The sequence below is a fragment of the Chromobacterium rhizoryzae genome, from assembly GCF_020544465.1.
Lineage (GTDB): Bacteria > Pseudomonadota > Gammaproteobacteria > Burkholderiales > Chromobacteriaceae > Chromobacterium.
In genome coordinates this window covers 968,815-1,026,485 of the sequence record NZ_CP066126.1, presented here as the reverse complement: position 1 = coordinate 1,026,485, position 57,671 = coordinate 968,815, and the positions used below count along the sequence as shown (strand labels likewise).

The 57,671-nt window shown below is 58.9% G+C and carries 51 protein-coding genes (2 of these 51 only partly in view); 33 read left to right on the top strand and 18 right to left on the bottom strand.

The features are described from left to right. The 3 genes from sdhD to JC616_RS04605 form a co-directional block, all read right to left on the bottom strand. Positions 1-225: the 5' portion of a succinate dehydrogenase, hydrophobic membrane anchor protein gene (gene sdhD, locus JC616_RS04615; protein WP_043592734.1), read on the bottom strand. 120 nt of this gene lie to the left of the window's left edge; only the first 225 of its 345 coding nucleotides appear in the window; its start codon is at positions 223-225; its stop codon lies off the left edge, out of view. Beyond that, positions 219-593 carry a succinate dehydrogenase, cytochrome b556 subunit gene (sdhC, locus tag JC616_RS04610; RefSeq protein WP_227106978.1) on the bottom strand — a complete coding sequence of 125 codons (375 nt, stop codon included), beginning with the start codon at positions 591-593 and terminating at the stop codon, positions 219-221. Before sdhC ends, sdhD begins: the two co-directional genes overlap by 7 nt. A gap of 235 nt (positions 594-828) precedes the next feature. Beyond that, a complete protein-coding gene (locus JC616_RS04605; protein WP_048415654.1) occupies positions 829-1,563 on the bottom strand; it encodes a GntR family transcriptional regulator in 735 nt (244 codons plus the stop codon). A gap of 210 nt (positions 1,564-1,773) precedes the next feature. On the opposite strand from JC616_RS04605, the gene JC616_RS04600 reads away from it, so the two are divergent. The 20 genes from JC616_RS04600 to JC616_RS04505 all read left to right on the top strand — a co-directional run bounded on the left by JC616_RS04600 (position 1,774) and on the right by JC616_RS04505 (position 28,480). After that, positions 1,774-2,754: a malate dehydrogenase gene (locus JC616_RS04600; RefSeq protein ID WP_227106976.1), complete on the top strand. Its 981-nt coding sequence runs from the start codon at positions 1,774-1,776 to the stop codon at positions 2,752-2,754. A 116-nt stretch (positions 2,755-2,870) separates the two neighbouring features. Beyond that, positions 2,871-3,975 (top strand): peptide chain release factor 2 gene (prfB, locus tag JC616_RS04595; protein WP_227108545.1). Its coding sequence is split into 2 segments (ribosomal slippage): positions 2,871-2,951 and positions 2,953-3,975, totalling 1,104 coding nucleotides; the frame shifts between segments, so codons are not numbered across the junction. 72 nt (positions 3,976-4,047) lie between these two features. Beyond that, a complete protein-coding gene (lysS, locus tag JC616_RS04590; protein WP_227106974.1) occupies positions 4,048-5,553 on the top strand; it encodes a lysine--tRNA ligase in 1,506 nt (501 codons plus the stop codon). Positions 5,554-6,216: 663 nt separating this feature from the next. Beyond that, positions 6,217-6,927, top strand: coding sequence for a TnsA endonuclease N-terminal domain-containing protein (locus JC616_RS04585; protein ID WP_227106972.1), 711 nt, complete (start codon positions 6,217-6,219; stop codon positions 6,925-6,927). Continuing rightward, positions 6,905-8,875 (top strand): DDE-type integrase/transposase/recombinase, encoded by a 1,971-nt coding sequence (locus JC616_RS04580; RefSeq protein WP_227106970.1) that lies wholly within the window; start codon positions 6,905-6,907, stop codon positions 8,873-8,875. Before JC616_RS04585 ends, JC616_RS04580 begins: the two co-directional genes overlap by 23 nt. Beyond that, positions 8,872-9,840: a TniB family NTP-binding protein gene (locus tag JC616_RS04575; protein ID WP_227106968.1), complete on the top strand. Its 969-nt coding sequence runs from the start codon at positions 8,872-8,874 to the stop codon at positions 9,838-9,840. Before JC616_RS04580 ends, JC616_RS04575 begins: the two co-directional genes overlap by 4 nt. A 46-nt stretch (positions 9,841-9,886) precedes the next feature. Beyond that, positions 9,887-11,824, top strand: a complete 1,938-nt coding sequence (locus JC616_RS04570; protein ID WP_227106966.1) for a TniQ family protein — start codon at positions 9,887-9,889, stop codon at positions 11,822-11,824. Further along, a complete protein-coding gene (locus JC616_RS04565) occupies positions 11,818-12,321 on the top strand; it encodes a 3'-5' exoribonuclease (protein WP_227106964.1) in 504 nt (167 codons plus the stop codon). The genes JC616_RS04570 and JC616_RS04565 overlap by 7 nt, the downstream gene beginning before the upstream one ends. Before the next feature lie 299 nt (positions 12,322-12,620). Further along, on the top strand, positions 12,621-13,712 hold the full coding sequence (locus JC616_RS04560; protein WP_227106962.1) for an ABC-three component system protein: 1,092 nt from the start codon (positions 12,621-12,623) through the stop codon (positions 13,710-13,712). Beyond that, positions 13,700-14,203 carry an ABC-three component system middle component 2 gene (locus JC616_RS04555; protein ID WP_227106960.1) on the top strand — a complete coding sequence of 168 codons (504 nt, stop codon included), beginning with the start codon at positions 13,700-13,702 and terminating at the stop codon, positions 14,201-14,203. Before JC616_RS04560 ends, JC616_RS04555 begins: the two co-directional genes overlap by 13 nt. Then, a complete protein-coding gene (locus JC616_RS04550) occupies positions 14,194-16,035 on the top strand; it encodes an ATP-binding protein (RefSeq protein ID WP_227106958.1) in 1,842 nt (613 codons plus the stop codon). Before JC616_RS04555 ends, JC616_RS04550 begins: the two co-directional genes overlap by 10 nt. A 174-nt stretch (positions 16,036-16,209) precedes the next feature. Beyond that, positions 16,210-18,168 carry an ATP-dependent nuclease gene (locus JC616_RS04545; protein ID WP_227106956.1) on the top strand — a complete coding sequence of 653 codons (1,959 nt, stop codon included), beginning with the start codon at positions 16,210-16,212 and terminating at the stop codon, positions 18,166-18,168. A 44-nt stretch (positions 18,169-18,212) separates the two neighbouring features. After that, positions 18,213-20,060: a UvrD-helicase domain-containing protein gene (locus tag JC616_RS04540; RefSeq protein WP_227106954.1), complete on the top strand. Its 1,848-nt coding sequence runs from the start codon at positions 18,213-18,215 to the stop codon at positions 20,058-20,060. Positions 20,061-20,226: 166 nt separating this feature from the next. Further along, positions 20,227-21,183 carry a DUF5677 domain-containing protein gene (locus JC616_RS04535; protein ID WP_227106952.1) on the top strand — a complete coding sequence of 319 codons (957 nt, stop codon included), beginning with the start codon at positions 20,227-20,229 and terminating at the stop codon, positions 21,181-21,183. Between the two features lie 403 nt (positions 21,184-21,586). Beyond that, a complete protein-coding gene (locus JC616_RS04530) occupies positions 21,587-23,626 on the top strand; it encodes an AAA family ATPase (RefSeq protein ID WP_227106950.1) in 2,040 nt (679 codons plus the stop codon). Between the two features lie 4 nt (positions 23,627-23,630). Continuing rightward, a complete protein-coding gene (locus tag JC616_RS04525; RefSeq protein ID WP_227106948.1) occupies positions 23,631-24,545 on the top strand; it encodes an HNH endonuclease family protein in 915 nt (304 codons plus the stop codon). 142 nt (positions 24,546-24,687) lie between these two features. Continuing rightward, positions 24,688-25,455, top strand: coding sequence for a hypothetical protein (locus tag JC616_RS04520; RefSeq protein ID WP_227106946.1), 768 nt, complete (start codon positions 24,688-24,690; stop codon positions 25,453-25,455). Then, the gene (locus tag JC616_RS04515; protein ID WP_227106944.1) at positions 25,448-26,092 is read left to right on the top strand and encodes a hypothetical protein; all 645 of its coding nucleotides are present in this window, start codon (positions 25,448-25,450) and stop codon (positions 26,090-26,092) included. The genes JC616_RS04520 and JC616_RS04515 overlap by 8 nt, the downstream gene beginning before the upstream one ends. Positions 26,093-26,692: 600 nt before the next feature. Next, a complete protein-coding gene (locus tag JC616_RS04510) occupies positions 26,693-27,910 on the top strand; it encodes a hypothetical protein (protein WP_227106942.1) in 1,218 nt (405 codons plus the stop codon). A 183-nt stretch (positions 27,911-28,093) separates the two neighbouring features. Beyond that, positions 28,094-28,480: a hypothetical protein gene (locus JC616_RS04505; RefSeq protein WP_227106940.1), complete on the top strand. Its 387-nt coding sequence runs from the start codon at positions 28,094-28,096 to the stop codon at positions 28,478-28,480. 346 nt (positions 28,481-28,826) lie between these two features. Here JC616_RS04505 and JC616_RS04500 read toward each other — a convergent pair whose 3' ends face one another. Next, on the bottom strand, positions 28,827-29,159 hold the full coding sequence (locus JC616_RS04500; protein ID WP_227106938.1) for a monooxygenase: 333 nt from the start codon (positions 29,157-29,159) through the stop codon (positions 28,827-28,829). Positions 29,160-29,370: 211 nt separating this feature from the next. Here JC616_RS04500 and JC616_RS04495 point away from each other — a divergent pair, with 211 nt between their 5' ends. Beyond that, complete coding sequence (locus JC616_RS04495; RefSeq protein ID WP_227106936.1) at positions 29,371-29,820, top strand: hypothetical protein; 450 nt, start codon at positions 29,371-29,373, stop codon at positions 29,818-29,820. Between the two features lie 8 nt (positions 29,821-29,828). Here the strand turns inward: JC616_RS04495 and JC616_RS04490 are convergent, their stop codons facing one another. Next, on the bottom strand, positions 29,829-30,818 hold the full coding sequence (locus JC616_RS04490; RefSeq protein ID WP_227106934.1) for an aldo/keto reductase: 990 nt from the start codon (positions 30,816-30,818) through the stop codon (positions 29,829-29,831). A gap of 103 nt (positions 30,819-30,921) precedes the next feature. On the opposite strand from JC616_RS04490, the gene JC616_RS04485 reads away from it, so the two are divergent. Then, on the top strand, positions 30,922-31,824 hold the full coding sequence (locus JC616_RS04485; RefSeq protein WP_227106932.1) for a LysR family transcriptional regulator: 903 nt from the start codon (positions 30,922-30,924) through the stop codon (positions 31,822-31,824). Positions 31,825-31,837: 13 nt separating this feature from the next. On the opposite strand, the gene JC616_RS04480 is transcribed toward JC616_RS04485, so the two are convergent. Both JC616_RS04480 and JC616_RS04475 read right to left on the bottom strand, forming a co-directional pair. Then, complete coding sequence (locus tag JC616_RS04480; protein WP_227106930.1) at positions 31,838-32,779, bottom strand: GGDEF domain-containing protein; 942 nt, start codon at positions 32,777-32,779, stop codon at positions 31,838-31,840. Positions 32,780-32,811: 32 nt separating this feature from the next. Beyond that, complete coding sequence (locus tag JC616_RS04475) at positions 32,812-35,622, bottom strand: bifunctional diguanylate cyclase/phosphodiesterase (protein ID WP_107798158.1); 2,811 nt, start codon at positions 35,620-35,622, stop codon at positions 32,812-32,814. 254 nt (positions 35,623-35,876) lie between these two features. Here JC616_RS04475 and JC616_RS04470 point away from each other — a divergent pair, with 254 nt between their 5' ends. The 3 genes from JC616_RS04470 (at position 35,877) to JC616_RS04460 (ending at position 39,063) form a co-directional block, all read left to right on the top strand. Then, the gene (locus JC616_RS04470) at positions 35,877-37,196 is read left to right on the top strand and encodes a TRZ/ATZ family hydrolase (protein WP_107798157.1); all 1,320 of its coding nucleotides are present in this window, start codon (positions 35,877-35,879) and stop codon (positions 37,194-37,196) included. 2 nt (positions 37,197-37,198) lie between these two features. Next, positions 37,199-37,897, top strand: a complete 699-nt coding sequence (gene ubiG / locus JC616_RS04465; RefSeq protein ID WP_107798156.1) for a bifunctional 2-polyprenyl-6-hydroxyphenol methylase/3-demethylubiquinol 3-O-methyltransferase UbiG — start codon at positions 37,199-37,201, stop codon at positions 37,895-37,897. Between the two features lie 497 nt (positions 37,898-38,394). Beyond that, on the top strand, positions 38,395-39,063 hold the full coding sequence (locus JC616_RS04460; RefSeq protein ID WP_107798155.1) for a GntR family transcriptional regulator: 669 nt from the start codon (positions 38,395-38,397) through the stop codon (positions 39,061-39,063). On the opposite strand, the gene JC616_RS04455 is transcribed toward JC616_RS04460, so the two are convergent. Next, positions 39,046-39,951 (bottom strand): LysR family transcriptional regulator, encoded by a 906-nt coding sequence (locus tag JC616_RS04455; RefSeq protein ID WP_227106928.1) that lies wholly within the window; start codon positions 39,949-39,951, stop codon positions 39,046-39,048. The genes JC616_RS04460 and JC616_RS04455 overlap by 18 nt on opposite strands. A gap of 87 nt (positions 39,952-40,038) precedes the next feature. Between JC616_RS04455 and mdtH the strand changes: the two genes are divergently transcribed. Then, positions 40,039-41,241: a multidrug efflux MFS transporter MdtH gene (gene mdtH, locus JC616_RS04450; RefSeq protein WP_227106926.1), complete on the top strand. Its 1,203-nt coding sequence runs from the start codon at positions 40,039-40,041 to the stop codon at positions 41,239-41,241. An 85-nt stretch (positions 41,242-41,326) separates the two neighbouring features. On the opposite strand, the gene JC616_RS04445 is transcribed toward mdtH, so the two are convergent. Next, a complete protein-coding gene (locus tag JC616_RS04445; RefSeq protein ID WP_019101271.1) occupies positions 41,327-41,530 on the bottom strand; it encodes a cold-shock protein in 204 nt (67 codons plus the stop codon). A gap of 231 nt (positions 41,531-41,761) precedes the next feature. Between JC616_RS04445 and clpS the strand changes: the two genes are divergently transcribed. Continuing rightward, a complete protein-coding gene (gene clpS, locus JC616_RS04440; protein ID WP_019101854.1) occupies positions 41,762-42,070 on the top strand; it encodes an ATP-dependent Clp protease adapter ClpS in 309 nt (102 codons plus the stop codon). Next, positions 42,070-44,346: an ATP-dependent Clp protease ATP-binding subunit ClpA gene (gene clpA, locus JC616_RS04435; RefSeq protein ID WP_227106924.1), complete on the top strand. Its 2,277-nt coding sequence runs from the start codon at positions 42,070-42,072 to the stop codon at positions 44,344-44,346. The genes clpS and clpA overlap by 1 nt, the downstream gene beginning before the upstream one ends. Before the next feature lie 53 nt (positions 44,347-44,399). Here clpA and xerD read toward each other — a convergent pair whose 3' ends face one another. From xerD to JC616_RS04395, 8 genes are all read right to left on the bottom strand, one after another. After that, on the bottom strand, positions 44,400-45,308 hold the full coding sequence (gene xerD / locus JC616_RS04430; protein ID WP_404990261.1) for a site-specific tyrosine recombinase XerD: 909 nt from the start codon (positions 45,306-45,308) through the stop codon (positions 44,400-44,402). 196 nt (positions 45,309-45,504) lie between these two features. Further along, entirely contained in the window at positions 45,505-45,972 is a 468-nt protein-coding gene (locus tag JC616_RS04425; RefSeq protein ID WP_107798150.1) for a methylated-DNA--[protein]-cysteine S-methyltransferase, read from the bottom strand. Positions 45,973-46,057: 85 nt separating this feature from the next. Then, entirely contained in the window at positions 46,058-46,426 is a 369-nt protein-coding gene (gene rplS / locus JC616_RS04420) for a 50S ribosomal protein L19 (RefSeq protein ID WP_019102875.1), read from the bottom strand. Positions 46,427-46,429: 3 nt separating this feature from the next. Further along, positions 46,430-47,197, bottom strand: a complete 768-nt coding sequence (gene trmD / locus JC616_RS04415) for a tRNA (guanosine(37)-N1)-methyltransferase TrmD (protein ID WP_048415670.1) — start codon at positions 47,195-47,197, stop codon at positions 46,430-46,432. Beyond that, complete coding sequence (rimM, locus tag JC616_RS04410) at positions 47,197-47,703, bottom strand: ribosome maturation factor RimM (protein ID WP_227106922.1); 507 nt, start codon at positions 47,701-47,703, stop codon at positions 47,197-47,199. Before rimM ends, trmD begins: the two co-directional genes overlap by 1 nt. Before the next feature lie 35 nt (positions 47,704-47,738). After that, a complete protein-coding gene (gene rpsP, locus JC616_RS04405; RefSeq protein ID WP_019102878.1) occupies positions 47,739-47,987 on the bottom strand; it encodes a 30S ribosomal protein S16 in 249 nt (82 codons plus the stop codon). A gap of 106 nt (positions 47,988-48,093) precedes the next feature. Then, positions 48,094-50,769, bottom strand: a complete 2,676-nt coding sequence (locus tag JC616_RS04400; protein ID WP_107798148.1) for a bifunctional acetate--CoA ligase family protein/GNAT family N-acetyltransferase — start codon at positions 50,767-50,769, stop codon at positions 48,094-48,096. Continuing rightward, positions 50,766-51,776, bottom strand: a complete 1,011-nt coding sequence (locus tag JC616_RS04395; protein WP_227106919.1) for a cation diffusion facilitator family transporter — start codon at positions 51,774-51,776, stop codon at positions 50,766-50,768. Before JC616_RS04395 ends, JC616_RS04400 begins: the two co-directional genes overlap by 4 nt. Positions 51,777-51,964: 188 nt before the next feature. Here JC616_RS04395 and nadA point away from each other — a divergent pair, with 188 nt between their 5' ends. From nadA to rpoS, 5 genes are all read left to right on the top strand, one after another. Then, positions 51,965-52,882 carry a quinolinate synthase NadA gene (nadA, locus tag JC616_RS04390; protein ID WP_107798147.1) on the top strand — a complete coding sequence of 306 codons (918 nt, stop codon included), beginning with the start codon at positions 51,965-51,967 and terminating at the stop codon, positions 52,880-52,882. 130 nt (positions 52,883-53,012) lie between these two features. Beyond that, positions 53,013-53,759, top strand: coding sequence for a 5'/3'-nucleotidase SurE (gene surE, locus JC616_RS04385; RefSeq protein ID WP_048415674.1), 747 nt, complete (start codon positions 53,013-53,015; stop codon positions 53,757-53,759). Then, positions 53,741-54,412, top strand: coding sequence for a protein-L-isoaspartate(D-aspartate) O-methyltransferase (locus JC616_RS04380; protein ID WP_019102883.1), 672 nt, complete (start codon positions 53,741-53,743; stop codon positions 54,410-54,412). Before surE ends, JC616_RS04380 begins: the two co-directional genes overlap by 19 nt. Then, the gene (locus JC616_RS04375; protein ID WP_227106917.1) at positions 54,325-55,584 is read left to right on the top strand and encodes a peptidoglycan DD-metalloendopeptidase family protein; all 1,260 of its coding nucleotides are present in this window, start codon (positions 54,325-54,327) and stop codon (positions 55,582-55,584) included. The genes JC616_RS04380 and JC616_RS04375 overlap by 88 nt, the downstream gene beginning before the upstream one ends. Before the next feature lie 49 nt (positions 55,585-55,633). Continuing rightward, positions 55,634-56,581, top strand: a complete 948-nt coding sequence (rpoS, locus tag JC616_RS04370) for an RNA polymerase sigma factor RpoS (RefSeq protein ID WP_019102885.1) — start codon at positions 55,634-55,636, stop codon at positions 56,579-56,581. Positions 56,582-56,633: 52 nt separating this feature from the next. On the opposite strand, the gene JC616_RS04365 is transcribed toward rpoS, so the two are convergent. After that, positions 56,634-57,671 carry the 3' portion of a transglutaminase family protein gene (locus JC616_RS04365; protein ID WP_227106915.1) on the bottom strand. The gene runs 900 nt beyond the window's last position, so 1,038 of the gene's 1,938 nt are visible here — the last part of the coding sequence; the start codon falls outside the window, past its right edge — the gene reads right to left on this strand; its stop codon occupies positions 56,634-56,636.

The following is a 57,671-nucleotide window of genomic DNA, read 5'->3' as shown; positions in this document are numbered from 1 at the left end:
GATGCCCACCCATACGTGCAGGAACAGAGCGATCAGGCTCACCTGGGTCAGCAACTGCACCCAGAACTGGCCGAAGAACGCCTTCCAGCCTTCGTAGCCGGACGGCATGGTCAACAGGAACAAAGCCAAAGCCACGGTGTAGATCAACATGATCACCGCGGTGACGCGCTGCATGATCCAATCGCGCAGGCCATAGCCGGCGCCGACGACATTGCGATTTACCATAGAGCAACTCCCAGAACCATGGTCAGCGCCAGGCTGACGGCCACAACGGTCTTGGCGGTGGCGCGGGCGGTCTGCAGTTCGAGACCTTTATGAATATCGAGGAAGAGGAAACGGATACCGGCACAGAAGTGGTGCATATACGCCCACAACAGGCCGAGCAACACCAGCTTCATCAGCGGGTTGCCCACCACGGCGCGGTAGGTTTCGAACGATTCGGCCGAACTCAGCGAACCGTGCAACAGGTAAATCAACAGTGGGAGAGAAAAGAACAGCGCAACACCGCTGATCCGGTGCAAGATCGAGACGATGCCGGGAATCGGCAATCTGATCTTGGCCAGATCCAGGTGCTTTGGTCGTTGCTTCTGCATATGGCTTCCTTGGATGTTTTTAGAACCAAGAGGTTACACAACAGACGGTCCGCTACGAGACCGCCCGCCTGAAGGGCTCCGTTGTTGTTATGGCTGGATGCCCGTCATTACCGCTCATGCCGCACCAGGAATATCGCGGTGCAATATGACCCGGGGATTCTAGCAAAACTGGCTGGCCGCGGCCTGTTTTTCGCCGCTGGCCCAGCCGTCCACGTCACGTCAAAAGCCCGCCGCGTCAAGCCCGGCGGGCGGTGTAAGCCCAGTTGTGCGTCAGACAGTAACGCTGCCGCCACTCCAGCGGCACGCCCTCCATCGAGCCGGAAATCCGGATCAGACTCAAGGCCGGCGCCTCGGCCACCATGCCGGTGACGCCGAGCAGCGCGCTTTCCTCGCGCGGCAACATCAACGCGCGAAACTGCTCGCACAATACTTTCAAACGGATGCCGAAACGCTGCTGCAGCGCCTGGTACACCCCGGACGAGCCGCGCAGCCATCGCGCGTCCAGCCCCTCGAACTCGTCGGCCGGCAAGAAGGCCTCGTCCACCGCGACCGGGATGCCGTGCCAACGCCACAGCTGCCGAACTCTCAATAAAGGCGCAGCGCGCCGCAATTGCAATGCCGCGGCCATGTCGTCGCTGGCGTTACCCCGCGAAATGCCGAGGAACTCCCGCGCCAGATCGTCCGGCTGCTCGTTGAACAGGCCCGGCGTCAGCAGCAGGCCTTCGCCCCACTCGCTGGGCGCCGGCGCCACGAAAGTGCCCCTGCCCTGCGCGCGATACAGCAGGCCGTCGGCCACCAGTTCGCCCAAGGCCTTGCGCACCGTGCCCTGGCTTGCGCCCAGCTCGTCCGCCAAGTCCCATTCGCTGGGCAAGGCATCGTTCTCCTGCCATTCGCCATCGCCGATCCGGCGCAGCAATTGCTGCTTGATCTGGCTGTACAGCGGCTGTCTACGCAGCGGTCGATCTGTCATGTTCTCTGTTGTATCACCAAACAAATCAAGCGTAAATACAAGTCTTATATAAGATACAAGACTTTACTGGACCCATCAGCTTTTCTGATGAGGATTACACCCCCACTTTGGCTATACTCCGTGTTACACTCAGCCGCACAAAAGCATTCAATGCTGCAGAGCAACATCTGCATATCGTCATTATCGGATACATCAAAGGAGAGTCCGCCAATGAAAGCTCCCGTTCGCGTCGCCGTCACCGGCGCAGCCGGCCAAATCGGCTATAGTCTGCTGTTCCGCATTGCCAGCGGCGAAATGCTCGGCAAGGATCAACCGGTCATCTTACAACTGCTGGACCTGCCGCAAGCCCAAACCGCCCTCAAGGGCGTGATGATGGAACTGGAAGACTGCGCCTTCCCGCTGTTGGCCGGCATGGTTGCCACCGACGACCCGAACGTGGCCTTCAAGGACGTCAAGGTCGCGCTGCTGGTGGGCGCCCGCCCGCGCAGCAAGGGCATGGAGCGCAAGGATCTGCTGGAAGCCAACGGCGCCATCTTCACCGTTCAAGGCAAGGCGCTGAACGACCACGCCGCCCGCGACGTGAAAGTGCTGGTAGTGGGCAACCCGGCCAACACCAACGCCTGGATCGCGATGAAGTCCGCTCCGGACCTGAATCCGAAAAACTTCACCGCCATGTTGCGTCTTGACCACAACCGCGCGCTGTCCCAGATCGCCGCCAAGACCGGCAAGCCGGTGGCAGCCATCGAGAAGCTGGCGGTATGGGGCAACCACTCGCCGACCATGTACGCCGACTACCGCTTCGCCAGCATCGCCGGCCAGCCGGTCAAGGCCATGATCAACGACGAAGCCTGGAACCGCGACGTATTCCTGCCCACCGTGGGCAAGCGCGGCGCCGCCATCATCGAAGCGCGCGGCCTGTCTTCCGCCGCCTCCGCCGCCAACGCCGCCATCGACCACGTCCACGACTGGGTGCTGGGCAGCCAGGGCAAATGGGTGACCATGGGCATTCCGTCCGACGGCTCCTACGGCATCCCGGAAGGCGTGATGTACGGCTTCCCGGTTGTATGCGAAAATGGCGAATACAAGATTGTGCAAGGTCTGGAAATCGACGAGTTCAGCCGCGAGCGGATGAACTTCACCCTGGCCGAACTGGAAGAAGAGCGCGCCGCCATCGCTCACCTGTTTGGCTGATCAATCCCAAGTCTTTTCAGCAAAAGCGCACCTTACGGTGCGCTTTTTTGTCTTTGATCAAGACCCGATTTCCCGACTGCCTATATTTAACAGACTGCCATTTGGAGTTGAGCATGATTGAAGTCGAAGTACTGAACCAAATCGCGGCCAAGATAGACGACCTGGCCACCCGTGGCACCGACATCCGGGGGTATCTTTGACTACGACGGTAAAAAAGACCGTCTGGAAGAAGTTTCCCGCCTGACCGAAGACCCGGACATCTGGAATGATCCCAAGCGCGCCCAGGAACTGGGCCGCGAGCGCAAACAGCTGGAAGACGTGGTGCTGGTGATCGACGAGATCAGCGCCATGGTCGGCGACAGCGCCGAATTGTTCGAGATGGGCCGCGCCGAAAACGACGACGACACCATCCTGGCCGTGCAGGCCGATCTGGACACCGCCGAAGCCAAGCTCGCGCAGCTGGAATTCCGCCGGATGTTCCACGATCCGATGGACCCGAACAACTGCTTCCTGGACATCCAGGCCGGCGCCGGCGGCACCGAGGCCCAGGACTGGGCCGGCATGCTGCTGCGCATGTATATCCGCTACGCCGAACGCAAGGGCTTCAGCGTGGAAGTGCTGGAAGAATCCGAAGGCGAAGTGGCCGGCATCACCAGCGCCACGCTGAAGATCAGTGGCGAATACGCCTACGGCCTGCTGCGCTCTGAAGTGGGCGTGCACCGCCTGGTGCGCGTGTCGCCGTTCGACTCCAACGCGCGCCGCCACACCTCCTTCTCCTCGGTCTTCGTCTATCCGGAAGTGGACGACAGCTTCGTGATCGACATCAATCCGGCCGATCTGCGCGTCGACACCTACCGCGCCTCCGGCGCCGGCGGTCAGCACATCAACAAGACCGACTCCGCCGTGCGCATCACCCACAATCCCACCGGGATCGTGGTGCAGTGCCAGAACGACCGCTCCCAGCACCGCAACCGCGACGAAGCGATGCAGATGCTGCGCGCCAAGCTGTACGAACTGGAACTGAAAAAGCGCAACGAGGCCAAGCAGGCGCTGGAAGACACCAAGACCGATGTGGGCTGGGGCCACCAGATCCGCTCCTATGTCTTCGACCAGTCCCGCATCAAGGATCTGCGCACCAGCTACGAAGTGGGCAATATCAAGGGCGTGATGGACGGCGACCTGGACGGCTTCATCGAGGCCAGCCTGAAACAGGGCGTCTGAACCTAAACCCGCTTAACCCGGCCGCCGCCCCTGCGGCGGCCAACAGCCATTGCATTGAATTACGGAGTGAACATGTCTGAACACGAGCAAGCATCGCCCAGCCAGGACGAAAACCAGATCATGGCGGAGCGCCGCCAAAAGCTGAAGAGCATCCGCGAACAGCGCATCGCCTTCCCCAACGACTTCAAGCGCAGCCACTTCGCGCAAGTCCTGCAGGACGCTCACGCCGGCAAGGAAAAGGAAGCGCTGGAAGCCGAAAAGATCGAGGTTGCCGTCGCCGGCCGCATGATGTTGAAACGTGTGATGGGCAAGGCCAGCTTCGCCACGCTGCAAGACGGCAGCGGCCGCATCCAGGCCTATATCTCCAATGACGGCGTGGGCGAAGAGCTGCACGCCGAGTTCAAGCACTGGGATCTGGGCGACATCGTCGCCGTCAAGGGCGTGCTGTTCAAGACCAAGACCGGCGAACTGACGGTGCAGGCCAGCGAAGTGCGCCTGCTGTCCAAGAACATCCGTCCGCTGCCGGAGAAATTCCACGGCATCACCGATCAGGAAACCAAGTACCGTCAGCGCTACGCCGATCTGATCATGAACGAGGACAGCCGCCAGACCTTCATCAAGCGCTCCAAGATCATCCAGAAGGTGCGCGACGTGATGGTAGGCGAAGGCTATCTGGAAGTGGAAACCCCGATGATGCACCCGATCCCGGGCGGCGCCGCGGCCAAGCCTTTCGTCACCCACCACAATGCGCTGGACATGCCCTTGTACCTGCGCATCGCGCCTGAGCTGTATCTGAAGCGCTTGGTGGTGGGCGGTCTGGAGCGCGTGTTCGAGATCAACCGCAACTTCCGCAACGAGGGGATGAGCACGCGCCACAACCCCGAGTTCACCATGATCGAGTTCTACGAGGCTTACAGCGACTACCAGCGCATGATGGAGATGACCGAAGCCATCATCCGCGAATGCGCGCTGGTATCCTGCGGCTCCACCACCGTCAGCTACCAGGGCAAGGAAGTGGATCTGGGCAAACCGTTCGACCGCTTCACCATCGTCGGCGCGATCAAGCACTACAACCCGCAATACACAGATGCCCAACTGGACGACGCGGCCTGGGTGGCCAGCGAGATCAAGCGCCTGGGCGGCAAGCTGCCGCCGGCGCCGGGCCTGGGCAGCCTGCAGCTGGCGCTGTTTGAAGAGTGCGCCGAAAGCCTGCTGTGGAACCCGACCTTCATCATCGACTACCCGGTGGAAGTGTCCCCGCTGGCGCGCGGTTCCGACAGCAAGCCGGGCCTGACCGAACGCTTCGAGCTGTTCATCGTCGGCCGCGAGCACGCCAACGGCTACTCCGAGTTGAACGATCCGGAAGACCAGGCTGCGCGCTTCCTGTCCCAGGTGGCGCAGAAGGACGCCGGCGACGACGAGGCGATGCACTACGACGCCGACTACATCCGCGCGATGGAATACGGCCTGCCGCCGACCGGCGGCTGCGGCATCGGCATCGACCGCCTGGTGATGCTGCTGACCGACGCGCCGTCCATCCGCGACGTCATTCTGTTCCCGCAGATGCGTCCGGAATAAGCGCTTCAAGCCTACGGCGCGACCCAGCTGTAGGTTTGCGGAGTTGGTGAATACTTTGAGCATCTAAGCGAAGATTCAAACAGTCGATTTAACCCAGAAGCCCCGACAGAGCGTCGGGGCTTTTTCTTTTTAGCCAGTCAAACAAAAAACTTTGCATACTATTATGCAGTATTTAAATTTTCGCCGCGAAAATATGCATGAAATCATGCAAATTCAACGAATAATTTCTACATGCACATTCAGGGTTAAGTACGAGAAACCAAGCAATAAAAAGGATCTTGCAGGACCCAATTTAGCTTCACTTAGATTTTCACTGGTAAAAACGCGGAATTAATATACTAGTCCAATTTTTAAAAATTGAACTATAATAGAAGGTATCTCATCGCATGGATGTCGCGATGATTGTTAACCTAGATCAGCAAGGAGAAAGCTATCGAAGAGAATGCAGAGAGGAAGTACTGGAAACAAGAAAGGGCAAGCGGCTAGCGCTTGCCCTTCACTTGAACCTTAGTGACCGAAGAGTATTCGATACGAAGGCGTCGACACCCAAAGTATCGTCTCTTCCCCTACCTAAGGTCAAGTCTCCGTTCGTCATTATTTTTGGATCTCGTCAGCAAGAGAGGCATAAGTGCGCCTGGATGCTGGCGAGATCATGGAGACCTCATGACTCGCCATTCATATGTCACTGGCCCTTGGTCAGGCGGGCAGGGAAAAGTTCATGTTCCCGCTCGCAACATTACCAGCCCGACTGGAACCATCATCCGAGGCCGCTTTCCATCTGTCGCCGCGAGACGGATGGTCGGATTCGAACAACTGCTCGAACGAGACACGCTGTACCTGTGTGACTTTGCCCCGCAGGTGGCCGATATCAGGGAACAACCGTTCAAACTTCAGTACGCCATGGGCAACAAAGTCCGGCACTACACTCCAGACTATGCCCTCATTCTGAAAGACGGTTCGATACTGATCGTCGAGGTGAAGCCGGCCCGCTCTCTTGCCAAGCCGGACATCTACGAGAAGCTCCTGTACATCCGGGACGCAATGCAGCGCCAAGGCCATCAGTTCATCGTGCTTTCAGGTGACACCATTCGAGCTCCGCATCGCCTGAACAACCTCAAGCAACTTCATCGTTACCTGCGCCCCCCCTTCTCGGCAGAGGACATGCTGGTAAAGCAGCAGCTGTCCGATCGCTTTGGCACCAGTACCCAGGTTGCCATGAGGCTTCTCTCTCAGAGGCTAAGGAGCACCGCTCCCATTCTGCGCCTATTGGCTCATGGACAAGTGAGCTGCGATCTCGACCAGCCCATCACCGCTGACACGCGGATCACACTGACAAAACAGGAGGCAGACTATGTCTTCGTCGATTCGCTTTAACAAAGGAAGCGCCTTCCTATTGGACGGGCGCGAGGTCAGTGTGACCCGAGTGATCAATGGCAACCTCGTTACACTGGAGGATGTCGTCTCATTGGTGGTTTACCAGTACACGAAGGAGCAGCTGCTGGAACTATGGGCGACCGGACGCATCACGCCCAAACCGGGCATCAACTTTCCTTCCGAGGGCTTGCGGAATTCCTCATCTCTTGCCGCACTGTGCAGTTACCCGCAAAAGCTGGTCGATGCGGCCATACGCCGACAGAAATACCTGGATGCACTGTCGACCATGATGGGGAAGATCGTCTTCACCCCTGCCAAGTTGCAACCCCTTCTCGAGAAAATCGCCAAGCAGTTCAACGACTCCAAGGTACCGGGTGTGGCATCGGTCTATCGTTGGTCCAAGAGGAAGATGCAGCACGATAACCATCCTCTTGCTTTGCTGGAGAAGGCACATTCACACGGATGGTTTGGCTGTCGATTCCCAACCGAGGTCCAAGAGGCGCTGATCGAATTGATCGAAACTCGCTATCTGGAACCTCCTGGATGCAGCATCTCGGACCTCCATGATGCCTTGCGGGTCCGAATTCATGAGTTGAATCAGCTCCGCACCAGCAGCGGGGAGCTAAAGTTGCCAAGCTACCACACGGTACGGCGCGCTGTTCTAGCCTATCCGGCCTATGAACGGGCGGTCGCCAGGTATGGCAAACAAGAGGCATCTATCCGCTTCCGCACCAGCTTGGCAGGCCCAAAGGCAAAATTCATTCTGGAAGTAGCTGAGGTTGATCACACGCCGGTTGACCTGTTCGTCGTCGATGAGCGGACAGGCATGCCACTCGGCCGCCCCTGGCTCACGGTCATCATCGACCGCAAGAGCAGAATGATTCTCGGCATCTACGTCAGTTTTGGGGGGCCAAGCACTGAAGCAGTGTTTGGTTGCCTGCGTAACGCGATTCTGCCCAAAACCTACGTTAGAGACCACTACCCGCGTGTTGAGGGTGTCTGGCCTTGCCATGGGCTCATGCAGACCTTGGTCTGCGACAACGGCCTCGAATTTCATAGCCGCGCACTAGAGCAGGCATGCTTCGATCTCGGAATCATTCTTCAGTTCTGTCCAAAGCGGAAACCTTATTTCAAAGGCGTGGTGGAGCGCGCTTTTGGCTCGATTTCCCGCAATTTTCTGCATGCCCAAAAGGGAACCAGCCTGGCCAATTGGATGGAACGCCATGGCTACGACCCGCTGAAGACCGCGGTGGCAACCTTTGACGAACTGATGCACGCCTTGCACATCTGGATCATCGATGTGTACTCGACTCGGTTTCACCGCAGCCTGAAGCGCCCCCCGCTTGCCGTTTGGCAGGATGGCACCCATGACAATCCTCCGGCCCTGCCTGACCTTCAAGTGCTTGATGTAGCGTTGACGGAGGATGAAGACCGGATGCTCTGGCACTATGGCGTCGAGCTGTTCAACCTGCGCTACAACAACCGAGACGTCTATCCGATCCGCCACCAGTACGGTGAGAAGGTGACAGTGCGGGTTCGGTACAACCGCGCCGACCTTGGCCACATTTACGTCGTTCACCCGGGGACTGGAGAGACCATCAAGGTACCGGCCATCGAATTCGACTACGCTTCGGGCCTACGGCTGGAAGTCCACCAGCTCATTTGCCGGGAGTTGCGCGAGGCCGGCTTATCCGAAACCGACCCGCTCAACCTTGCCCAAGCCAAAGAACGGATACGCCAGGTGATCGGCGAGCAACTGGCCAGCAAAAAGCTCAAAAAACGCAAACAAGCTGCTCGTTTGTCTGGCGCCAATTCCCTGACAGTCCCGTCACCGCGTCCAGTTGCTTCGCCTGCCGTGTCCGGAGAAATCAAGGCTGCCCTGCCTACCGTTACTCCACGGCAGTTCAAAACCAGCTCCCATCCTCTAGGTAAAGGAGATCGGCCATGATCACTTCCAGCACAGACTTGTATGACGAAATTGGCAAAGTCGAACAACGGCGGCTGCTGTTCCCCGATTTTGATAAGGCCTATCGCCGCATCAGCCGTATCCATAAGATGTCACTCGCCGGCAACCAGCCGCGCCACCTGATGATTCTTGGCCCATCAGGAGCGGGCAAAAGCTCCGTCCTGGAAGAGTACATTCGCTACTTCCCAGTGGTCGAGGAGCCCGAGCAGCGTCGGATTCCGGTACTTCGGGTCGAAATAAAATCTTCGCCAACCGTGCGTAGCTTGGCCGAAGACATCCTGAAGGCGATGGGCGTCCCCATGGCTTACCGGGGCACCGTCAATGAAAAGACCGACAGGGTGATCTCATCTCTTCAGAAACTGAAGGTAGAACTCCTCATGCTGGACGAGGTTCAGCACCTGCTCGGAGCCACAAAGCGAAGTTTCGGCTCAAACAACGAGACCGAGTGGCTCAAGACCCTGCTCAATCAGATTGATATCCCTGTCGTACTCGCCGGGCTACCCTATGGGCGGGCTCTTTTGAGCACCAACGAGCAGTTGCGCCGACGCCTGGATGGAGTCCGTAACCTCAACTCCTTTTCAGTCGAAGACGAGGACTCGGCTGCAGATTTCGCTGGGGTCATCAGCTGGTTCGACAGCGAAATCCATTCGGGACAGCCGATCGGCCTGCACGAAGCCGACATGCTCTACCGGCTCTACTACGCTACGGACGGCCTGATCGGCTATCTCAGCAAGCTGCTGATCGGAGCGATGGAGATCCGCTTGGAGCATGGCCATAAGCAGGTAGAAAACTGGATGCTCGAACAGTCGTTCACACAAAACCTGTGGGACGAGGGCATTGGCGCCTTGAACCCGTTCCATAAGAAATTCGTGCGCCGGCGACTGAACAAAACGAACGAACTCTTTGCCCCGACCGTCTTCTCGGCCATGGCAGTTTCTGCAACCTAACCTCTGGAGCCCTCGTCAGGTAAGTCGCCTGCCGAGGGCATTTTCTATGCTTCCGCTTTTTCCCATCCACCCTTTGCCTTTCCCACTTGAGAGCGCGATCGGCTATCTGCTGCGCCTGGGGGCAGTCAACGATTTGCCAACGTTGCCCTGGCTACAGGCTTTCCAAAAGCGTATGGAACGGCCCGCTCAGAGTTTCGACACCTTCTTCGAACAAGTGACGGGACATGGCTCCACTGAAATGAATTGTCTATGGGGACCATCCATTCCCACTTTGCCGATCAGTCCCGAGCGCAAACTCGGCATCAAGACCACGTACTGGAATCTCCACCACCGGCGTTGGTGCCCCGATTGCCTGCGGGAAAATGGTTACTGGAAGGCCGAATGGCTGCTGACGCTACAAGTCGCCTGCCCCATCCATCGGTGCTTGCTTCACGAACTGTGTCCGGCCTGCCAACAACCGGTTAGCTGGTATAGCGGTGGGTTACAACGATGCCGCTGCGATCACTCGCTTACCTCAGAAGCTGTCTCAACTCCAGCGTCCGAAGCGTTGTGCCAAGTTGCTCAACTGGTCAGCGGGAAACTTGCCACTGCGACCGATACCCCATTCTCAGCAGGGACCAGTGATCTTGCTCACTTGGTAGAGCACGTGCAGTTGCCCCGGTTGCTCGACCTTCTATGGGTGCTGGGGTGCTATGGACATTACCGCGCCCTCAAAAAATCATTGAAGGTACAGGATCACCACCGACTTGCTGTTGCATTGCCAGTGCTCGAGAGCGCCAGCCACATGCTGACGCAGTGGCCCCATACCTTTCATGCCTTACTATTCGACTCCTGCGACCAGACGCAGACACATGCTTTGCACTTGCATAAGTTTTCTGGACCCCGCTTGCTTGCCCTCAATCGAGCACTCAGCCACCCTGAGTTGCATTTCGTCCGCTACGAGTTCGAGCGATTCGTTTCGGCGCATTGGAAAGGTGTCATCGCTGACCGTCATAAATTCTCCGAAGCCATCACCTTTGAGCATACGACCATCCTTGCCAAGGAGGCCGCCGAAATGCTTCAGATTTCGCGCAAGAAGCTGAATATGCTGGTGAACCAGGGATGCATCCAAGGCTGGTATCAGCAATCTAATGGGACTCTGCGCTACCTAGTCATCGATCGAAAGTCGGTACTTCGCTTCCAACTTGGCAGTGCCGGCGCGCTGTACACGCTGGCGGACGCCGCTGACTATCTTGGTCTCTCCCATCCTCGACTCAAGTTGCTCGTCGAGGCTCGCCTACTGGTACCCGCACGCCAACCGGAGGGAAATAATACCCTGCACCTACACTGGGCATTTGAAAAGTCTGAGCTAGATAGGGTACTCGGAGACCTGCGCATCCAAGTCCATGCGACCCCAGCATGCAGTAGCATGATCTCCCTGGAGGCTGTCTGTCGTTCCCGGAGCCGAACTGGTGCCGATTTCATCACACTCATTCGTGCCATACAGCGTGGCGAGCTCGACTGCATCGCCCGTGACCCCAATCAACCTGGTCTGAAAGGGCTGCTACTCAACCGAACCCAATTTGAAACTTGGTTTGGAGAGCACCTACAGTCACAGCAGTTGTACTCCATCTCGCCTGCCGCTCACTACCTGGGGCTCAAGGAGCATGTGCTGTACTGGCTGCGTGATAAAGAGCTACTGTATGGATTCGAATATCCCGAAGGTGCCAAAAGTCCCAAGTTATCGAGGTCGGCGCTGGATAGCCTCAAGGCCCGCTATGCCTGGGGATTGGAGCTAGAGAGGCTAACGGGATACGGAAGGAAGTCTGCAGCACGTGCGCTGATCAACCGTGGGGTCTGGCCCGTTACAGGCCCGGCGGTCGACGGTGGAACAACGTACCTGTTCTTACGTTCGGACGTAATCGCTTTTCAGAGACAGCAAGCTCAGCTCACGCGGCACGGCCTGCCATGCAAGGCTGTAGGTGGAGGAGACCGCACATGTTGATTTTTCTCGATACGGAGTTCGCAGACTTCGCCGACCGGGAGCCGATCAGCATCGGTATGGTGTCCGAGGATGGTCAGCACGTTTTCTACGCGGAGTTACAAGACTTCGACCGTGATCGCTGCAACGCTTTCGTACGGTCGACAGTGTGGCCACTGTTGGGCCAGATTGATGGAGCGACGGTCAAGAGGATCGACCTGCCGGACCGGTTACGCACCTGGTTCGCCGCCCTGCCGAGAAGGGTGACGATTGCTTGCGATAGCCAGTTTGACCGTGAGGTACTGGGAGCAATGATCGGTGGGCCTTGGCCAGCTAACCTGGTGGGCTGGTTTGACTTGCGCCCGTTGATCGATACGACGGTTTTCGATCAGGCGGTAAACGCTTATCACGCTCAGTCTGATCGGCCCTGGCATCACGCTCTACACGATGCTCATGCCCATCGAGCAGGCTGGCTGGCATGGATGGACAAACGTCGGCGCGACAATCTCCTGCAGAGGTAAAAGGCGGACTGTTTGCCTCCCAAGGGGGACTTAGTGCCCGCTCTCGAACTATCTATGGATTGCCGGGGTGATTCAGTGTCATGACAAACAGCTCTTGTTAGAGCTAGTCGCCTGACATTATGATTATTGAATTTAGCATGTCTTTGTCAATTCATTAGGTTTGGTAGCTCTCCTGCTGAAAGCCTTAATGCCACTACCTAAAGTATGGCCAGGGAGTTAAAAACTGGCGGTGTTTGACCGGCTCACTGGCATGCAGATCAATCACAAAGAAATAACAGGGAGCGGAGCAGCTGTCGTCCATGAGCGCAGCGTCCGAGGATATGGGAGCAAATCCGACTAAGAGACCTGCGCGAAAAAACCGTTTTGCGGTCAAGCGTGGCGTCATTCCGCCATCGTCCCAGGTCTTGCTATTTAACTCCGACCAGTGGGAAAAGCTCGTCGAGGTTGCCTGCCTGAACCGCCCGCTAGGTGGTGGCGGGAGATACGCCTTCGTCAAACAGTTGGGCGGTGCAGGGGATGGTGGAAGGGACGTCGAGGCTCGCTTGGTCCCCACTCTGCTCAAGGGACAGTGGGATTTGTACCAAGGCAAGCACTATGACCACGCCTTGGCACCAACTGACGTGTTCAAGGAGCTAGTCAAGTTTTTCAAGCATCTGGCGGCAAAGACATACCCAGAACCTCGCTACTACCACCTGTGCGCGCCGCGGGGGGCCGGCAATGATCTGCACAACCTCCTGACCAAACCCGACGAATTCAAACAGCGTTTGCTGGACGACTGGAAATCGGGGAAGACTGGGCTCAAGGGCCGCGCTGCGGAGCTGACCCCGGACTTAGAGAAGCTGATCGAGGCGTTCGACTTCAGAAACATCATCGAGTGCCAGACGCGAGATATATTGAAGTGGCACGCACTGGACAGAGCAGCACACTTCGCGTTGTTCGGTTTTGAGGGTGAACGCGGCGACGACCCGCTAACACCGGCCACGCCTACAGCCCACGAACAGATTTATATCGATGAACTGCTGAAGGTTTACGCAGAGGTCTCCAGCAAGAGCTTGACGCTGAGCGAGCTAATGGCATCGGACTCCTGTGGTGAGCATTTCCAAAGTCAGCGCACGCTCTTCTACTGCGCCGAGGGGCTCAGGATATTCAGCAGGGACACGTACGGAGAAGCAGAGTTTGATGCACTGTTAGACATGGTACTGACTGGCGTCGGGCCGAAGGTCAAGAGCCCTCGTCACAAGACCGGCCTGGACCGACTCGAGGCTGGCACCAATGGAGCCGAACAGCTCATCGTCAACGACAGCCTTCTGGCTCCCAAACTGCGACCTGGCGATCTGCCTGGCAGCTGCCACCACCTGGTTAACAAGAAGAGGCTCAAGTGGGTCAAGTGAAACGACGGGAACTACTCGTATTTAATTCGCCGTTCGAGCTCGGCATCCGCATGGTCTACCTGTTGCAGGCGCTCGCACCTCACGGAGCGGACCTGCAAAAGCTGGTCCTGTTGGACTACGCCATCGTGTACTCAGCCGACCTGAACGGACCGAGTAGCTTGCACACACCCATCCCATTCCGTGGTGCCGAACTCATGAGTCGGCGAGAGCTGATCGAGCAGGGGCTCTACCTGATGAGCACGCGCGGCTTGGTGACGGCTACGTGGGACGAAGATGGCATCACCTATTTCGCAGGGGAAGGCGCACGGGCCATGACGGGGGCACTGACTTCAAATTACCTACGCGAGTTGGAACACTGCTGCGAGTGGGTAGCTGAAGAATACGGTCGAGCCGACTCCACGGAGCTCGCTGCCCGGTTCGCAGCAAATGGTCACCTCTGGGGGGCCGAGCTTGAGTTGGTGACGCGAAATGGAGGCGGCGCATGGGCATAATTCTTACGTCTCTGTCGGTCCACGGGCCGGACCGCGAGGACGCCGAGATCACCTTCCCCTCCAAGCGGCGTCTGATTCGAGGACCGAGCGAGACTGGAAAGTCTTATATCTACGACTGCCTCTGGTACATGTTGGGAGGCGATGACTTTCCCGAAACGTTCCCGCTTGCACAGGGCTACCAGGAGCTCCGTCTGCGGTTTACAGCCCAGGGCAATGAATACGAAGTGCGTCGGGGCTTGTCTGGAGGAGGCGCCGCTATCTATTGGCGGACGTTGAGCAACGATGAAGAGCAAGTGTTCGAACCTCTCGAGCAGGATCTCGGGAAATTGCTCGTTAGCTTGTCCGGCGCTAGCGGTAAGCAAATTCTTCGCAACCAGAGCAAGCGGGGGGCTGTAACTGGTGATGACCTTCGTCACTGGTCGTTGTGGTCGCAGTCTGATATTCCCGCCAAGCAGCCTACCGTGGGCATCAGCCAAGCCGCGTCGAAGCGCGAGGCTTCATTCCACTTATTTCTGACAGGTACCGATGACTCAGGTATCCAGCTGCGAAAGTCTCAAACGGAGGCCGAACGTGCCCGTGGTGAGCTACAAGGAGCCGAGGCTGCTTTGGCGCGAATCCAGACTATTATGCCGGCAGATCTTAAACGTGAAGAAGTAGCTGATGCGCTGGAGCGAGTAGATACGACACTGTCAGCGATGGCGAGCCAGTACGACGCGCGTGCTACGGTCCTGAAGGAGTTGCGCCAGCAGATCGCAGATACATCGGACGGACTGCGCAAAGCTGAGAACGGTCGGAACCATTCGCAGTCCATGATCAGTCGGTTCGAGCTGCTCGACAAAAAATATGAGAACGATTTGGCGCGTCTTGGCGGCACGAGCGAGGGAGTCGCATTCTTTCAGGAACTTCCGACTGTAAATTGTCCATTGTGCGGAACCCCTGCGGAAAGCCAGGTAGACCCTAACGATCTGCGCCCTGCTACCCCCAGCCATTACCGAGCAGCAATCGCTGCTGAAGCGAAGAAAATTAGTGCGTTACGCACTGGACTGCTCGCAGCCCTCCAGCATGAGCGGGGCCGCCATCAAGCCCTCAAGGCGAATGCGGAAAAGCTCTCTGGTGAATTGAGTTTGCTACAGAGCCGCGAAGCATCGGTGCTACGGAATGCTCGCGTTGAGTTCACTGCTGACCCGAAGAGCTTGGCGCTGCGACGTTCCGAACTTTCGGCGCAGTTGAGTAACTTCGACGAAATACAGCACCTCACCGTCGAGATTGGCCGTCTGAAGCAGGCCACTGTTCGAAATCGCATCACCGTCACCCGGGAAGGCGGTACCTTCGGTCGTGAGGTGGCAAATCGTGCTAAGGAATTGTTGGATATCTGGGGCTTCAGCAGCATCGATAACATTGCTCTCGACGACGAAGCCTGCGATCTGCGTGTCGACGACCGCTCACGATTGAGCTACGGCGCCGGTGTGCGAGGTCTTTATTTGTCTGCTCTTGTAGTTGCGTTCATGGAGCATGCGCTTGAGAAAGGACATCCCCACTTGGGTATCGTCGTCCTAGATTCGCCGCTGAAGACGTATGCCGACCCGGAGTCGACTGAAGAACACGAGGTTCCGCCCGCGACAGTCATTGACCGTTTCTATGGATGGATGTCCACCTGGAGCGGGCGCGGCCAAGTCATCGTACTCGAGAACGAACCCATCAAACCTGAGACAGCAGCAGTGCTCGAGCCCCTCACCTTCACGCGTATTCGTGGCAAGGGCAGGTACGGTTTCTACCCTTTGCGCGATGGCATCAGCGACAGCCAGAAAGTTGAGGAAGTCGAGCGGCCCTAGCACCGCAAGGAGAGCGACTCGTCCCAGACGCTCACTCAACTCGCGGCCTTGGCCACATTACTGTGATGCTAGTGGCTACAGTCAGCGCGTTACGCTTTGCCTTTCGAATCGCTGAAGCCCATTCCGGGCCGTTGCCCTAGACGGCGTACATGAAACTGCAACCAGGGAGATTGCATGCATATTGAACGTCTTGTACTGGAGAATTTTCGTTGCTTCGGTCCTCAGGAGACCGAAGTCGCCCTTGGCCCCTGTCTCGTCGCTTTTATTGGAGATAACGGCACAGGCAAGACGGCGCTAATGCAGGCCTTGCAGCGCATGTTTGGAGTAACGTCCGAGCAAAGGCGCTTGCGCAAGCAGGATTTTCATGTTCCCTTCGATGAGGCAGATCGCCCGATAGCCCGTACACTGGTGATTGAGGCCATTGTCGCATTTCCCGAATTGGATGCCGACGATGATAGTCCCGCCGTGCCTGCCTTTTTCAAGAACATGGCGGCCGAGGAAAACGGCAACCTCAAGGTTCGTCTTAGGTTGCAGGCGACGTGGACCGACGATGGAACTCTAGACGGCTCAATCGAAGAATCCTACTGTGCCGTGCAGACCTTCGGTGTCTTCGAGGAGGGTGATCTGCATCAACTACGCGGCTCTGACCGCTCGCGGATCCAGCTCTTCTACATCCCGGCAACAAGGGACGGGGCATCACAGGTTTCGGCGTTTGTGCGCGGCAGGCTCTGGCGAGCCATCAATTGGTCTCCGGATATCAAAGAGTCGCTAACAGGCGCAGGCTCGGAGGTAAATCAGGCATTCTCAGCCGAGGCAGCTGTGTCGAGCATCAGCTCCGCCGTGACCCAGCGATGGCAACAGCTTCACTCGGCTGGGACCGATACAACGCCTATCTTTCGGCCGGTCGACACACGCTGGCAGGAGTTCATTCGCCGCGTAGAGGTTGTCTTCCATCCCACTGAGGATGGACATGATCGAGCACTGGAAGACCTGAGCGATGGGCAGCGCTCGTTGTTCCACTTGGCCATGGCAGCTGCGACGCTAGACATCGAGGCTAGGCTTGCTGGAGATGACGCGCCGGAGGGTTTCATCGAGGGCGGCATCCCACTGCCCGCTTTGACCATCGTGGCGCTGGAAGAACCAGAGAACAACCTCGCACCCTTCTATCTCTCCCGTATCATCAAGCAGGTACAAGAGATCGCCGCCAGCAACAATGCTCAGGCCATCGTGTCGAGCCATTCGCCCAGTATCCTCGCACGAGTCGACCCTTCCAATGTGCGGCACTTCCGCCTGAATCTGGAGAACCGTTGCTCGGCGGTGCGACAGATCAGCCTACCTGAGGGTGATGAAGACGCGTCGAAGTTCATTCGTGAGGCCGTACGTGCTTATCCCGAATTGTATTTCGCGCGCTATGCAATCCTTGGTGAAGGAGCCACCGAGGAAGTTGTGCTTCCGCTGCTGGCCAAGGCAATGGACTTCCCTATCGACCGGTCCTTTGTCGCCGTCGTGCCGCTGGGCGGTCGCCACGTCAATCACCTGTGGCGGCTGTTGACCGACCTCCAAGTACCCCACGCTACGCTGCTGGACTTAGACTGGGGTCGTAGCGGTGGTGGCTATGGCCGGATCAAGACGGTATGCGAACAGCTGCTGAGCGTTGGCTATACGCCCTTGCAAGTCTTTGCAAGCAGACTCCATCCAGAAGGGCACGAACGGAACCTTGCTGATATCGCTGTCATGGACGATGCAGACACCGACGACCTGAGTAATTGGCTAACTAGGCTTGAGCGGTTCGGCGTTTACTTCTCCGCCCCGCTCGACCTAGACTTCACGATGCTGAAGGCCTACCCGGATGCCTATCGGGTGCTTGAGGCGGGCATGCGCGGTCCTTCCGGTAGCGGCGACCCACGAACGGCCGTTTTGGGCGAGGAAGGCACTCCGAGTTTCTATGATGCAGCGGAGGACGACGCGCTGCGCTGGTACCGCTATCTATTTTTGGGGCGCGGCAAACCAAGTACGCACGTCAGGGTCTTAAGTCGACTCACTCAAGAGAACTTGGTAGTTGCATTGCCGCAACCCTTGCTGCGTATGCTGACCAAAGTCCGAACCGACCTTGAACAGGCTGCGACGCAATGACCTCACGGCCGATAACACCTGAGGCTTGGCGTCCTCGCGGCATATTGGACCTTGAGCCGAATGCCTGGACAGCCCTGCGCCAAACTGGCTCGACATCGGTGGTAGCGGGGCCCGGTGCGGGCAAGTCCGAGTTCCTGGCACAGCGAGCGGCCTACCTGCTGGAGACCGGGCTCTGCAAAGCACCGAAGCAGATCCTGGCGATCTCATTCAAGGCAGACGCTGCGGCCAACCTCGCAGCGCGCGTGCGTAAGCGCTGTCCACCCGAACTAGCGGAGCGATTCACGTCGATCACATTCGATGCCTTCACTAAGAGCTTGGTCGACCGTTTCCTCGCTGCTATACCGCAGCACTGGCGCCCAACGCGGCCTTACGAGATAGGGTTTCCGACTCGGCGCATGGTGATAGATGAACTGAACAGCATCCGCGGCCTAGCCCAGCCCGCGTGGCAAGCTCGGGTCGCTGCATTCGCCCCCGACAGGTTCGAAGCAGTCAACGTCGGCGGCCATCGACTTGCAGTAGAGATGCCCCAGTTGCTCACAACGGCGGAGGAGTTCGCCATCTACCACTGGCTGCACCGACAGCTGTTCGGCACGGCGATGTCCAAGCTGACCTTTGTCACCTTGAACCGCTTGGCGGAGTTAATCGTGCGCGCCAACCCTAAGATTGCGCGCGCACTGCGCATGACCTATCCCTACGTATTCGTGGATGAGTTCCAGGACACGTCGTTTGCTCAATACGACTTCCTGCTTTCCACGTTCGGTCAGGGCGGCACGGCTGTCACCGTCGTCGGTGACCACAAGCAGCGCATCATGGGCTGGGCCGGCGCGCGCCAGGATGCGTTCGAGCGATTCGAGGCCGACTTCGGTGCCCAGCGCGTGAACCTACTTTTCAACTTCAGGTCTTCGCCTGAGCTGGTACGCATTCAGCACTTTGTCGCCCAAACGCTGGATCCGCAATCGCCGCAGATCCAGTCTCAGGCGGTAAGCCAGCTGGACTCGGACGTCGTGCAGGTGTGGAACAGCAGCTCTACCGTGACCGAAGGGCAGCGCCTGGCGCAGTGGATCGCTGCAGACATGGCCGCGCGCCAGAAGCAGCCCCGCGACTACGTGCTTCTCGTGCGTCAGCGCCCCGACCAGTTCGAGGAAGAGCTTCAGCCAAGGTTTGCTGCGGTAGGGCTGAGCCTGCGCAACGAGAGTCGGATCATTGGCCGGACCAATGTCCAGGATTTGATGGTTGACGAGGCGGCTTCTATTGCTTTGGCGGCATTACGATTAGCCACCGGGCAGCGCAGTGCTGCGGCTTGGTCGACGCTCTCCAGCGGCGTCTATGCGATTCGCGGCGCAGATGAGGACAACGAGTTCCTGCGGGATCGCGCCGATCGGGACATCCAGGACTTCTTGGGCATACTCGCGCAAGACATCAGTGACAAAACTCCCTCGACTGAGTTGGCAGTAGAAATCACGCAGCGGATCTTTGAATTCCTAGGTGTAGCCGCGATCAAGAGCACCTTTTCGGCATACACGCGCAACGACTTGCTCGAAGTCATGATCGAAGGCTTCTTGCTGCACCTACAGCATGCAGCCTCGGAGACCGCCGACTGGCCCGACTGCATCGACCGATTCACCGGTATGAACGACATCCCATTGATGACAGTACACAAGAGCAAAGGGCTGGAGTACGACACCGTCTTCTTCGTCGGCCTCGACGATCAATCATGGTGGAGTCACACGCCTGGCAACCCCGAGGGCATCGCAACGTTCTTCGTGGCCTTGTCACGGGCCAAGCAGCGCGCAGTTTTCCTATTCTGCGAGCGCCGTGGCGCGCGACGGCAGGTCGCCGATCTTTACCAAATGTTGACCGACGCCGGCGTAGAGGAAGTTGATGTCAACTGAACAGCAGGATTGCGGGCCATCGGATATCCGAGATTGCTTTCTTGTGAAAGTTCGACCATCTGACAAGATTAATGATAAGAATAGGGTCAGCCCATAGCCCAGTTAGACCATTGAGGCATTTAGAAGTTTTGGATATTAAAAATCATTTACATGATAAATTTTATAGTTGATAGATTTACATCATGAGCACTCGCCATTTTTAATATTTTTTGATGTTGCAATTATTTTCAATATAAAAATGAAATATATTTCTAAATTCCGAAAAGATTTCAAAATAGACTCAAAAGCAGACCTCTCAAATGTTGCTGTGGCGGTTGATGCAATATATTGCGCTATTGAAATAGCAACATCTCATCTAGGTGATTTTGATCCAAGCAATAATAGTACAGGTTTTCGAATTCACACATTCATAAACCTACTTGGGCGTATATTTGAGCATGCCCAAGCCATGCTTGTTGCGATATCCACAGGATCACCCGCAAGCGCCGAGGCACTAGCTCGCATCGTTGTAGAGGGGTCAATAAATGTAATTTACCTTGCAGACCACGGAGATTCAGGAACACTAATACAATTCTTCCGATCATGGACTAATGAGCACGAGAAGAAGCTCGCCGATTGGATGCATAAAATTCAGGGCAAAGAATATGCTGAACGTGTGTCCTTTATGATTGAGGAGAGAAGGGATTTGGTGGCTGGTTTAAAAGAAATTATAATGAACATTGAAACTCAGTGCGATATTGATTTGCCAAATTCTCCTGAATGGCCAAAATCACTTTTCAAACGTTTTGAATTACTTGGTAGAGAAACGGATTATTACGAAAGTTATCATCGCCTCAGTGGGGCAAGTCATATCACGGCCGAAGATACACTAACCTGGCTAATTTCACTGGACATGCCAGACGAGTTCAAATATCGCATAGGAAAAGAGGCGTTGGCTTATTCAGTAATGATGACTCGTATTTCATGCATGTTTTTTGTAGATGCTGTTGCCGCTTCTGTTGTTTCTTATGGTCGTTCAGTCAACAATGATCTAAAGGATCAAAAGCTTAAGCTTGTAAAGGCTGTGCAAGAAATTGCTCGCGATGCCGGTGTTCCATTAAGTAATGGAAACATTTCTACTTAACGGTTTGAGCCAAACCAAGAACGGAAGAGAGAAGCATGAAGATATTACATGGAAAGCATTAAGCTCTCCCCAGATAAGCACTCATGAAGGTCAGTGCTGGCAATGCTGTCAGGGCTCTCGCATGCAGAACTCAAAGCCGAAAATTAACGACCTGTGCATTAGCTCACTAAAACCAATACGGTTCATATTCACAAGCACAGTTGTTATTTAAAATTCAAACCACGGGGATAAAGTAGTGCTACGAATTAAACGAAAGCGGCCAAGTCCTCTCTTTTACGAGGTGGTTGATCAAGCACGCGATCAATTACTGAGATGGGCCAGTCGCCCCGCGGAAGATCGCCGCCAACGGCGAGCACCAATCGAACATGATATCTTCCATTCGGGTCATGTCGTTGATGAGGTAATGTCAGATTTCGAGGGACGCTGCGCATATTGTGAAAGAGAAATAGGAACATCCGAAGGCATCAGTCACTTCCGGCCGCTTAGCATCGCCGATGAAGATGGCATGGATAATTTTGTCGATCACTATACTTGGCTTGCTTTTGAGTGGTTTAACCTTTTTTTGCTTTGCCGACGCTGCCAGAAGGCAAAGGCCGATCGCTTTCCAGTCATGAATGGGCGTCGCGCACGCTACCTTGCAACTTTTGACGAGGTCAGGGCAGAAGAAAAACCGTACTTGATCGATCCCACTGTCGATAATCCATCGAGCCATATTTCCTACTTGATTTCGGGAGAGTGTATTTCAAAGAAAAACTCACCAAAATCTATTGCAACTATCGAAATTCTCGATCTAAATGACAAATTTCTCGTATTTGATCGGCAAAAAACAATAGAAAGAACCTTACAGGTTTGGCGTTACGCACTAGAAAATCGCAATTCATTACCAAATGATTTTCTGCTTGCAGGCTCCTTTGTTGGTGCTTGTCGTGATGTTGTATTGAGGATCCTGGGCATATATGGGCCACATAGCCTTTCAATCAACAATGGGTTTGCCATCAGACAGAATATTGATGCCATGATCGGCCGGGGCGATCGCGAAGAACTCGATCGCATAATTGCTGTCATGGATCTGACAGAAAACTCCGATCAAGTCAGGCTTAAGGAACTTCAGCGACGCACTTTCGGTACATATCAGTCGACATCACCGGTGAGTCCGGCACCACAGCCTGTCGAGCTTCGGTCAGCTAGGGGAGAACTCAGCTCACTTCGTGTCACAAATTTTCGTGCGATCAATGACGTGCAGATCCCATTCCCAAAAGTGAGGTCGAAAAAGGCGGGAGCACCGTGCTTGCTTCTTCTTGGCGAAAATGCAACTGGCAAGTCAACCTGTTTGTCTGCAATGGCCCTGGCTCTTCTCGGTACTAAGCAAGCGAAAAAGCTACGCCTGCCTTACCATGAACTTGCACGTAGTGTGGATCGGAAATCTTGGAATCTGTGGGGCACGCAGGGCTTAGAGGTGACAGTCAGGTTCCATGATCAAAGGGAGTACGCAGAATTCTACTACGATCCAATTCGGGACCGACTTGATGGGACCCCGGAACAGTCTGCGGTAGTTCTCGGCTATGGCCCCCACCGCTATTTCGCCAATGCGAAAGGACGTCGGGGAGTAAGCTCATCTGAGAGAGTTCGCAGCCTTTTCGATCCGAGAAGACCACTACCCGACCCGTCCGAGTGGCTTAGAGGGCTGTCAGGTAGGCAATTCGATCAGGTCGCCCGCACCATCCGCACTATCCTGCCGACTGGTGATGACGACCAACTTGTCAAAGACATGCAGGCTGGTATTTGCGTTCTCGCGCAGGGCCAGTTAACGCCAGTCAGCCAACTGAGTGAGGGCTATCGCTCTATTTTTGCGATGGTCGCAGACATTTGTCGTTCTCTCCTCGACCACTGGTCCAACCTGGAAACAGCACAGGGGGTCGTTCTGATAGACGAGATCGAGACCCATCTCCACCCAAGGTGGAAAATGCGAGTTATTTCGTCACTACGCAATGCCTTCCCCAGCGTCCAATTTATCGCAACGACTCACGATCCTTTGTGTGTTCGTGGCATGGACGATGGTGAGGTGATTGTTCTTACCCGCGACTCAGATGGCGGTGTGCAAATTCTCGATGACCTACCTGATATATCTGGTATGAGTGCAGAGCAGATACTAACCTCGGAATATTTTGGCCTTTCCAGCACTATTGATTCCGAAGTTCATCTAGAGATTGCACGCTTAGCTCATAGGATCGAAGGCGATCCTATGAGTAATATCGGTGCTGAGGCTAAGGCCCTTATTTCAAAGCTCACCATAGGTGACAGCGCTGCGGCACAGATTATTCATGAAGCCCTTGTTAGATATCTGCGAGAGCGTGAACGTCCAGTCGACAGCCTCTCGCAGAATGCTCGTGCGGATGCCGTTGCGGCAGTGTTCAAGGCTCTTCGAGCATCGCGGGGAGCTTAGTATTATGCGCAAGCTTGATCGTGCAAGTGTTCCCGCCCCACCATCTCTCACGGTGCCAAGTGGCGCTGTAAGTACCGAGAAGGTTAGCGCAACCGCTTATTATGGTGGACGAGTACCATGGAATGCGACCTACACATCCTTCCCCTTCAAACATTACAAGGGACGTGACGTTAAGGCTGCCCTCCGACAGCTAGCGGGAGGGAACTGCGCCTATTGTGAAAGCAAAATCGGCGCAGTCGGCGCCAGAGAAGTGGAGCACTACCGTCCCAAGGGAGGTATCGAGGGTGTGGCTACCCATCCGGGCTATTGGTGGTTAGCCCATAACTGGGACAACCTTCTTCCGACGTGCAGGGACTGCAATAAAAGTCTGAGGCAGCATATCGTCACACCAGGGATGACGAAAACTGCAGTTGAGGCTCTCATCAGCAAAACCCCGAAAGATAACTACGGTAAAGCAACCCAATTTAATATTCTCGGCACTCGTGCAATCAACGATACCTGCAGTCTCGTAGTAGAAGATCCCCTCCTCATTGACCCATGTAGGCGTGATCCGGCTAATGAATTGTGTTGGGATTTCTCGACTGAACTAACGTTGATCGAACCAAAGCAAGGAGTGAATGGACCTAGCCCTTACGGGGTCTACACGATCCGTACCTGTGCTCTCAACCGAGCCGAACTGGTGTTGGACCGTATCCCCGTACTACAGCCAATGAGGATGCTACGGACCCACATTATCAACCGCTTGAACCACTGGAGTGGTTCGAAGACTGAATTAGACGACATCATGAGCGAGGTAGCCGTGCTGGTCACTCATGCGGACCCTGAGCAGCCCTATGCTGGCATGGCTGCCGCCTTCGTGGAGGATTTCCAAGAGGAGCTTGATCGCTGGCGCATTGCGCGTGGCCTTCCTCCTTTTTAGAACAGACCGTTCCCTATACGTGCGTGGATTGAGAAGCTGGAACATCGCAGAGAGAACATTTGGCAAGGTAACGGAAACGTGAAGTTGATGTATGCCTGATAATTGAGCCAAGCCGGAAATTTAATTATCCAAGGAGCATTTTTTGTTACATGCCTTCACACGCAACAAGTCACGTCTATATCGGCGATATCTAGGGCATCGAGATCACAACGAAAAGAGGGTCCCAGAGGAGGATGAAATCACTGCCTTGATCATGGGGCCATTGGCTTTCCTTCCTGCCAGTGAGATTGGCCGGTTCTGGATGGCTCTCGTGAGATGGGGAAATCCAAAGATTGTATTCCCCAAAGGAGCAGTTACTCATGCGGAAATGGCATTCTGGCCAAAAAGGAGGAATATCGAGCCGGATATGCTGGTTACCCTTTCTTGGGGAGATGATCATCAGTTGCTGCTGGTTGAGTTCAAATGGAGGGCTCCCCTGAGTGGTGACGACCAGCTTTACAAACAGTGGCAGGAATATCTATCACATGGCGAGCGAGAGCACGCATGGCACCTATTTATCGCCCCAGATACTACCGAAGGTAGCAAAGCAATAATGAGAGAGGATGTATGGGATGGACGACTGCTGCTCCGTACTTGGTTCGATGTTTTGAATACACTGCATCATCTCAATGAGTTGAATACTACCCACCTACACCGTTGGTCTGAAGAGGTGATTGGTTGTCTCGCAAAACTGGGAATTCGCCCGTTTCGCGGTTTTAAGCACCTTTCTGCGGTAGAATTTACGTCACCGAGGGGCTTTGTATTTTGGAGAGGCTTCGAGGGTTTTGCGCAAATGGTAACGCCGGTGATACCTCCGCTAAACATCTCACAACAAGCGTTCTTTACTGTAACAGGAGGCCTTTGTGGCTGAAATCGGCAAGTCAATTTCCGAGTGCATATCTTTCCTTTCTAAAGTTGGGACCGAGTGTGAACTCCTTGCTCGGTTGCTGAAGCAGGAGCTGAGTAATCTATTGACGGATGGATCGGTCAGTAAGTGCGTTGTAGCGGACGCTTGGATAGAGTCTACTGAGACAGATAGCAGTAACTGGGTATTCACCGGTATTGCACACTCTTTGCCCATCATCATCAAACCCAAGCGGACGGTCGGTGCCTACCTATTTTTCCAGATCAGTTTCATCGGTGATGGTATTGCAGCAGTAGGCAACGAGCAGCCACTTCTGCATGTTGGTTTTTGGTCTGAACCGGTGGACTTTGATGAAAATTGGATGGGATTTCCTCTGGATGAGTCTGCACTGGTAGACATGACCCTCGAACAAGATCTTTTGTTCAGATGGTCAACACCCGGAGTAAGGGAAAGTCAGTGGACCTACAGCCTCAGGCTGGCTGAGATTAATACGATGGAAGATATCCAACAAAAGATCATCGTCCCGGTAAGAGAACTTCTTCGGGGTCAAAGTGCCTCGGATGCTTTCTCTTATGCAGTCCACAGTATTGTCCGCTATGGCGAGATTGATGGCGACCCTGGACACTATCGTGTACTGCAGTAAGTGTGAGTGATCTGTCCCACTCGCCATGGAGAAGTTGTGTAGAGAAGCTGGGGGGGGAGATACAACACGTGAAAATCACAGAAATGGAAGTGGTGACACGCCCATGACTAAAGGATCCCCCTTCTGACTAAAAAGCATTTTGACAGAAATGCTTTACAACCCCTATATCAAATATCCAGATAAGGCAACTGTCATTCGGCGCTGGCAACAGCTCATGACCGACATGATCACCCTTCCGCCGCGGCAGCCACAGACTCAACGACGTTCCATACGAAGTGGACCGAGAGTGGCTACAAGATTCGCAAGTTAGTGGCCGCCGACCATCTGCGTCTCAACTGCTGCGCATTTGGTTGGGCGAGGACACAAAGCTCTGGATGGTTCAGATCTGCATAATTAAGTGTCAGTTGGCTGTTGACGAACCCATCTAATGTGCAATACGCTAAAAAAAGACGTCGGCCACTGACCCAGACCATTGCCGCTGAACCGATGGCACACGGCGTCTAGTTACGTTACCCCCTGAGGCTAGTCATATCCAGTCAGCTTGGGACGTCGCGTGAACGGCAATACTTAAGTCGACGCACCACGCTGCATGGAGTGACCATGCCTACTTTCCCATCGGCTTTGCTTAAGCCGATCAGCTCAAAGCTGATCGAGGCTTTTGCACACGAAGGTGTTCATATCGGCCCTGCCAAGGCCTTAGAGTTCATCCTATGGTGCCTAGGGTTCTGGACCTCTAAATTGGCTCGGGACTTCAAGACGCCGCTCGCAGTTACCCCAGGTTCTGGGCATGTACACGATAGCCTGCCGCAACACCTGCATCTGCGCTTGGTGATTGACCGAATCAAAAGCGTACAGAAGATCGACGAATGGGTTGCGCAACGCTTGGCGTCCGTGACGTTGGAAGTGGTTCGCAGCTCAGGCTTGCACGTTAACACTTTGAAGGTTCTTTTCGATCCGGCCTATGCGGATAGCCGTGATCGTATCTTCAAAGCTATGTCCGACCCTGACTTTCCACCTACGCAGGCCACTGTTGCGATTGCTCTCGGCAAGTTGCCAGCACTGCCGGCGGTCAGCTTAGCAGAGCGTCTGAATTGGATCGGTCCAGCGCTTGCGCTCAACGGCACGGTGTCTGAGATGGTCGCACGTACGCCGACCTTCCTATGGGATGAACCGTCGCGGGAGCTTCGCGAAACACATCTGGCCCTTACCGATAAGGTCAATTGGCGAGATGGGAAACTGTACAGTGCCGAACTCGGGCTTGGCTTCTGTCTTGTACGGCAAGAACAGTACAAGGGGCGGGTTCTCACCGGTATTATTTCGCCAACGGCACACTACCAAGCTCGAGATGAGCGTGGCTGGAATGCATCAGCAATCGGTCAAAGTGGGTTCAATGAAGAAGCGCATGCCCGCTCTCTGGTGACCATTATAGGCAAGCCTGTCTCCTCGCTGCCGCGCCTCAAGATTTGTCCTGTGTGCCTAGTGCTTTACTCTGATGACCTCAAGGATCTCCACCACGTTTGTGACGGTGCTTTAGTCGACGCGCGACGGGTCCTGGCGGGCCTACGAGTATTTAGTGAGAGCGAAAAGAGTACTTTCACTACAGAAGACTTGGTCGCATTCCTTAAGCAGGGTGTCGATGGCACACCCCGTGTCACCAGTGACATCGTTGAAAGCTTCCTGAAAATGCATCGTCATACGTTACGTATCCGGTCTATTAAGGGTCAGTGGCTTCTGGCTCGCCAGTCGACGCCTGGCACGGAACGAGAGCGACTATTTGGCGATGTAGTCAACCATCACTCCCCTAACCACGCGCAGTAACCAGCTGAACGTTCGATACGTTTTACGGATCCTGCTCTTCGACCACCAGCCATAGGCAACTTTGAGACCTGTCTGTTGGCTTGCAAGGTCGTTGCAAAGTTCAGGACTTGTTGCGACTTAAACCCTGGCCGTTACATCTACAGTACGGAAGGCCCTCGGCAATCGCTTTTCAAGGAGATTTTTATGGACCCGACTACCATTCTGCCGATTGAAGGAAACAGTGGGCTCAATTTGAGCATGGATGAATTTGTACACACGGCAACTTCCAAAATTAAGGACTTGGCTCAGCTTGGTGTACTTGATGCCACCTTGACTGGTGGGGTTAAAGTGGAGATTGATCCTGTGGAGATGAAGGCCCTCTACGCAAAGAAGGGTGCAGAGTTGGTGGTGACACCTACTCACATCCAAGTCACGGTCACAAACCCGAACGCTGTAGCAGAAGATGTAGTAAAGGCATTGCGGCAGCCGGAGCCCCGGCGTACCCAAGCTATTGCTGGTGCGATGATCGGGGAGGCACAGCAACGGTTCTCGGTACTGGAGGCATCACTGAAGAACGACGAAAAGAAATGACCATCGCAACAATTGACTCTCCGAAGGTAAGGCTTCGGAGAGTTTTTTGTTCCCCTGATGCAAACCTTTGATTTTTCTTGTTTTGCGACATTTTTTTCACAAAGAGCGCAAATTTTGTAGGTATTCTTCACGTAATCTGCAAACCGGCGGGCCTGCGACATGTGCACAGAAGTGAAAAAATCCTTACAAATCAAGGGCCATTTTTTTCACGAACTCTGCAAACCTACACCAGCCGCCCGCCTTCCGGCGAGCGGCTTTTTCTTTCCCCGCGCGCCCTCCCGCCGCATCGCGCTTTTCACGCGCGGACAAGGCCTCGGCGCGGAGTCCCGCTGACTAGAGCTGCCGGCTATTCGGCCCCAAGCGGCTCCGGCCCGCGCGCAAAGCCCGCATGATTGAGCTCGCTGAGCGCCAGGTTCACGTCGAAAATCCTGCAGCTGACCTCGGTCACCCCCAAGGCTTTCAGTCTTGCGCTGTGCATGCGCAGATAAGCTTGCGCCGTTTCTTCGCTGGCAAACAGATAAATGCCGCCGGCCTCTTGCCGGTCCGGGCTCTCCGTCCATATTTTCCAGATGAAGCCGGGCTCCTGATTGATGGACGCCGCCAGCTCTTGCAACCGGCTTGCCATCTCGTCGCCGAAAGGACCGGAAAAATCAAAGTGGACTTGCAGAAGTTTTTGCATGAAAGCGTTTCCTATAGAAGGCAAGACTCGCGGCAACGCAGGGCACCTTGCCAGGCCGTCCATCGCGGCCGGGAAGTTTTGCTTTTGTTTGCTAAACCTCCTTTCCGCCAACAATAGACATCATTCCATCCTTCAGCTTCGCGCATGCGCAATAGTGCCGGACGATATTGGCAGTACAACACTCGCTTGTACGACTAAAAGGACATTCGCCATGAAACGTCTATTCGCATTCGCCGCGCTGAGCGCCTCGGCATGGCTCTGCGCCATGCCGGCCCAGGCCGGCGTCTCCATCACCATCGGCCAGCCCGGCTTCTACGGACAACTCAGCCTCGGCGGTTTCCCGCCGCCGCAGCTGATCTATCCACAACCGGTGGTCATCCAGCCCGCCCCGGTGGCGGTGACGCCGATGTATCTGCGGGTGCCGCCCGGCCACATGAAGGATTGGCGTCGCTACTGCGGCCGCTACGGCGCCTGCGGCCGCCCGGTCTACTTCGTTCGCGACGAGTGGTACCGCCAAGTCTACGTGCCGCGTTATCAGCAGGTTCAACGCGGCCATGAGTACAGGCGCGAACACGAACGCCACGGCTGGCATGGCGACGACGATCACGACCATGGCCGCGGCCATGAGCGCGATCGTCGCGACTGGCGGCGAGACCGCTAAAACCGCGCTCAGCGCTGCACCGTCGCCATCACCTCGGACGCGTAGCGCAGGCCGCTGACGGCCTCCGGCGGAAAGACCGCATCGATTTCCGCCCGCTCCGCCGGACTCAGTTCCAGCATCAGCGCGCCCAGATTGTCGTCCAGATTGCGGATGCGGCGCGCGCCGGGAATGGCGACGATGTGATCGCCGTGCGCCAGCACCCAGGCCAGCGCCAATTGCGCCGGCGTGCAGCCCTTGGTTTCGGCCAAGGCCTTCACCCGGTCCACCAGCGCCAGATTGCGGCGGAAATTCTCGCCGAGAAAGCGCGGATTGCCGCGCCGGTAGTCGTCGGCGTCGAAGTCGTCCGGGCTTCTGATCGCCCCGGTCAAAAAACCGCGCCCCAGCGGGCTGTAGGCGACGAAACCGACGCCCAGCTCCCGGCACAAGGCCAGCGTTTGCTGCTCCGGGTCCCGCGTCCACAGCGAGTATTCGCTTTGCAGCGCGTGGATGGGATGGACGGCGTGCGCGCGGCGCAAGGTGTCGGGCGCGGCCTCGGACAGGCCCAGGTAACGGACCTTGCCGGCGCGCACCAGCTCCGCCATCGCGCCCGCCGTTTCTTCGATAGGCACTTGCGGGTCCACGCGGTGCAGATAGTAAAGATCGATGACGTCGACGCCCAGCCGCTTGAGGCTGCCTTCGCAACTGCTGCGCACGTATTCCGGCCGTCCGTTGACGCCGCGCGCGGCCGGATTGGCCGGGTCCATCACGATGCCGAACTTGGTGGCCAGCACCACCTCGCTACGGCGCGACTTCAGCAGCTGCGCCAGCAATTCCTCGTTGCGGTAAGGTCCGTACATATCCGCGGTGTCCAGCAGATTGACCCCGCGATCCAGCGCGTGATTCAGCGTGCGCAGCGATTCCGCGTCGTCATGCGCGCCGTAGAAAGCGCTCATGCCCATGCAGCCCAAGCCCAAAGCGGAAACGGAGGGGCCGTTACGGCCCAGGATACGTTGTTTCATGCCTGCCATCCTTCGTGGTCGGTTAAGATGCCTGAAGCATATTCTCTTGCCTCCATCGGAAAAACCGGCTTAATCTGCATGCATTACGTAGAAAATCTTCACAATGCCGCAAAACTCCCTGCATGCCTTGCAAGCCTTCCGCCTCATCGCCCAGCACGGCAGCTTCACCCGCGCCGCCGCCCAGCAAGAGGTCACCCCCTCGGCGCTGAGCCAGACGCTGCGTCAATTGGAGGCGCAACTGGGCGTGCGCCTGCTGAACCGCACCACCCGCAAGGTAGGGCTGACCGAAGCCGGCCAGGCGCTGCTGGCGCGGATCAGGCCGCTGCTGGAACAGCTGGACGGCGCGCTGGAAGACACTCGCCAATGGCAAGGTCAGCTCAGCGGCACCCTGAAGCTGACCTTGCCGCATACCGCCGCCGCCCTGCTGCTGTATCCCTTGCTGGCCGGCTTCATGCGCGCGCATCCGCAGCTAAAGCTGGAACTGGACGTGAACAATCAATTGGTGGATATCGTGGAGCGCGGTCTGGACGCCGGCCTGCGCTTCGGCGAGAGCCTGCAACAGGATATGCAGGCGGTGGCGGTCAGCGCCCCGCTCCGCTTTTGCGTGGCGGCCAGCCCGGCTTATTTGCAAACGCGCGGCGTACCCGCGCATCCGGCCATGTTGCGACAACATGATTGCCTGCGCTATCGCTTCGCCAGCAGCGGCCAGATCTACCGCTGGCAATTCGTCGACGCCGGCCGGCCGTTCGAAGTCGCGGTGCAAGGGCCGCTAACCGCCAACGACACCGCGGCGGCGCTGCACGTCGCGCTGGGCGGACTCGGCCTCGCCTATCTGCCGCAGGCGATGGCCGAACCCCATCTGGCGGACGGTGGCCTGATCGCCGTATTGGAAGAATGGATGCCGCCGGCGGAGGCCTTCTACCTGTATTACCCGCACCACCTGCATCAGCCGGCGAAACTGCGGGCGTTCATCGACTACTTGAGACAGGCGATGACCGCCCGTTGACGGCCCCCCGGCCTCACCCCGCCCGACAGCAATTGCGCCCCGCCGCCTTGGCCTGGTACAAGGCGGCGTCCGCGCGCTGCAGCAAGACCTCCACTTCCAGGCCCGGCTGCGCGCAGACATGGCCTATGCTCAGGGTCAAGGGCACCGGATGCTGCTGCCATTGCAGATTGGCGGCGGCGAGCCGCTGCCGGGCCTGTTCCGCCAAGGCGGCGGCCTTGGCCTGATCGGCGTCCGGGGCCAGCAGCAGAAACTCTTCCCCGCCCCAGCGCGAACAAAGCAAATCCGGAAACGCCTCGCTCAGCAAGCGCGCCGCTTCCACCAGCACATAGTCGCCGCCGTCATGGCCGAAATGGTCGTTCACCAGCTTGAAATGGTCGATATCGCACAACAAGACCGCGAACGGCCGGCGCGTCTGCAGCCATTGCAGCCAGGCGGCCTCCATTTGACGCACCGCCTCGCGGCGGTTGATCAAACCGGTGAGAAAATCCGTGCGCGACAACCTGACGTTCTCGTCCATCGCGCACTTGAGGTCGTCCACGTCGCGGAAGGTGACGATGTGCCAGTTGGGCAGCAGATCGGCATGCAGTTGCGCGGTGACGATGAACCAGCGCAGGCGGCCGTCGGCGCAGCACACCCTCACCGTCATCTCCGCCAGGTTGCGGCCCAGCGCCAGGCTGTCCTTCACCGCCTGCAGCCAGCTTTGCTCCACCTCCAAGCGGTAGGCCGGATCGGGATAAGCCAGACGGAACCAGGCCTCCATGTCCGGCATCTGCTCCAGCGTGTAGCCTATCTGCTGCAGGAAAGCGCGGTTCAGATAGCGATGCACGCGCCGGCCGGGCTGGTCCAGCTTGGCGTCGGATTCCGAGATCAGGATGGGAATGGGCACGAAATCCAGGCTGCGCGACAGCACTTCCTTGCCGACATCCACCGCCTCGTCGCCAATCTTGAAAGTCATCCGCGCGCTCCCGTCCCTGCCCTTGGGTCAGCTCACTCCTGCGGCAACAGGCAATCCTGGGCCAGCAGTTTGACGAACTCGTCCGCCGGCAGCGGCCGGGCGATCAAGTAGCCTTGCACGTATTCGCAGCCTTCGCGTTGCAGGAAGTGCCATTGCTCTATCGTTTCCACCCCTTCCGCCACCACCTTCATATTCAGGTTCTTGGCCATATTGATGATGGCGCGGGCAATGGCGGTGTCGTCGGCGTCGTGCGGGATGTCGCGCACGAAGGAACGGTCGATCTTCAGCTTGTCCGCCTTGAAGCGCTTCAGATAGGACAGGCTGGAATAGCCGGTGCCGAAGTCGTCGATGGACAGCTTCAGCCCCATATTCTTCATATTGTCGATGGCCTGTATGGTGGCCATCGCGTCTTCCATCACCACGCTCTCGGTCACCTCGATGTCCAGCGCGTGACCGGGCAGGCCGTTGGTGGCCAGCGCCGAGGTGATCTGATCCGCCAGATCGGACTGGCGGAACTGCAAGGCGGACAGATTGATGGCCAGAGTCAGTTCCGGCAGGCCCTGGCTGCGCCAGGCGGCCAGCTGGCGCGTGGCCTCGCCTATCACCCAGTTGCCGATCTGCACGATGAAGCCGCGCTCCTCCGCCACCTCGATGAAACGCACCGGCCCCAGCACGCCCAGCGACGGATGGTTCCAGCGGATCAGCGCCTCGGCGCCTATGATGCGGCCGCTGGCCATTTCCACTTGCGGCTGATAATGCAGCACGAACTCCTCGCGCTCCAGCGCGAAACGCAGCTGGCTTTCAATCGCCAGGATTTCGCGGGCGCGGGCGTTGAGGTCGGCGGTGTAGAACTTGTAGCTGTTGCGGCCCGAGGACTTGGCGTGGTACATCGCCGCGTCGGCGTTGCGCACCAGAGTCTCGTAGTCGCGGCCGTCGTCCGGGTAGACGCTGATGCCGATGGACGGCGTGATGGTGATCACATGATTGTGCAACTCTATCGACGCGGTGAAGGCGTCGCGGATGCGCTCCGCCGCCATCGCCGCCTCGCCCGGATCGGAAATCACCGGCAGCAGCACGATGAACTCGTCGCCGCCTTGGCGCGCCAGCATCTCTCCCGGCCCCAGCACGCCCTTGATCCGGTCCGCCGCCACCTGCAGCAGGGTGTCGCCGGCGGTGTGGCCCAGCGATTCGTTGACGGTCTTGAAGCGGTCCAGGTCCAGCAGCAACAAGGCCAGCCGCTCGTTGTCGCGGCCGGCGTTGTGAATAGCCAGCTCCACCCGGTCCTGCATGTGCACGCGGTTGGGCAAGCTGGTCAGCACATCGAAATGGGCAAGGAACTGGATGCGCTCGTCGGCCGCCTTACGCTCGGTCAGATCGCTGAAGATGGCCACGTAATGGGTGATTTCGCCCAGGCTGTTGCGCACCGCGTTGATCGCCAGCCATTCCGGGAACACCTCGCCGTTCTTGCGGCGGTTCCACAATTCACCCTGCCAGGAGCCGTGGTCGGCGATGGACTGCCACATCTGTTCGTAGAAGGGCTGGTCGTGGCGGCCGGAGGACAGCACGCTGGTCTTCTGGCCCAGCACCTCGTGCTGGGTGTAGCCGGTGATCTCGGTGAAAGCGCGGTTGACGCTGCGGATGCGTTTGTCCGCGTCGGTGATCATGATGCCTTCCACGGTGTTCTCGAACACCTTGGCGGCCAGTTGCACCCTCTCCTCCGCCGCGCGTTTCTCGGAGATGTCGCGCACCATGCGCCATACCGCATTGATGCGGCCGAAGGCGTCGCGCATCGCCACGGTCTTGACGCTGACCGGCACCGGATTGCCGAAACGGTTGATATAGGTGGCCTCGAACTCGTCGCAGTAGCCGAAGCGCAATACCTTGTTGTCCAGATTGAAGCGCTCCAGCGCCTCGCTCTCCGGCCCCACCAGCGTCCAGAAATTCTGCAGCTTGAGCTGATCCAGGCTGTAGCACATCAGGTTGAGGAAGGCGGGGTTGGCGTCTATCACCTGGCCGTCCAGCGAACTGATCACAATGCCGTCGAGGTTGGACCAGAACAGTTCGCGGTATTTGTTCTCGGAGCGGCGCAGCGCGTCCTCCACCTCGCGGCGGCGGGAAATGTCCGCTTCCAGCGCCAGCGTCTTGGCGCGCAACTCGTCCAGCAAGCGCTTGAGTTCGGCGCGGGTCCATTCCAGGTGTTTGCCCAGATGGCCGATCTCGTCGCGGCGCTGCCATTCGAACGGCCGGTCCAGCTTGAGTTCGGCCAGCAAGCGCGCCTGTTCGGTCAGGGCCTTCATCGGGCTGAGGAAGCGCGAGTGCAGAATGCTCATGATCAGCAGAATGGACAACACCAGCTGCGCCGCCAGAATCATCAGAATATTCTTGATCTGGTTGTTGAGCGCGATGGCGAGGTGTTCATTGTCGAATTCCAGCGTCACCTGGCCGATTTCCTCGCCGCGGTAGATCACCGGTTTTTCCACGAAGGAGACACTGCCGATGCGGCGCTCCGCGCGCACCGAAGACAGAAAGATTTGATTGGACTGGGTGTCGGTGACGCGGATGGAAACCACCCTCGCGTCTTCCATCACCGAAGCGATCAACGGGTTGCCGGCCTGGCGGCTCAGATTCCACAAAGGCTCCTGCATACCCAGAGCGACGATGTCCAGCAGGCGTTTTTGATCGGTTTCCAACTGGGCGGTCAACGCGTCCCGTTGAATATTGAAACTCAGATAACTGATGATGGACGCAGGAATCAGCAAGCCCAGCACCACGGCGATGAGAAAGACAGCCCTGAGGGAAAGGCCGGTACTGGCTGTGGATTTATCGTCAGCGTGGTGTGCCATGTTTGCGTTTATTATCGCTCGCCATTAGCCGCAGGCAATTGAGCCCATGCGTCAGTTGTTCATATTTTCAAAAGTATACACCGGATAATCGCGGCAAAATGCTGGAATATTCACTAGTCATCGCCTTGTCAAGCCCGGATCCGGCAAGCCTTGCGCCGGCCTGCTTCGCCGCCGCTTCCCGCGCTCCGTCATTGCCTTGCATTTGGCCTCGGCCTACAATCCACGTCACTTCAAAATCGCGCCAGGATTGCCCCATGTCCCAGTCCCGTTATGACAAAATTATCACCGCCCGCTGGATCATTACCGTCGAGGAAGACGGCGAAATCCTGGAAAACCACGCCATTGCTCTGAAGGATGGCAGGATTGCCGCGATTATTCCAGCCGACCAAGCCGGCGCGCTGGAAGCGGATCAACGCGTGGAATTGCCCAACCACGTGCTGATGCCGGGCCTGATCAATCTGCACGGCCACTCCGCGATGACGCTCTTGCGCGGCCTCGCCGACGACAAGGCGCTGATGGACTGGCTGACCAATCATATCTGGCCGGCCGAGGGCAAACACGTGCGCGACGATTTCGTGTTCGACGGCGCGCTGCTGGCGATGGGGGAGATGATCCGCGGCGGCACCACCACCATCAACGACATGTATTTCTATCACGGCGCGATGGCCCGCGCCGGCCTGGCCTCCGGCATGCGCACTTTTGTCGGCTGTTCCATCCTGGAGTTCCCCACCAATTACGCCAGCAACGCCGACGACTACATCAGCAAGTCCCTGGCCGAGCGCCGCCAGTTCCTGGGCGAAGAACTGATCACCTTCACCCTGGCGCCGCACGCGCCCTACACGGTGTCAGACGACACCTTCGCCAAGGTTGTGACGCTGGCGGAACAGGAAGACATGCTGATCCACTGCCATATCCACGAAACCGCGGACGAGGTCAGCAACAGCGTCAAGGAGCGGCACCAGCGCCCGCTGGCCCGCCTGCAACAGCTGGGCCTGCTGTCGCCGCGCTTGATCGCCGCCCACATGGTGCATCTGAACGACGAGGAAATCGAACTGGCGGCCAAGCACGGCGTGTCGGTGGCGCACAATCCCTCGTCCAATATGAAGCTGGCTTCCGGCATCGCCCCCATTCCCAAGATGTTGCAGGCCGGCATCGCGGTGGGCATAGGCACCGACGGCGCCGCCTCCAACAACAAACTGGACATGCTGGCGGAAACCCGGCTGGCGGCGCTGCTGGCCAAAGTGGGCACGCTGGACCCCACCTCGGTGCCCGCCGCCGCCGCCATCCGCATGGCTACGCTCAACGGCGCACGCGCGCTGGGCATCGCCGACAAAGTCGGCTCGATCAAGACCGGCAAGCAAGCCGACCTGATCGCCATCGACCTGTCCGCCATCGAAACCGCGCCGGCCTTCGATCCGATCTCCCACGTGGTCTACGCGGCCGGCCGCGAACAAGTCAGCCATGTCTGGGTCAAAGGTCAGGCCCTATTGGAACAACGCCAACTCAAAACTCTGGACGAAGCCGCGCTCAAGGCGCGCGCGGAAGATTGGCGTCATCGCATTCTGGCGAAATAATCATGATTAATGTAGACGAAACCGAAATCGACAAATTCAGCCAGCTGGCGCACAAGTGGTGGGACATGAGCGGCGAATTCAAGCCGCTGCATGAAATCAATCCGCTGCGCCTGGACTTCATCGACGCGCGCGCGGCCATCGCCGGCAAGCAAGTGCTGGACGTGGGCTGCGGCGGCGGCATCCTGGCGGAAAGCATGGCCGCGCGCGGCGCCGGCGTCACCGGCATCGACCTGGCAAAGAAATCGCTGAAAGTGGCTCAGCTGCACAGCCTGGAGTCAGGCGTGGCGGTGGATTACCGCTGCGTGGCGGTGGAAGAACTGGCGGAGGAAGCGCCGGCCAGCTTCGACGTGGTCACCTGCATGGAAATGCTGGAACACGTGCCGGACCCGCAAAGCGTGGTGCGCAGCTGCGCCAGCCTGGTCAAACCCGGCGGCTGGGTGTTTTTCTCCACGCTCAACCGCAACGCCAAATCCTATCTGCTGGCGGTGATCGGCGCCGAATACGTGCTGAACATGCTGCCGCGCGGCACCCATGAATACGCGCGCTTCCTCAAGCCTTCGGAATTGTCGCGCATGGCCCGCAACGCCGGTCTGGAGCTGGATGTCGTCCGCGGCATGAGTTACAACCCGCTGACGCGCATCTACGCGCTGGGCGACGACACCGCCGTCAATTATCTGATGGCCTGCCGTCGTCCCGAATAAGCGGCAAGAAAAAAGGCCTTCGCCATGGGCGAAGGCCTGAATCACACTCCCGGTTCCACACCGGACACAACCCGCTAAAGTTCGCAAACGCCACGCCGGCTTCGACGCCCTTGCGGGACGGCCCGCTTGCGGCGGCGTTCGGCTTGCGCCGCTCGTCGCCTGCGAGGCTGCTGTTCCCGCTTGGGCCGGCCGCCAGCCGGGTCCGCAAGACGGCGGAAATGCCTCTCCGTCGCCTCTCGCCTATTTTGATAGCCCCTCTCGTGTCAGCCATTTCAAACAAGCGTTTTAATCGTATGATTGATATGATGAATGCGCAAGTAAAACCTTCGCAACGCTTGTCTAGTGCGGCAAGTTGACAACAGTCAACGCCAAAACCGCTGATAATGTTTTGATAACAACAATCTGTCGGACAAACTACTGCCAGACAAACGTTGCAGTTTGATTGCCGGCGCATATCAAACATAGGAAAATAATAATATTCTATTCCGGAGAGCAAGATGACGTTCAAAGCGAACGACTCACTGACCGAACAAATTGCCCAATACCTGGGCAAACAAATCATACAAGGCACGATGCAAGCCGGAGAGCGCATCCAGGAATTGCGCATTGCGTCGGAACTGGAAGTCAGCCGCGGGTCCGTACGCGAAGCTTTATTGATTTTGCAACGCCGCCATCTGGTGGAGATTTTCCCGCGGCGCGGCGCGGTGGTGTCCAGCATCACCGGTCAGGATGTGCGCCATTTCTTCGAACTGTGGTTCCTGCTGCTGGATCAAGCGGTCTGTAACCTCGCCACCTCCTGGCAAAACGACGACCTGGCCCACTTCTTCGAAGTCACCACCCAGTTGGCCGAATGCAACCGCAAAGACGATTTGCACGGCTTTTACGACCACGGCGTCGATTTTCTCGACACCCTGTACCGCTACGCCGGCAACCGCTACCTGGAACACACGCTGAAGGACTTGCTGCCGCTGACTCAGCGCTGCCTGTTCGCCATTCTGCGCGCCGGCAAGAGCCAGATGGACCAGACCCAGCTCTTCCTGGAAAACCTGCTCAAGACCATCATCGCCCGCGACACCGCCAGATTGCGCCAGATGGTGGCCGAGTTCGGCCAGCAATACAGCCAACTGGCGCAAAGCGCCGCCGAATCGCTAGCCGGACGCCATTGAGGCCCACCGCCCGGCTAAAGCCCGGGCGGCGTCCAGCACCAGCTCCTTCCCCGCATCCCTGCGCTTGCCGGCGCGCCAGGCCATGGTGACCTCCCACTGCCAGGCCGGCAGGTCGGCAATGCTCAGCCGTCGCAAAACCCCGTCGGCCAGATCGGACTGAATCGACAGCTCCGGCATGAAACACAGAAAACCGTGACGCAAGGCCAACTCCCTGGCCGCCGACGCCGGCTGGATCGCATGGATGGGCTGGGCCACGGTGCGCGCCAGCCGCAGCCGGCGTATCAACTCATCGCACTCCACGCCCCAGTACTGGGGCGCGATCCGGTAGGACGCCACCTCCTCCAGACTCAGCGGCTGCTCCCGCTCCGCCAACGGATGCCCGGCCGTCGCCACCGCCACGATGGGAGAGCGCCACAGCGTTTCCATCTGAATGCCCGCCATCGCCGGACACCGCAACACAAAGCCGACCTGCACCAGGCCGGACAACAGGTTCTGCATGATCAGCGGCGAGTGATCGGTGTCGCAGCGGATTTCCAGCGGCGCCTCGGCCAGGTCCAGCAATAAAGGGCCGAAAACCGCCGAAGTCAGCGACGGCAGACAAGACAGCCGCAGGCAGGGCAAGGCCGGCGTGCCCTGCAGGATCTCCCTCCCCTGCTCCAAGGCCGACACCGCCTGCTGCGCCGATGGCAAAAAGGCCAGGCAGGCCGCTGTGGGTTCCGCGCCACGACGGTGGCGATGAAACAGGCAAGTCCCCAGCTCCTGCTCCAGCAATTGCACTCGCTGACTGACCTGGGGCTGCGACCAGCCGCGCTTGGCAGCGGCTTGGCTGAAACTGCCCAGCTCGGCGATATCCAGCAATAGGCGCAAATCGGAGAGCGCGATAGACATAAGAAAATCCAATATTAACTATTACGGATTAGTCAGTTTCAGAATATCAGGAGCCTTCATAGAATGACATGAAAATAAGGAGATTTCATGGCGCTGCTAAAGCGGGCCCGGACCTTGGGCAAAGGCTTCATCCTGCTGGACAACCTGATCGTGGTATTTGGTTTCTTCATGGTCTTTCCGCTGATCAGCCTGCATTTCGTCGATCAACTGGGCTGGACCGCGGCCGCGGTGGGCTTTGGGCTGGGTTTGCGCCAGTTCACCCAGCAAGGACTGGGCTTGTTCGGCGGCTCCCTGGCCGACCGTTTCGGCGCCAAACCGCTGATCGTGGCCGGCATGCTGCTGCGAGCCGCCGGCTTTGCCGCCATGGCGCTGGCGAACGCGCCGTGGCAGCTCTGGCTGTCCTGCCTGCTCTCCGGCCTGGGCGGCACGCTGTTCGATCCGCCGCGCTCCGCGCTGGTGGCCAAATTGACGCGGCCGCGCGAACGCAACCGCTTCTATTCGCTGCTGATGATGCAGGACAGCGCCGGCGCGGTGGGCGGCGCCTTGTTCGGCTCCTGGCTGCTGCAATTCGACTTCCACTGGGTATGTCTGGGCGGCGCCGTCGCGTTTTTGGCGGCGGCGGCGGCAAACGCCTGCCTGCTGCCGAACTACCGCGTCGCCGCCCGGCGGGCGCCCGCGCTGGCCTCCATCCGCATCGTGCTGAACGATCATCGTTTCCTGAAACTGGTGCTCACGCTCAGCGGTTATTACCTGCTCAGCGTGCAGATCATGCTGTTGCTGCCCATCGCCATCAAGCAATTGACCGGCACCGCCCAGGCCGTGGGCTGGATGTACGGCCTGGAAACCGCCTTGTCGCTGAGCCTGCTCTATCCTTTGGCGCGGCTGGGCGAACGCCATTTCCGCCTGGAAACCCGGGTACTGGCCGGCATCGCGTTGATGAGCCTCAGCCTGGCCTGCATGGCCGTGGCGCGGCAGCCGCTGACCGCCTTCCTCATCCTGGCCGCCTTCTTTCTCGGCACCCTCATCACCGAACCGGCGCGGGAAACCCTGGTGGCCAGCCTGGCCCGTCCGGAAGCCAGAGCCAGCTATATGGGCGCCAGCCGGCTGGGCCTGGCCCTGGGCGGCGGCGGCGGCTTTCTCGCCGGCGGCTGGCTCTACGACTTTGCCCAAAGCCGGCATCAAGCCGGCCTGCCCTGGCTGCTGCTGGCCGCCGCGGGCGCGCTCACCTTCATCGCGCTGGCGCGCCAGTTTGGTCCCGCCGCGCCGCGGACGCTCAAACAAGCGGCCTGACAACAACAAAAGCCCGCCGGATGGCGGGCTTTTCATCAATCAGCTGGGCTGTTTGCCTTGCGACAAACAGACAGTAAAACCGGTGTTACGCGTTCTGAATATTGGACGCTTGCTTGCCCTTCGGACCGGACACCACTTCAAAGCTTACACGTTGCCCTTCTTTCAGGGTTTTGAAGCCTTGCATGTTGATGGCCGAGAAGTGAGCGAACAAATCCTCGCCGCCTTCATCCGGAGTAATGAAGCCAAAGCCTTTAGCGTCATTGAACCACTTAACGGTACCTAATGCCATTCTTACTTCCTTGCAAAAAAAGGCTGGTGAAGCCGACCAACTTAGAGCTTAATAAGAGTTGTCTGGCTTGCCTAGCGCAAAAAAATGCCAAACAGTTAAGCCAAGCACCAGCTGCATTTCTACGCAACCCGCCGCTCATCGTCAAGTCGTAGAGGAAAAGTGCCAGTCCCCTTGAAAAAAACTCTCGGGGAACCCAAATTGAAGTAAGACGCAGATTCCACGAAAGCCGACATGTCTACGCAGTTCAAGGACGATGCCATACAAGAGGCGTCCCGGGTTAGGGAAAACCCACCCCCGATGTATAAGGTCTTGTTATTGAACGATGATTTTACCCCGATGGATTTTGTGATCCAGGTCCTCCAGCAGTTCTTCTACATGAACCGCGAAAAGGCCACTCACATCATGCTGCAAGTCCACACGCAAGGTCACGGCGTGTGTGGCGTTTATACCAAAGACGTGGCTGCAACAAAGGTCGAGCAGGTGTTGCAATATGCGAAAGCGCACCAGCATCCGCTCCAGTGCGTTATGGAGGAAAACTGATGATTGCCCAGGAGCTTGAAGTAAGCCTGCACATGGCGTTCATGGACGCAAGGCGCAAGCGCCACGAGTTCATCAGCGTGGAGCATCTGTTACTCGCGATGACCGACAACCCGTCGGCCGCCGAAGTACTGCGCGCATGTGGAGCCAACATCGACCAGCTGAAAAAACAGCTGGGCGATTTCATCGATGAGCACACCCCCACCGTGCCCGGGGAGGCGGAGGTGGAAACTCAACCCACTCTCGGCTTCCAGCGCGTGATACAGCGCGCGATCCTGCACGTGCAGTCTTCCGGCAAAAAAGAGGTGACCGGGGCTAACATCCTGGTGGCCATCTTCGGCGAGAAGGACTCCCACGCGGTGTACTATCTGCACCAGCAAGGCATTTCGCGGCTGGACGTGGTGAATTTCATTTCTCACGGAATCACCAAGCAGCGCTCGCAGCAACAGCCGCAGGAGCCGCGCGACAGCAGCGGCGAAGCGGAGAGCGAGGAGCAGGCCACCGGTCCGGGCGGCGCGCTGGAAAACTACACGCTGAACCTCAACCAGCAGGCGCGCGACGGCAGGATAGATCCGCTGATCGGCCGCGAATCCGAGCTGGAGCGCACCGTGCAGATTCTGTGCCGTCGCCGCAAGAACAACCCCTTGCTGGTGGGCGAGGCCGGCGTGGGCAAGACCGCCATCGCCGAAGGCCTGGCGCGCCGCATCGTCAACGGCGAAGTGCCGGAGATTCTGGGCAAGTCCACCGTCTATGCGCTGGACATGGGGGCGCTGCTGGCCGGCACCAAATACCGCGGCGATTTCGAACAGCGGCTGAAGGCGGTGATCAAGCAATTGACCGAGGACAGCAACGCCATTCTGTTCATCGACGAGATTCACACGTTGATCGGCGCCGGAGCGGCCTCGGGCGGCACGCTGGACGCGTCCAACCTGCTGAAGCCGGCCTTGTCCAACGGCAGCCTGCGCTGTATCGGGGCGACCACCTACAACGAATACCGCAGCATCTTCGAGAAGGACAACGCGCTGTCGCGCCGTTTCCAGAAGATCGACGTCAACGAGCCGACGGTGGAGCAGACCGTGGAAATCCTCAAGGGGCTGAAATCCCGCTTCGAGGCCCACCACGGCGTCAAGTACACCCAGTCCGCGCTGTCCACCGCGGCGGAGCTGTCGGCGCGCTTCATCAACGACCGTCATCTGCCGGACAAGGCCATCGACGTGATCGACGAGGCCGGCGCCGCGCAGAAGATTCTGCCCAAGTCCAAGCAGAAGAAGGTCATCAACAAGACCGAGATCGAGGACATCGTCGCCAAGATCGCGCGCATTCCGCCCAAGACCGTGTCGTCCGACGACAAGAACGTGCTGAAGAACCTGGAGCGCGATCTGAAAAACGTGGTCTTTGGTCAGGAAAAAGCCATCGAAGGGCTGGCCAGCGCCATCAAGATGACGCGTTCCGGCCTGGGCAATCCGCAAAAGCCGATCGGTTCCTTCCTGTTCTCCGGTCCCACCGGCGTCGGCAAGACCGAAGTGGCGCGGCAACTGGCCTATATTCTGGGCGTGGAGCTGATCCGCTTCGACATGTCCGAGTACATGGAGCGCCACGCGGTGTCTCGGCTGATCGGCGCGCCTCCGGGCTATGTCGGCTTCGAACAGGGCGGCCAGCTGACCGAGGCGGTCAACAAGCATCCGTACGCGGTGGTCTTGCTGGATGAGATCGAAAAAGCGCATCCGGACATCTACAACGTGCTGTTGCAGGTGATGGACCACGGCACCCTGACCGACAACAACGGCCGCAAGGCGGACTTCCGCAACGTGGTGATCATCATGACCACCAACGCGGGCGCGGAGTCCCTGTCCAAGCCGACGCTGGGCTTCACCCAGACCAAGGCGGCCGGCGACGAGATGGGCGACATCAAGAAACAGTTCAGTCCGGAATTCCGCAACCGCCTGGACGCCATCATCCCGTTCAAGATGCTGGACGAGCAGATCATCCTGCAAGTGGTGGACAAGTTCCTGATGCAGCTGGAGCAGCAGTTGGCGGAGAAGCGGGTGGACATCCACTTCACCGACGAGCTGCGGCGCTACCTGGCGAAGAACGGCTTCGATCCGCTGATGGGCGCCCGCCCGATGGCGCGTCTGATCCAGGACACGCTGCGCAAGGCGCTGGCCGACGAGTTGCTGTTCGGCCGTCTGGTCACCGGCGGCGAAGTCACCGTCACCGTGGTGGACGACAAGGTGGAGCTGCAGTTCGACCACCAGGCCTTAGCGCCCGAACCGGCCTGATCTTGATACGGCAATACGCAACGCCCGCTGACGCGGGCGTTTTTCTTTTCATCTCAACCGCGAGGATGATGTTTGGCGTGCAGCTGTTTCAAGCGCTCGCGCGCCACATGGGTATAGATCTGCGTGGTGGAAATGTCAGAATGCCCCAGCAGCAGCTGCACCACGCGCAAATCCGCGCCGTGGTTGACCAGATGGGTAGCGAAGGCATGACGCAACACGTGCGGGCTCACCGCCGGCAAGCCCTGGCGCTTGGCGTACTGCGAGATCAGATGCCAGGCCATCTGTCGCGTCATGCCCGCCTTGCGCTGGGTCACGAACACCGTGTCGCAGACCGCGCCCGCCAGCAAAAGCGGCCTCGCCTCGGCCAGATAACGCTGCAGCCACTCCTGGGCCAGCTCGCCCAAGGGCACCAGTCTCTCCTTATTGCCCTTGCCCATGGTCTTGACCAGGCCGTCCAGCAAATTCACTTGTTGCAGGGTCAAGCCCACCAGCTCCGACACGCGCAAGCCGCTGGCGTAAAGCAGCTCCAGCATCGCGCGGTCGCGCAGGCCCAGCGGCGTGCCCACGTCCGGCGCTTCCAGCAAGGCTTCCACATGCCGCTCGGACAGGGATTTGGGCAAGCGCGGCCCCTGTTTGGGCGCGCGCAAGCGTGCGCAAGGGTCGTCGCCGCGCAAACCCGCCTGCGCCAGATATTGATAAAAGCGCTTCATCGCCGACACCATCCGCGCCCGGGTCGCCGGCTTTTCTCGGTCCACGCCCAGCAAGAGCGCCTGCTCCAGGTGCTCAGAAGCGGCCTCCGTCAGGCTAACGCCCTCGTCTCCCAGTCTCGCGGCCAGCTTGCCCAGATCGCGCCGATACGCGGCTAGGGTGTTCTTGGACAGGCCGTCGCTCAACCATAACTGGTCCAGAAACGCGTCGATGACCTCCTCGGCCGCCTTCATTGCTTCGCTGCTCGCATCCATTATTGTCGTCGTCCGCCGATATGCGCGTCAGGCCGCCGCCCGCGCGAAACATCCATACTGAATAATCCTCAGTCTTTGTCCGCCTCGCGGGCAAAACATTCCCCTGCTCTCCTTGAAGGCGAGCCCGGGCCTCGTGCAATGACCTCGACTCGCGCCTCAACAGACGCAAAGCGGCGCCTTGCGCGCGTCCCTCCGCTCAACAACCGAACTCATGCGCCAGCAGCCACTGCTTGATGTCCACGGTTTCCCGGCCCAAGGAGCGATTGAAGCCGCCCAGGCTGTTGCGGGCCACCACACGGTGGCAAGGCACGATGATGGGCACCGGATTGCGCCCGCAGGCATTGCCCACCGCCCGCGCCGACGAGCCCAGCGCCGTGGCGATATCCTGATAGCGCGCCATCTGCCCGCAGGGAATCCGTTCTATCTCGCGCCAGACGCGCTGCTGGTGCTCGCTGCCCCGCAAACGATAAGGCAGGCTGAAGCCAAAGCGCGGATCGACGAAATAAGCGCGCAGCTGTTCCGCCACCTCCTGCTCCAGACTGCGCGGTTCCGGCGGCCTGAGGGCTTGCCGCTCAGCCAGGAATTCCAGATTCACCAGCGCGCCGTCGAGACATACCATGCCCAGCTGCCCGAACGGCGCGTCGATCACCGCGCTGTATTCCATGTGTCCGCCTCCGGATAATAAAAAAGCGCAAGGCATCGCCTTGCGCTTTGAACTGTCATCAAGCCTAAGCCTGACTCGACAAGGCTTAGCCTTGCTTGCGAGCCGGCAGTTTTTCCTTGATGCGTGCGGATTTGCCGGTACGGCCGCGCAGGTAGTACAGCTTGGCGCGACGCACGTCACCACGGCGCTTCACTTCAACGGAAGCCACCAGCGGGGAGTAGGTTTGGAAAGTACGCTCTACGCCTTCGCCGGCGGACATCTTGCGCACGGTGAAAGCGCTGTTCAGGCCAGCGTTTTTCTTGGCGATAACCACGCCTTCGTAAGCCTGCAGACGTTCGCGGTTGCCTTCCTTAACCTTCACCTGAACGACGATGGTGTCGCCCGGGGCGAATTCCGGCAGGGTTTTGCCCAGGCGGGCGATTTCTTCTTGCTCGAGTTTCTGGATCAGATCCATGATTCACTCCTGGTTTTTCTGGAGATCTTGTTCCTGCTGGTACTCCGCCAGCAGCCGAGATTCCTGTTTTGTCAAAATACGGCCTTGCAGCAAATCCGGGCGACGTTGCATCGTCCTGCCCAGAGCCTGTTTCAGCCGCCATTTAGCGATCAGCGCATGATTACCGGACAACAGCACGTCCGGCACCCGCATGCCCTGATAGTCTTCGGGTCGGGTATAGTGCGGACAATCAAGAAGCCCGTCCACAAATGAATCTTCGTAAGCCGACTGCGCGTCGTTCAGAACGCCGGGCAGCAAACGCACCACCGCGTCCATCAGCACCATGGCCGGCAGCTCGCCGCCGGACAGCACGTAGTCGCCGATGGAAATCTCCTCGTCGACCTCGCGCTGGATCAACCTCTCGTCCACGCCCTCGTAGCGGCCGCACAGCAGGATCAGGCCCGCTCTTTGCGACAGCTCCGCCGCCTTCGCATGCGTCAGCGGACGGCCTTGCGGCGAAAGATAAATCACATGGCTGCGCTCGGCTCCGGCTTGCGCCTGCCTCGCCCTGGCCGCCGCGATGGACTGCGCCAGGGGCTCGATCTGCATCACCATGCCGGGGCCGCCGCCATAAGGCCGGTCGTCTACCCGGCGGTAGTTGTCATGCGTGAAATCGCGAGGATTCCAGGCCTGAAAACCCCAAATGCCTAAATCAAGCGCCCGCTGGCTAACGCCAAAGCGGGCGATGGAATCGAACATCTCCGGAAACAGCGTTACCGCGTCGATCTGCATCAGTAGTCCAGACCCCAGTCCACCTGGATCTTGCCTGCGGCAAGCTGAACTTCCAGCACATACTGATCCACGAAGGGAATCATGCGCTGGCCGTCCGCGCCTTGCACCACCAACACATCGTGCGCGCCGGTTTCCATCAATTCGCTGACTTTGCCCAGCACTTCGCCTTGCTGATTGACGACTTCCAGACCGATCAGATCGGTCCAGTAGTATTCGCCTTCCTCGGCGGCCGGCAACTCTTCGCGCGGCACGGCGATCTGCATGCCGCGCAGGGCTTCGGCCGCGTCGCGGTCTTCCACGCCTTCCAGCTTGGCGGCAAGCGCCTTGGGCTGGAGAGCGCCGTTTTCAAATGTGTACGGCTTCCAGTCGTTCTCCTTGCCCAGCCACCAGACCGGGTAGTCGAACAGACCGTCAGCGTATTCGGTGTCGGCCTGGACTTTCACCCAGCCCTTGACACCAAAGGCGCCACGCACAAACCCCATCACTACGAGATCTTCGTTGCGCATGCGCCTAGTCCGTCAGTTGATGTGTCAACGAACGCTTAGGCAGCGGCCTTCTGCTCTTTCAGCAGCTTGGCAACGGCGTCGGAAACTTGAGCGCCAACGCCAACCCAGTGGTTCAGGCGGTCCATGGTGAAACGAACGCGCTCTTGCTTCTCGTTGGCAACCGGGTTGTAGAAGCCAACGCGCTCGATGAAGCGACCGTCACGACGGTTACGGGAATCGGTCACCACGATGTTGTAGAACGGACGGTTCTTGGCGCCGCCACGTGCCAGACGAATCACTACCATTGTCGATTGTCCTTGAATAAAAACGGTATGAGAAAAGCCCACGATTTTAGGTCAGTTTTCCCTTATCTTGCAAGCGCTTAATGCAAGACGCCTGTCAAGCCCGCCGTTACAAGCTCTTGGACACCATGGTCAGGGCCCGGTCTTCCGGGTGCGGCTCCACGGAAAAGCCCAGCTTGTGCATCAGTTTCAACATGCCCTTATTGCCGGCCAACACCTCGCCGCGCATCACTTTCAGGCCCTGCTCCCGCGCCGCGTCGAACAAGGCGCTCATCAGAAGATAGCCTATGCCCTTGCCTTGCCAGCGGTCGGCCACCTCCAGCGCAAACTCGCAGCCCTCGTTGTCCGGATCGGTGATGAAACGCGCCACCGCCAGCATTTCCTCGCCGTCTTTTTGTTCGCGCGTCATCGCCAGCGCCATCTCGCGGTCGTAATCCAGCTGGGTGAAACGCACCAACATGCTTTGCGACAATTGCTTGATGCTGGACAGGTAGCGGTTGTAGCGGCTCTCCTCGGACAGATTGCGTACGAACTCCTGTTGCATATCCGCATCTTCCGGACGCACCGGCCGCACCATCACATTGGTGCCGTCCTTCAATTTGGCGCACACCACCATATGGCTGGGATAAGGCATGATGGCCATATGGGCGTAGCGCTTCAAATCCGGCCGCCGCGGCCGGACGATGATGCGGGCGTCCAGCGCGATCACGCCCTGCTCGTCGGCCACCAACGGATTGATGTCCATCTCGCGCAGCTCGGGCAGCTCGCACACCATTTCCGACACATGCAGCAGCACATCCTCCAGCTCGTCCTGATCCACCGCCGGCAGGTTCTTGAACGCGCCCAGCAATTGGCCGATGCGGGTATGCCGGATCATGCTGGCCACCAGATAGCCGTTGAGCGGCGGCAGGGATAGCGCGCGGTCGTGCATCACCTCCACCGCGATGCCCCCGGCGCCGAAAGTGATCACCGGCCCGAAGGCTTCGTCGTGGGTAACGCCCACCATCACTTCGCGGGCGAAGCGGCGCTTGCGCATGGGCTGCACCGACACCCCGTCGATGCGCGCCTCCGGCCGCGCCTGGCGCGTGCGGCCGATGATGGCGTCGAACGCTTCGCGCAGCGTCGCCTCATTGCTGATGTTCAGCTCCACGCCGCCAACGTCCGACTTATAAATAATGTCCGGCGAATCGATCTTCAGCACCACCGGATAGCCGATCTTATCGGCCTGCTTGACCGCCTCGTTGGCGGTGCGCGCCAGCCGGGTGGGATTGACCGGAATCTGGAAGGCGGCCAGCACTTCCTTGGATTCGCGCTCGGACAGAATGTCGCGGCCGTCCTTCAACGCCGAGGCGATCACCTTGCGCGCCTTGGCCACGTCCGGGTCGGCGCGCTTGCCCTCCAGCGGCCCCGGCGTCTGCAACAGCAACTGCTGGTTGCGCTGATAAGCCGCCAGATTGCGGAACACTTCGATGCCGTACTCCGGCGCGCGGAAGTGAGCGCACTTGGCTTTGGAAAACAGTTCGCGGCTTTCCGACACCTTGGCGTCGCCCAGCCAGGACAGGAACAACGGCTTGGCGGATTCGCGCTGCAAGCCGATCATCAACTGCGCCGTGGTCAGGTGGTCGGTGCCGGCCTGCGGGGTGAACACCACCATCACGCCATCCACATTGGGGTCGTCCAGACAGGCCTTCACCGCGGTGCGAAAACGCGAGGGACTGGCGTCGCCTATGATGTCCAGCGGGTTGCCATGCGACCAATTGCGCGGCAAGACCCCATTGAGCAGTTCCACGGTGGAATCAGACAGCTTGGCCAGCTCCACCCGGTTGGAATAGGCGCTGTCGGCGGCCAGCACGCCGGGGCCGATGCCGTTGGTGACGATGGCCAGCCGCTTGCCGCCCACCCGGTAGTTGGCCGCCAGCACCTTGGCCGCCGTGAACAGCTGGGCGATGGTGTCGACCCGCAGCACGCCGGCGCGCGCCAGCGCGGCGTCGAACACATCGCCGCTCTCCACCAGATTGCTGGAATGCGTGACCCCGGTCACCGCGTCCTCATAGCGGCCGGACTTGATCACCACCACCGGCTTGGTGCGCGCCGCGGCGCGCAGCGCCGACATGAAGCGGCGCGCGTCGTGAATGTGGTGGACATGCAACAGAATGCCCTGGGTGAAGTTGTCCGCCACCAGGTAATCCAGAATTTCGCCGAAGCCGACGTCCAACGCGTTGCCCACAGAAATCACGCTGGAAAAACCGATGCCCTTGCTGTCCGCCCAATCCAGCATCGCCGTGCACAGCGCCGACGACTGCGACACCAGCGCCAGATTACCCGGCCTCACCTTGCTGGTGTAGTTGCTGGCGTTGAAGCCGGCCACCGGCCGCATCAGGCCCAGCACGTTCGGCCCCAGGATGCGGATGCCGAAATGGCGGCTGATGGACAGCGTCTCGTTGATGATCTCCCGCTCCAGCTGCTCGCTGTCGGCAAACTCCTTGGCCAGCAACACCGCCTTGATGCCCTTCTTGCCGCAGTCCTTCATGATCGCAGGCAGGGTGCGGGTGGCGGTCACCACCACCGCCAGATCCACGGGCTCACTGATCTGACGCACCGAAGCCACCGCGGGCACCCCGGCCACCACCTTGTGGTTGAGGTTGACCGGAAACAGCTTGCCCTGGAAGTTGCCCGCCAGCAGATTGGCGAACACCGCCTGCCCGATCGAGCCCGGCGTGTCGCTGGCGCCGATCACGGCGACGCTGCGCGGCGAAAACAACGGTGTCAGGTAATGCGGCCTCATTGATGCTTATCCTCGGAAATAATGGTAACCGGCACGGTTTTCCCCGCCGGCGGCGGCAACGGCCACTCCGGCTGCAAAGTCACATGGTCGATGCCGTACTCGCGCGACAGCATGCGCTGGCAGGCCGCCAGAATGCGCGGCCAATCCTGCGGCGCGGCCACCTGCAAATGCGCGGACAAGGCCACGCGGTCCGCGGCCATGGTCCAAACGTGCAGATCGTGCACCGATCTCACCCCGGCGATGCCGCCCAGGGCGCGGCCGATGCGGTTAAAATCCAGCTCCGCCGGCACCTCCTCCATCAACACCGCCAGCGACTTGCGCAGCAGCCGCCAGGTAGACGACAGAATCAGACAGGCCACCAGCATGGACAAGATCGGATCCGCCGGCGTCCAGCCGGTCCAGTACACGATGGCCCCGGAAGCGATCGCCGCCAGCGAGCCCAGCAAATCCCCCATCACGTGCAGCAGCGCCGCCTTGCTGTTAAGGCTGTGCGCGCCGCGGCTCAGAATCCACACGGCCAGCACATTGACCAGCAGGCCGGCCACGGCGATGCCCATCACCCCCAGACCGTTGACCGCGTGCGGCTCCAGCAAGCGCCGCACCGCCTCCACCGCGATGAAGACGATGACGCCGAACATGAACAAGCTGTTCAGAAACGCGCCTATCACCTCCGCGCGGCCATGGCCAAAAGAATGCGACTCGTCCGCCGGGCGGCGGCCGATATGCGCCACCCACAAGGCCAGCAACAGCGAAATGGAATCGGTCAGCATATGGCCGGCATCCGACAACAAGGCCAGCGATCCCGTCGCCCAGCCGCCCACCGCCTCCACGCAGGCGAAGCCTATCGTCAGCAGCGCCACCCAGCGCAAGGCGCGCATGCTGGCGGCGCGCGCCGCCGCGCCCGTCACCCCGCCGTGGGGATGGCGATGCGGATGATTGTAATCGTGCTCGTCGTCATGCTCACCGCCCGCCGAGCCATCATCATGCAGACTGAACCTTGACGTCATCTTGACCTCCGGCAAGCCGAATCCATCGCGCCCCGCTTCGCCGCAAGGGCCTAACAAGAATGGACTGGCGCGGACACTACAATATTGTTAATCTTTGCTGTTTAGCAATAGCTCTTTACTGCACCGCACAAAGTCGCCACGCGCCCCTTGCTCCAACAAGGCCGGATGGCGGCGGGAGTCGATCCATCATGACGAAACGCGTCGTCACGCTTGCCCATTACTATACCCAGCCTGAAATCCAGAAAATGGCCGACAAGGTTGGCGACAGCCTGGAACTTTCTTTGTACGCCAAGGAAGCCAATGCCGACATCATCGTTTTTGCCGGCGTGCGCTTCATGGCGGAAACCGCGAAAATCCTCAATCCCCAGGCGGAAGTGATTCTGCCCGACGCCGGTTCCACCTGTTCGCTGGTGACACAGACCGACGTCGCCGCGCTGGCCAAATGGCGCAAGCAGCACCCGGACCACGTGCACGTTTCCTATATCAACTCCAGCGCCGAGCACAAAGCGCTGTCCGACTGGATCGTCACCAGCCGCAATGTGGACGACATCATTGCCCACCTGTACGCCGAAGGCAAAAAAGTGATCTTCTCGCCGGACCGCAATATGGGCGGCTACCTCAACTATCAGTACGGCTACGACATGCCGCTGTGGTCGGCGGTGTGCGAGGTGCACGACAAATTCAACGAAGCGGCGCTGGACGAGGCCTTCGCGGTCGCCGGCGCGGAGAAATACCTGATCGCCCATCCGGAAAGCCCGCTGCCGGTGCTGAAGAAGGCCGATTACGTCGGCTCCACCTCCGGCATGCTCAACTGGGTCAAGCAATTCTCCGGCAGCCCGGACGCGGTGATCTTCGTCGCCACCGAAGACGGCATCCTCTACAACATGGGACTGGCCCGTCCGGATCTGGACCTGCGTCAGGCGCCGATCTACGCCGGCTGCCAATGCAACTCCTGTCCGTACATGAAGATGAACACCATAGAAGCGGTCAAGCGCGCCCAGCAGGGCGTGGGCTTGCGCATCGACTACCTCAGCCGGGAACAGATGGACGCAGCGCGGTTGCCGATCGAGCGCATGCTGGAATTCAGCCAGCGTTACTACGCCTGAGCCGCTTTCCCCAACCCGCCCACCGGCGGGTTTTGTTTGTCCGTCTTCCACGCCGGACTTTTCCGCGTCATCGTTGGAGCGATACAATCAGCCGGGCCACCTTTGCCGGCAAGAACAATAGAAAGACAGCATGAAGTTTCTCATCAGCAACGACGACGGTTATTTCGCTCCGGGACTGGCCATGCTGGCGCAAACCCTGTCCCGCCACGGCGAAGTCGTCGTTGTCGCGCCGGAGCGGGACCGCAGCGGCGCCAGCAACTCCCTGACCCTGGATCGCCCCTTGACCGTGCGCAAGGCCGCCAACGGCTTTCACTACGTCAACGGCACCCCCACCGACTGCGTGCACCTCGCGGTGACCGGCATGCTGGACTTCAAGCCGGACATGGTGTTCAGCGGCATCAACCACGGCCCCAATATGGGCGACGACACCCTGTACTCCGGCACCGTGGCCGCCGCCACCGAAGGCTTCATGCTGGGCATTCCCTCCATCGCGGTGTCGCTGGCCGGCTATAGCGGCCAGCACTTCGCCAGCGCCGGCCTGGTCGTCGATCAACTGGTGGAACGCTGCAAGCGCAACCCCTTCCGCGAGCCGGTGCTGCTCAACGTCAACGTGCCCGACATCGCTCCGGAAGCGCTGGGCCAATTGACCGTCACCCGCCTGGGCCGCCGCCACTGCGCGCAGCCGGTGATCAAGTCTCAGAATCCTCGCGGCGAGACGATATACTGGGTAGGACCGGTCGGCAATGTGCAGGACGCCGGCGCGGGCACGGACTTCGGCGCGCTGGCCAACAACGATATTTCAGTGACGCCGCTAATGCTGGATTTAACCGCCTATGGCCAACTAGACGGAATCAAAACATGGCTACACCACAGCTGACGCCGGGCCAGCCGGCCTACGGCATGCTTTCCGACCGCACCCGACGCCGCATGGTCGAGCGCCTGCGCCAGAACGGCGTGGCCGACGAACGCGTGCTGACCGCGATGTCGGACGTGCCGCGTCACCTGTTTGTAGACCAGGCGCTGGCCACCCGCGCCTACGACGACGTGTCGCTGCCCATAGGTCACGGCCAGACCATCTCCCAGCCTTTCACCGTGGCGCGGATGACGGAAATCCTGTTGAATGGCAAGAAACCGGGCAAAGTATTGGAGATAGGCACCGGCTGCGGCTATCAGACCGCGGTGCTGCTGAAGACCGGCGCCGAGGTCTACTCCATTGAACGCTTGGGCGTCATTCTTGACAAAGCCAGACGCAATTTGCGCGCCGCCAAGCTGGTACACGCCCGCCTGGTCCACGGCGACGGCCATTTCGGCCTGGCCGAGGCCGCGCCCTTCGACGGCATCATCATGACCGCCGCCGCGCGCAACATCCCCCAGGCCCTGGTCGAACAACTCAACGACGGCGGCCGCATGATCATGCCGATAGGCGAAGAGGAACAGTACTTGTGGCTGATAGAGAAAACCGCGCAAGGCCTGCAGAAAAGCCGGCTGGACCCGGTGAAATTCGTACCCTTGCTTGCCGGACGCAGTTAAAACTGCAAAAACACAACAGTTTCTTTGTCCGACAATTTATCAAATCACTTAAACAGACTATAAAAAACAAAAGTATGCTAAAAATGCATTGCAGCTATGCATATATATTCACGGCTTCGATCGGCATCGCCCTGAGCGGATGCAGCAGCATCGCCCAGCAACCGGCCCCCGTGGAAAGCGCAACGCCGGCCGTCGCGCGCAGCGCGCCGCCTTCGGCGCCCGTCGCGACAGGCGGCAACAGTGCGGCGGTGACGACGCCGTACCAGGATAACGGAGGAGTGTCCGCCGCGCCGATAGGCTCCGCCTCGGCGGCGGGCGCAACAACAAAAGAAAAGACCCATGTGGTTCAGCCGGGGGAAAACCTGTTCCGCATCTCTCTGAACAACGGCCTGAAATACAAGGACGTCGCGGCCTGGAACAACCTGCCGGACAACAACATCAAAGTAGGACAAGTACTGCGCTTGACCCCGCCCGGCGGCGATGCCCCTCCGGCGGCCAACGCCGGCCAGCCGACGGCCGGCGCCGCGCCGGTTCAGCCCAGCGCGCCGGTGGAAAGCGCAACTGTCCAAGCAGGCGGTGTCAAGGCCTACCCCAAAGCCCTGAAACTGCCATACAGCGCAGAAGCAGCAAAAACCCTGTCCGCCCAGAGCGAGGGAGGACCGGGCAACAACAAGAACGCTCAAGCCCCGATCAGCGCCGCCGGCTCGCCGGCGACGGCAAGCGCTCCGGCCAAGACCGAAGCGCCGGCGGCAACGCCGTCCAGCAAGCCCGAGGCCAGCAAGCCCGTGGCGAAAACGGACGAAGACGCGGTGCCGTGGCTGTGGCCGACCGAAGGCAAGATGATCCGGGGATATTCCGATAGCAGCAAGGGCATAGACATCAGCGGCCGCAGCGGCCAGCCGGTGTTGGCGGCGGGAGACGGCAAAGTGGTGTACAGCGGCACCGGCCTGCGTGGCTACGGCAAGCTGATCATCATCAAGCACAATAAATCCTTCCTGTCGGCCTACGCCCACAATAGCCAGTTGCTCGTAAAGGAGGGCCAGTCTGTCAAGCGAGGGCAGAAGATTGCCGAAATGGGCAATTCCGACGCCGACCAAGTGAAACTGCACTTTGAAATCCGCCGCCTCGGCAAGCCGGTGGATCCGATGCAGTACCTTGACCATAAGTCCTGACGGGCGGCCGGGGCCCCCGTCCAGGATCAGAAAGAGACGGGGGTAGAACATGAGTAGCGAACTCGACATTCTCGAAGAGCAAGAAATTCTCGACGAGGAAAGCAATGAGGAAGCCGTTGCCGAAGTGGAGGCAGAGGAAGTCGGCGAAGCGCAGCCGGTATACGAAGAAGTTGCCGACGTCACCCAAATCTACCTCAACGATATCGGCAACAACGCCCTGTTGACGCCGCAGGAAGAACTGGCTCTGGCCCGCCGCGTGGTGGCCGGAGAGTTCGAAGCGCGGCAGAAGATGATCGAACACAATCTGCGGCTGGTGGTGAACATCGCCAAGCATTACATCAACCGCGGCCTGGCGCTGTTGGATCTGATCGAGGAAGGCAATATCGGTCTGATGCACGCGCTGGAGAAGTTCGACCCCGAGCGCGGCTTCCGCTTCTCCACCTATGCCACCTGGTGGATACGCCAGAGCATAGAGCGCGCCATCATGAACCAATCTCGCACCATCCGCCTGCCGGTGCACGTGATCAAGGAGCTCAACGTTTATCTGCGCGCTTCGCGCCACCTGGAAAGCCAGATCGGCCGCGAGCCGACGCTGGACGAAATCGCCCACTTGGTGGGCAAGCCGGTGGACGATGTGCGCAAGGTGATGAACCTCAACGAGCGCATGGCCTCGCTGGACGCGCCGCTGGACATCGATCCGATGCTGTCTATCGGCGAGTCCATCCCGGACGAGCAGCACGACGAGCCGGAAATCCAGTTGCACAACAGCCAGCTGGAGCACTTCGTCCATGAATGGCTGGGCCAGTTGAACGAGAAGCAGAAACTGGTGATCGAACGCCGTTACGGTCTGAACGGCTACGAGATCTGCACGCTGGAGGAATTGGCCGCCGCGCTGAGCCTGACCCGCGAACGCGTGCGCCAGATCCAGATTGAAGGCCTGGAACAGCTGCGCCGCATCCTGCGCCGCAAGGGCATCTCCAAGGACTTCCTGCTGTAGCGCGCGCCAGCGTCGACCGCAGCCAGCAGCCCCCGGCTCCCCGGGGGCTTCGTCATTTCCGCGCCAGACGGAAACGACGGCTACGACGCAGCCAGTCCCGCTGCCGGGCGGCGTCCGCGGCGCGCGAACGATAACGCAAGGCCACGTATTCGCTCACCAGGGTTTTCAACTGCGCGTATTCCGCGGCCGCCAGGTCGGGCTTGGCGCGACGCAACAGCTCCAAGGGCCCGTCACAAGGACCGGCCTCTATCCGCCGCCGGCGCAATTGCGCCAACAACAGCCGCCAGCCCCTCGCCATCGGCTCCTCGCGTCCGCGCCCCCTTCGCCACCACCAGGCCAGCGGCAAACCCGCCAGCAAGACGCCGACGAACAGGGCCTGCAACACGCTGCTCGCGCTCACGCTCTCGCCCAGGCCCAAGCGTTGAAACACATTGCGCTGCCGCGCGGCGTCATAGCCCACCACCCATTGCTGCCAGGCGAAACCCGCGGCCTGCCAGTTCTGGCGCAGATTGCGCAACCAGGCCGGCGGCAAACCCGCCATCCCGCGCTCCCTCAAGGCCGGCACGCTCTGCTCCGCGCCATCCGCCAGGCGCAGCGGCGCCACCGCGCTAGTGGGATCGACGCGCAGCCATTGCCGGCTTTCCGCCAGCCAAATCTCCACCCAGGCGTGCGCGTCGGACGACTTCACCTGCCAGAAACGCCCCACCGGATTGTATTCTCCGCCCTGATAACCGACGACAATCCGCGCCGGCATGCCTGCGGCGCGCGCCAAAAACGCCAGTGCCGACGCGTAATGCTCGCAAAAGCCCTGCCGGCTGGAAAACAGGAATTGATCGACCTCGTCTTGCCGGTCCAGCAAGGGCGGATTCAGCGTATAGCGAAAGCCCTGGCTTCGAAACGCTTGCAAGGCGGCCTGCGCGAAAGCGCCCTCCCCCCGCGCCGCCAGCTCTCGCGCCCAAGCGCGCGCGCGTGGATTGCCGGGCGGCAAGCGCAGGTAAAACGCGCGCTCGGACTCGGACAAAACCGCCTGATAACGCGCGCCTAAGCGGCTGACGGCGTAAAAACGCTGAGTCCTCCTGTCCTTGGCGTC

Coding starts and splice junctions, on each gene's coding strand:
- JC616_RS04490 (WP_227106934.1), bottom strand. CDS start 30,818: ATGAAACAACGTATCCTGGGCCGTAACGGCCCCTCCGTTTCCGCTTTG.
- JC616_RS04525 (WP_227106948.1), top strand. CDS start 23,631: ATGCGCAAGCTTGATCGTGCAAGTGTTCCCGCCCCACCATCTCTCACG.
- JC616_RS04600 (WP_227106976.1), top strand. CDS start 1,774: ATGAAAGCTCCCGTTCGCGTCGCCGTCACCGGCGCAGCCGGCCAAATC.
- JC616_RS04460 (WP_107798155.1), top strand. CDS start 38,395: ATGACGTTCAAAGCGAACGACTCACTGACCGAACAAATTGCCCAATAC.
- rpsP (WP_019102878.1), bottom strand. CDS start 47,987: ATGGTAGTGATTCGTCTGGCACGTGGCGGCGCCAAGAACCGTCCGTTC.
- lysS (WP_227106974.1), top strand. CDS start 4,048: ATGTCTGAACACGAGCAAGCATCGCCCAGCCAGGACGAAAACCAGATC.
- JC616_RS04470 (WP_107798157.1), top strand. CDS start 35,877: ATGTCCCAGTCCCGTTATGACAAAATTATCACCGCCCGCTGGATCATT.
- mdtH (WP_227106926.1), top strand. CDS start 40,039: ATGGCGCTGCTAAAGCGGGCCCGGACCTTGGGCAAAGGCTTCATCCTG.
- JC616_RS04445 (WP_019101271.1), bottom strand. CDS start 41,530: ATGGCATTAGGTACCGTTAAGTGGTTCAATGACGCTAAAGGCTTTGGC.
- JC616_RS04485 (WP_227106932.1), top strand. CDS start 30,922: ATGCCGCAAAACTCCCTGCATGCCTTGCAAGCCTTCCGCCTCATCGCC.
- JC616_RS04425 (WP_107798150.1), bottom strand. CDS start 45,972: ATGGAATACAGCGCGGTGATCGACGCGCCGTTCGGGCAGCTGGGCATG.
- JC616_RS04585 (WP_227106972.1), top strand. CDS start 6,217: ATGACTCGCCATTCATATGTCACTGGCCCTTGGTCAGGCGGGCAGGGA.
- JC616_RS04580 (WP_227106970.1), top strand. CDS start 6,905: ATGTCTTCGTCGATTCGCTTTAACAAAGGAAGCGCCTTCCTATTGGAC.
- JC616_RS04570 (WP_227106966.1), top strand. CDS start 9,887: ATGCTTCCGCTTTTTCCCATCCACCCTTTGCCTTTCCCACTTGAGAGC.
- JC616_RS04530 (WP_227106950.1), top strand. CDS start 21,587: ATGTCAGATTTCGAGGGACGCTGCGCATATTGTGAAAGAGAAATAGGA.
- nadA (WP_107798147.1), top strand. CDS start 51,965: ATGACGAAACGCGTCGTCACGCTTGCCCATTACTATACCCAGCCTGAA.
- JC616_RS04605 (WP_048415654.1), bottom strand. CDS start 1,563: ATGACAGATCGACCGCTGCGTAGACAGCCGCTGTACAGCCAGATCAAG.
- JC616_RS04505 (WP_227106940.1), top strand. CDS start 28,094: ATGGACCCGACTACCATTCTGCCGATTGAAGGAAACAGTGGGCTCAAT.
- JC616_RS04575 (WP_227106968.1), top strand. CDS start 8,872: ATGATCACTTCCAGCACAGACTTGTATGACGAAATTGGCAAAGTCGAA.
- JC616_RS04560 (WP_227106962.1), top strand. CDS start 12,621: ATGAGCGCAGCGTCCGAGGATATGGGAGCAAATCCGACTAAGAGACCT.
- JC616_RS04545 (WP_227106956.1), top strand. CDS start 16,210: ATGCATATTGAACGTCTTGTACTGGAGAATTTTCGTTGCTTCGGTCCT.
- JC616_RS04495 (WP_227106936.1), top strand. CDS start 29,371: ATGAAACGTCTATTCGCATTCGCCGCGCTGAGCGCCTCGGCATGGCTC.
- rplS (WP_019102875.1), bottom strand. CDS start 46,426: ATGGATCTGATCCAGAAACTCGAGCAAGAAGAAATCGCCCGCCTGGGC.
- trmD (WP_048415670.1), bottom strand. CDS start 47,197: ATGCAGATCGACGCGGTAACGCTGTTTCCGGAGATGTTCGATTCCATC.
- JC616_RS04455 (WP_227106928.1), bottom strand. CDS start 39,951: ATGTCTATCGCGCTCTCCGATTTGCGCCTATTGCTGGATATCGCCGAG.
- ubiG (WP_107798156.1), top strand. CDS start 37,199: ATGATTAATGTAGACGAAACCGAAATCGACAAATTCAGCCAGCTGGCG.
- clpS (WP_019101854.1), top strand. CDS start 41,762: ATGTCTACGCAGTTCAAGGACGATGCCATACAAGAGGCGTCCCGGGTT.
- JC616_RS04395 (WP_227106919.1), bottom strand. CDS start 51,776: ATGACGTCAAGGTTCAGTCTGCATGATGATGGCTCGGCGGGCGGTGAG.
- xerD (WP_404990261.1), bottom strand. CDS start 45,308: ATGGATGCGAGCAGCGAAGCAATGAAGGCGGCCGAGGAGGTCATCGAC.
- sdhC (WP_227106978.1), bottom strand. CDS start 593: ATGCAGAAGCAACGACCAAAGCACCTGGATCTGGCCAAGATCAGATTG.
- rimM (WP_227106922.1), bottom strand. CDS start 47,703: ATGCGCAACGAAGATCTCGTAGTGATGGGGTTTGTGCGTGGCGCCTTT.
- JC616_RS04475 (WP_107798158.1), bottom strand. CDS start 35,622: ATGGCACACCACGCTGACGATAAATCCACAGCCAGTACCGGCCTTTCC.
- rpoS (WP_019102885.1), top strand. CDS start 55,634: ATGAGTAGCGAACTCGACATTCTCGAAGAGCAAGAAATTCTCGACGAG.
- JC616_RS04480 (WP_227106930.1), bottom strand. CDS start 32,779: ATGACTTTCAAGATTGGCGACGAGGCGGTGGATGTCGGCAAGGAAGTG.
- JC616_RS04510 (WP_227106942.1), top strand. CDS start 26,693: ATGCCTACTTTCCCATCGGCTTTGCTTAAGCCGATCAGCTCAAAGCTG.
- JC616_RS04380 (WP_019102883.1), top strand. CDS start 53,741: ATGGCTACACCACAGCTGACGCCGGGCCAGCCGGCCTACGGCATGCTT.
- JC616_RS04500 (WP_227106938.1), bottom strand. CDS start 29,159: ATGCAAAAACTTCTGCAAGTCCACTTTGATTTTTCCGGTCCTTTCGGC.
- JC616_RS04400 (WP_107798148.1), bottom strand. CDS start 50,769: ATGAGGCCGCATTACCTGACACCGTTGTTTTCGCCGCGCAGCGTCGCC.
- JC616_RS04550 (WP_227106958.1), top strand. CDS start 14,194: ATGGGCATAATTCTTACGTCTCTGTCGGTCCACGGGCCGGACCGCGAG.
- surE (WP_048415674.1), top strand. CDS start 53,013: ATGAAGTTTCTCATCAGCAACGACGACGGTTATTTCGCTCCGGGACTG.
- clpA (WP_227106924.1), top strand. CDS start 42,070: ATGATTGCCCAGGAGCTTGAAGTAAGCCTGCACATGGCGTTCATGGAC.
- JC616_RS04565 (WP_227106964.1), top strand. CDS start 11,818: ATGTTGATTTTTCTCGATACGGAGTTCGCAGACTTCGCCGACCGGGAG.